General features: G+C 75.1%; 38 protein-coding genes. 24 read left to right on the forward strand and 14 right to left on the reverse strand.

Translation table 11 applies throughout. From position 1 onward, the window contains the following. Positions 1 to 144: 144 nt before the first annotated feature. The 7 genes from VKV23_03390 to VKV23_03420 form a co-directional block, all read right to left on the reverse strand. Complete coding sequence (locus VKV23_03390) at positions 145 to 519, reverse strand: hypothetical protein (GenBank protein ID HLI15081.1); 375 nt, start codon at positions 517 to 519, stop codon at positions 145 to 147. Continuing rightward, positions 516 to 3,185, reverse strand: coding sequence for a glycosyltransferase (locus tag VKV23_03395; protein ID HLI15082.1), 2,670 nt, complete (start codon positions 3,183 to 3,185; stop codon positions 516 to 518). Before VKV23_03395 ends, VKV23_03390 begins: the two co-directional genes overlap by 4 nt. After that, positions 3,182 to 5,584 carry a hypothetical protein gene (locus tag VKV23_03400; protein ID HLI15083.1) on the reverse strand — a complete coding sequence of 801 codons (2,403 nt, stop codon included), beginning with the start codon at positions 5,582 to 5,584 and terminating at the stop codon, positions 3,182 to 3,184. The genes VKV23_03395 and VKV23_03400 overlap by 4 nt, the downstream gene beginning before the upstream one ends. Further along, positions 5,581 to 8,343, reverse strand: a complete 2,763-nt coding sequence (locus VKV23_03405; GenBank protein HLI15084.1) for an HAD hydrolase family protein — start codon at positions 8,341 to 8,343, stop codon at positions 5,581 to 5,583. Before VKV23_03405 ends, VKV23_03400 begins: the two co-directional genes overlap by 4 nt. Further along, positions 8,340 to 9,743: a glycosyltransferase gene (locus VKV23_03410; GenBank protein ID HLI15085.1), complete on the reverse strand. Its 1,404-nt coding sequence runs from the start codon at positions 9,741 to 9,743 to the stop codon at positions 8,340 to 8,342. The genes VKV23_03405 and VKV23_03410 overlap by 4 nt, the downstream gene beginning before the upstream one ends. Beyond that, a complete protein-coding gene (locus tag VKV23_03415; GenBank protein ID HLI15086.1) occupies positions 9,743 to 10,630 on the reverse strand; it encodes a glycosyltransferase family 2 protein in 888 nt (295 codons plus the stop codon). The genes VKV23_03410 and VKV23_03415 overlap by 1 nt, the downstream gene beginning before the upstream one ends. A 131-nt stretch (positions 10,631 to 10,761) precedes the next feature. Further along, positions 10,762 to 11,415 carry a response regulator transcription factor gene (locus VKV23_03420; protein HLI15087.1) on the reverse strand — a complete coding sequence of 218 codons (654 nt, stop codon included), beginning with the start codon at positions 11,413 to 11,415 and terminating at the stop codon, positions 10,762 to 10,764. Positions 11,416 to 11,719: 304 nt separating this feature from the next. Between VKV23_03420 and VKV23_03425 the strand changes: the two genes are divergently transcribed. Further along, positions 11,720 to 14,245, forward strand: a complete 2,526-nt coding sequence (locus VKV23_03425) for an IPT/TIG domain-containing protein (GenBank protein HLI15088.1) — start codon at positions 11,720 to 11,722, stop codon at positions 14,243 to 14,245. Between the two features lie 549 nt (positions 14,246 to 14,794). Here VKV23_03425 and VKV23_03430 read toward each other — a convergent pair. From VKV23_03430 to VKV23_03445, 4 genes are all read right to left on the reverse strand, one after another. Further along, on the reverse strand, positions 14,795 to 16,003 hold the full coding sequence (locus tag VKV23_03430) for an ATP-binding protein (protein ID HLI15089.1): 1,209 nt from the start codon (positions 16,001 to 16,003) through the stop codon (positions 14,795 to 14,797). Between the two features lie 240 nt (positions 16,004 to 16,243). Further along, entirely contained in the window at positions 16,244 to 16,924 is a 681-nt protein-coding gene (locus VKV23_03435) for a response regulator transcription factor (protein ID HLI15090.1), read from the reverse strand. A gap of 145 nt (positions 16,925 to 17,069) precedes the next feature. Continuing rightward, on the reverse strand, positions 17,070 to 17,579 hold the full coding sequence (locus VKV23_03440) for a hypothetical protein (protein HLI15091.1): 510 nt from the start codon (positions 17,577 to 17,579) through the stop codon (positions 17,070 to 17,072). A 1,471-nt stretch (positions 17,580 to 19,050) separates the two neighbouring features. After that, positions 19,051 to 19,716, reverse strand: coding sequence for a response regulator transcription factor (locus VKV23_03445; GenBank protein ID HLI15092.1), 666 nt, complete (start codon positions 19,714 to 19,716; stop codon positions 19,051 to 19,053). A gap of 517 nt (positions 19,717 to 20,233) precedes the next feature. Between VKV23_03445 and VKV23_03450 the strand changes: the two genes are divergently transcribed. From VKV23_03450 to VKV23_03535, 18 genes are all read left to right on the forward strand, one after another. Continuing rightward, positions 20,234 to 20,662 carry a division/cell wall cluster transcriptional repressor MraZ gene (locus VKV23_03450; protein ID HLI15093.1) on the forward strand — a complete coding sequence of 143 codons (429 nt, stop codon included), beginning with the start codon at positions 20,234 to 20,236 and terminating at the stop codon, positions 20,660 to 20,662. Positions 20,663 to 20,838: 176 nt separating this feature from the next. After that, entirely contained in the window at positions 20,839 to 21,801 is a 963-nt protein-coding gene (gene rsmH / locus VKV23_03455) for a 16S rRNA (cytosine(1402)-N(4))-methyltransferase RsmH (GenBank protein ID HLI15094.1), read from the forward strand. Next, the gene (locus VKV23_03460) at positions 21,802 to 22,203 is read left to right on the forward strand and encodes a hypothetical protein (protein ID HLI15095.1); all 402 of its coding nucleotides are present in this window, start codon (positions 21,802 to 21,804) and stop codon (positions 22,201 to 22,203) included. A 1-nt stretch (position 22,204) separates the two neighbouring features. Then, entirely contained in the window at positions 22,205 to 23,959 is a 1,755-nt protein-coding gene (locus tag VKV23_03465; protein HLI15096.1) for a penicillin-binding protein 2, read from the forward strand. An 11-nt stretch (positions 23,960 to 23,970) separates the two neighbouring features. Beyond that, on the forward strand, positions 23,971 to 25,437 hold the full coding sequence (locus VKV23_03470) for a UDP-N-acetylmuramoyl-L-alanyl-D-glutamate--2,6-diaminopimelate ligase (protein HLI15097.1): 1,467 nt from the start codon (positions 23,971 to 23,973) through the stop codon (positions 25,435 to 25,437). Continuing rightward, on the forward strand, positions 25,434 to 26,477 hold the full coding sequence (mraY, locus tag VKV23_03475; protein HLI15098.1) for a phospho-N-acetylmuramoyl-pentapeptide-transferase: 1,044 nt from the start codon (positions 25,434 to 25,436) through the stop codon (positions 26,475 to 26,477). The genes VKV23_03470 and mraY overlap by 4 nt, the downstream gene beginning before the upstream one ends. A gap of 35 nt (positions 26,478 to 26,512) precedes the next feature. Next, positions 26,513 to 27,847 carry a UDP-N-acetylmuramoyl-L-alanine--D-glutamate ligase gene (murD, locus tag VKV23_03480; GenBank protein HLI15099.1) on the forward strand — a complete coding sequence of 445 codons (1,335 nt, stop codon included), beginning with the start codon at positions 26,513 to 26,515 and terminating at the stop codon, positions 27,845 to 27,847. Then, positions 27,847 to 29,088: a putative lipid II flippase FtsW gene (gene ftsW / locus VKV23_03485; GenBank protein HLI15100.1), complete on the forward strand. Its 1,242-nt coding sequence runs from the start codon at positions 27,847 to 27,849 to the stop codon at positions 29,086 to 29,088. The genes murD and ftsW overlap by 1 nt, the downstream gene beginning before the upstream one ends. Beyond that, entirely contained in the window at positions 29,085 to 30,296 is a 1,212-nt protein-coding gene (locus VKV23_03490) for a UDP-N-acetylglucosamine--N-acetylmuramyl-(pentapeptide) pyrophosphoryl-undecaprenol N-acetylglucosamine transferase (protein HLI15101.1), read from the forward strand. Before ftsW ends, VKV23_03490 begins: the two co-directional genes overlap by 4 nt. Continuing rightward, positions 30,293 to 31,660: a UDP-N-acetylmuramate--L-alanine ligase gene (gene murC / locus VKV23_03495; protein ID HLI15102.1), complete on the forward strand. Its 1,368-nt coding sequence runs from the start codon at positions 30,293 to 30,295 to the stop codon at positions 31,658 to 31,660. The genes VKV23_03490 and murC overlap by 4 nt, the downstream gene beginning before the upstream one ends. After that, entirely contained in the window at positions 31,660 to 32,586 is a 927-nt protein-coding gene (gene murB, locus VKV23_03500) for a UDP-N-acetylmuramate dehydrogenase (protein HLI15103.1), read from the forward strand. Before murC ends, murB begins: the two co-directional genes overlap by 1 nt. Further along, positions 32,583 to 33,377 carry an FtsQ-type POTRA domain-containing protein gene (locus VKV23_03505; protein HLI15104.1) on the forward strand — a complete coding sequence of 265 codons (795 nt, stop codon included), beginning with the start codon at positions 32,583 to 32,585 and terminating at the stop codon, positions 33,375 to 33,377. Before murB ends, VKV23_03505 begins: the two co-directional genes overlap by 4 nt. A gap of 211 nt (positions 33,378 to 33,588) precedes the next feature. Continuing rightward, on the forward strand, positions 33,589 to 34,689 hold the full coding sequence (gene ftsZ / locus VKV23_03510; GenBank protein ID HLI15105.1) for a cell division protein FtsZ: 1,101 nt from the start codon (positions 33,589 to 33,591) through the stop codon (positions 34,687 to 34,689). A gap of 49 nt (positions 34,690 to 34,738) precedes the next feature. Next, positions 34,739 to 35,377, forward strand: coding sequence for a polyphenol oxidase family protein (locus tag VKV23_03515; protein ID HLI15106.1), 639 nt, complete (start codon positions 34,739 to 34,741; stop codon positions 35,375 to 35,377). Then, complete coding sequence (locus tag VKV23_03520) at positions 35,356 to 36,087, forward strand: YggS family pyridoxal phosphate enzyme (protein HLI15107.1); 732 nt, start codon at positions 35,356 to 35,358, stop codon at positions 36,085 to 36,087. The genes VKV23_03515 and VKV23_03520 overlap by 22 nt, the downstream gene beginning before the upstream one ends. A 21-nt stretch (positions 36,088 to 36,108) precedes the next feature. Continuing rightward, on the forward strand, positions 36,109 to 36,645 hold the full coding sequence (gene sepF / locus VKV23_03525) for a cell division protein SepF (GenBank protein HLI15108.1): 537 nt from the start codon (positions 36,109 to 36,111) through the stop codon (positions 36,643 to 36,645). Positions 36,646 to 36,685: 40 nt separating this feature from the next. Then, positions 36,686 to 36,949, forward strand: coding sequence for a YggT family protein (locus tag VKV23_03530; GenBank protein HLI15109.1), 264 nt, complete (start codon positions 36,686 to 36,688; stop codon positions 36,947 to 36,949). Positions 36,950 to 37,289: 340 nt separating this feature from the next. Further along, positions 37,290 to 38,024 (forward strand): DivIVA domain-containing protein, encoded by a 735-nt coding sequence (locus VKV23_03535; protein ID HLI15110.1) that lies wholly within the window; start codon positions 37,290 to 37,292, stop codon positions 38,022 to 38,024. Positions 38,025 to 38,036: 12 nt separating this feature from the next. Here VKV23_03535 and ileS read toward each other — a convergent pair whose 3' ends face one another. Beyond that, positions 38,037 to 41,177 carry an isoleucine--tRNA ligase gene (ileS, locus tag VKV23_03540; protein HLI15111.1) on the reverse strand — a complete coding sequence of 1,047 codons (3,141 nt, stop codon included), beginning with the start codon at positions 41,175 to 41,177 and terminating at the stop codon, positions 38,037 to 38,039. A gap of 18 nt (positions 41,178 to 41,195) precedes the next feature. Here ileS and VKV23_03545 point away from each other — a divergent pair, with 18 nt between their 5' ends. From VKV23_03545 to VKV23_03560, 4 genes are all read left to right on the forward strand, one after another. Further along, complete coding sequence (locus VKV23_03545; GenBank protein HLI15112.1) at positions 41,196 to 41,561, forward strand: DUF167 family protein; 366 nt, start codon at positions 41,196 to 41,198, stop codon at positions 41,559 to 41,561. Positions 41,562 to 41,635: 74 nt separating this feature from the next. After that, positions 41,636 to 42,448, forward strand: a complete 813-nt coding sequence (locus VKV23_03550) for a TraR/DksA C4-type zinc finger protein (GenBank protein ID HLI15113.1) — start codon at positions 41,636 to 41,638, stop codon at positions 42,446 to 42,448. Beyond that, a complete protein-coding gene (gene lspA, locus VKV23_03555) occupies positions 42,409 to 42,969 on the forward strand; it encodes a signal peptidase II (protein HLI15114.1) in 561 nt (186 codons plus the stop codon). Before VKV23_03550 ends, lspA begins: the two co-directional genes overlap by 40 nt. Beyond that, positions 42,966 to 43,880, forward strand: coding sequence for an RluA family pseudouridine synthase (locus VKV23_03560; GenBank protein ID HLI15115.1), 915 nt, complete (start codon positions 42,966 to 42,968; stop codon positions 43,878 to 43,880). The genes lspA and VKV23_03560 overlap by 4 nt, the downstream gene beginning before the upstream one ends. A 5-nt stretch (positions 43,881 to 43,885) precedes the next feature. Here VKV23_03560 and VKV23_03565 read toward each other — a convergent pair whose 3' ends face one another. Next, entirely contained in the window at positions 43,886 to 44,704 is an 819-nt protein-coding gene (locus VKV23_03565) for a sigma-70 family RNA polymerase sigma factor (protein ID HLI15116.1), read from the reverse strand. 141 nt (positions 44,705 to 44,845) lie between these two features. On the opposite strand from VKV23_03565, the gene VKV23_03570 reads away from it, so the two are divergent. Beyond that, positions 44,846 to 45,454: a histidine phosphatase family protein gene (locus VKV23_03570; protein ID HLI15117.1), complete on the forward strand. Its 609-nt coding sequence runs from the start codon at positions 44,846 to 44,848 to the stop codon at positions 45,452 to 45,454. 228 nt (positions 45,455 to 45,682) lie between these two features. Here VKV23_03570 and VKV23_03575 read toward each other — a convergent pair. Continuing rightward, the coding region (locus VKV23_03575; GenBank protein HLI15118.1) for an Rrf2 family transcriptional regulator at positions 45,683 to 46,114 on the reverse strand (432 nt) is incomplete at its 5' end.

Below are 46,114 nucleotides of genomic sequence, written 5' to 3' on the forward strand. Positions count from 1 at the left end.
CCGGCCGAGGCGCCCGGGGCCGTCGCGGCGCCGGCGAGGCGAGCCGACGGCGCGTCGGCGGCGCGTCCACCCGTGGTCGGCGCGCGGCACCGCTGGGCGCTCGCGCCTCGAGGAGGCGCGGCGCTGCGCTGGGGGCGCCGGTCCTCACGGCGAGCTCCTCGGTCGGCGCGCGACGCGCCCGGCGACGAGGACGCCGGTCAGCCCGGCGAGGCAGGACAGCACGGCGAGCGCGCTGAAGGCGTGGCCGAGGGAGAAGCCGACGCTCACCACGGTGGCGAGCGAGAGACTCGCCGCGACGGCGAGGACGGCCCGTTCGAGGCCGGTACCGAGCTCGACCAGGCGGACGAGGGCGTAGCCGGGGACGAGACCGACGAAGCCGAAGGTGGCGAGCGCCCGCCAGGCGACCGGCGCGTGCGCCGCCACGGCGAGCACGGCGAGCGCGGCGCACAGCGCGAGCAGCCCGTCCGCCGGTGCGACGCGCGCCGGGCGCCCGGCGGCCTCCCTGGCCGCGGGCGTCACGGCGTGCCCCTGCTCGGGTGGTGGACGAGCTCGAGCGCGAGCACGGTCGGGGTGGACACGACGACGCGGAAGTGGCCCGAGGCGAGGACCTGCGAGCGGATGCGCGCCAGCGATCCCGGGGGCAGCAGGCCCTGCTCGCCGATCACCGCCGCGTCGGTGGCGGTGAGCAGGAGGTAGGCGTGGCGGTAGGGGCGCATCGCGCGCAGGAGGGTGCCGACGGGATCCGCGAGGAGCCGCTCGACGGCCTTCGGCCCGACCTGCGTGTACCAGTAGGTCGTGTAGTGCTCGTAGCCGTGCAGCGGCCAGGTGTCGTCGCCGACGAGGCCCGTGACGTACGAGCCGGGCGGCGCCAGCGCGTAGAAGCGGGCCGTGGCGGCCACCTCGTTCGGCGAGAAGTAGTTGACGCGCTCCTTGCCGTAGTAGGAGACGGCGAAGGCCGCGAGCAGCGCGCCGGCGACGGCGAACTTCGCGCCGTCCGCGAGGCGCGAGGCCCGCCGGCGCGCCGGGTGGAAGGCGGCGGCGCCGAGGAGGGCGAGGAAGGGGAGCGCGAACAGGTAGACGCGAAAGACGATCTCGCCGCCGTAGCTGTTGCCGAGCAGGGCGGGCACCGGCGAGACGCACAAGAGCGCGGCCGCGAGCCAGGAGCGCCGGCGCTCGGATCGCCAGTTCCGCCAGACGCCGACGAGGGCGACGAGGCAGATCCAGGCGGTGAGCAGGCGGTCGACGCGCGAGATGAGGAGCTGGTCGGGGCTCGCGTAGGCGGCGTTGAACTGGTTGACCGACGCGTTCGAGAAGAGGTCGCCGAGGCCGGCGCTGAGCGAGGGGAAGTTGGTGGCGATGAACGTGTGCCCGGCGAGCAGGACCCAGGCGGCCGAGACCGCGAGGGCGACGGCGGGCAGCGACCGGTAGTAGAGGCGGCGGCCGAGCGCCAGGGCGGCGAGGGCCGTCACCACCATGAACGGCGTCAGCTGGTGCGTGCAGGCGATGGCGAGCGTGCACAGGAGGACGAGGCCGTACGCGGCGCGCCGTCGGCGCCGCGCCGTCGGGTCCGCCGCGCCGTGCTCGCCGACGTCGTGCCGCCCCGGCAGGTAGCGCAGGCAGAGCGCGAGGACGACGAGGTAGAGGAAGAACGCGAAGCCCTGCGGCGAGAAGTAGTCCTGGCCGATCCAGTTGCCGAGGTAGAAGAGCCACAGCGCCGTCCAGCGCAGCCGGACGTCGCTCGTGAAGGCCCCCGAGATGAGCGCGAGCGGCCCGGCGTAGGCGAGCTCGCTGACGAAGGGGGCGAGACCGGCGTAGCCGAGCGCGGACGAGAGCCCCGAGCCGCTCGTGAGGGTGGCGTTCAAGGTGAAGAAGCCGGGCCAGTCCTGGTAGGCGACGAGCGACGGGATCGGCTGGGTGAGGTCCACGCCGTGGGTGTCGATGACGAAGCCGGTGATGGCCACGTGCTTCCAGGCCCAGGAGTAGCGCAGCGTCCCGTACAGGAGCGCCGGCGTGAGGTGGAGCACGGCGAGGAGTGCGACGAGGTGCGCCGCGAGCAGGAGCGGGTGCGCCGGTGCCCGGCGGACCCACCAGGCGAAGCCCGCCGTGAGCAGGCCGAGGCTGAGGAAGTACGCCGCGGGGAGCACGGAGACGAGGCCGAAGTCGCTCATGCGCGCGAGGTCGACGCCGTGGACGAGGACGTGGACCCACAGCGCGAGCGCCCCGGCGAGCACCGCCAGTCCGGCCACCGGCGCGAGCGAGAGCCGGCCGCGCAGGTAGCCCGCGAAGGTCGCGCCCGTCCCGGCGAGCGCCGCGACCGCGGCGAGCCCCCGGCTCGGGCGCCCGCGCGCCGCCTCGCCGAGCGAGGCCGCGACGGCGCGGGGCACGGTCGAGACCAGGTAGCTGCGCTCGTCGGCCAGGGCGCGGGAACGGCCGGCGAGGCGGACCACCTCCGCCTTGGAGCGGCCCTCCCCGTAGCAGCGGCGGAGGAAGTAGCGCCACGTCCCCCGGGCGGGCGGGACCCGGTGGTGGACGACGGCGCCCGGCTCGTAGACGAGGCGGACGCCGTTGCCCGAGCGCTGCGCGCGGATGCACAGCTCCGTCTCCTCGCAGCCGGCGCTGTTCGTCCCGTTGCGCCCGAGGCGCTCGCTGAAGCCGCCGAGCGAGACGAGCAGGTCTCGCCGGAACGACATGTTCGCGCCGACGAAGTTGCGCACCGGCCTCGTCGAGGAGGGCATCCCGGCGTGGCTGCAGCCGACGACCCAGTCGAACGCCGGCGGGAACCAGTCGGGGCGCCTGGCCGACCACCTCGGCACGACGCGCCCGCCCGCGCCCACGACGCCGGGCTCCTCGTAGGCGGCGAGCAGACGCTCGAGCCAGCGCTCGTCGGCGGCGGCGTCGTCGTCGAGGAAGGCGACGACGTCGCCGCGGGCGCGCGCGATGCCCGTGTTGCGCCCACCCGACAGGCCGGCCGGCCCGGCGTTCTCGACGACGAGGGCGCGTGGGAACGCGAGCCGGGCCCGTTCGAGGAGCGGCGGACAGTGGTCGATGACGACGATCACCTCGGTGGGCGGCCGGGTCTGGCGCAAGGCGGAGGCGACGGCTGCGCACAGGTCGTCCCAGCGCTCCTCGGTGTACGCGCAGATCACGACCGAGACGCGCAGGCCGAGCGCCGCGAGGGTGGTCACCGGGCCAGCACCGCCTCGAGCACCGGCTCGACGTTGGAGGCCCACCACAGGGCGTGGCGGTGGTAGCGGCGGGACTTCTGGAGGTTCCCGGCGACGTGGTTGAGCCAGGTCCACAGGACGAGCTCGCGGTGGTCGATCGGGCTCGCAGCCACCGCCGGTGCCGCCTCGCCGAGCACGGCGTCGTCGGGCCAGTCGGGCTCGGCGAGCACGCGGCGGACGAGCTCGCCGAGCTGGCAGCGGCGCGTCTCGCAGTAGAGCGTGCCGACCCACGCGAGCACGTCGAGCTCGGCGAGGCCGTGTGGGTTCGCCTGGCCCCAGTCGAGGACACCCGTCACGCGCAGCGCGTCGGGCGCGAGCAGGACGTTGCCGGGCGTGAAGTCGCCGTGGGTCCACGACAGCCGGACCACCTTCCCGCGGGCCGCGTCCCGCAGCCGGCTCCCGAGGCGCTCCAGGGCGTCGGCGTGGGCCACGGGGACGTCGCGCCTCGGATGGGTGCGCGCGAGCAGGTCGAGCTTGGGCGTGAGGATGCCGTCGAGGAGCGTGTCGTCGAGGAGCCGTGGCGCCGCGGTGGCGGCGTGGAGGCTCGCGATGGCCTGGAGCCCGGCGCGCGCGACCCTCGTGCGCAGCCACGGCGCGCCGAGGACGAGGAGCCTCGCCGAGACGCCCGGGAGCGCCGGCTGGACGACGAAGCTCGGCTCGCCGTCCCCCTGCAACGACGGCGCCGGCAGCAGGCTCCGGAAGGCGCGCAGGCGGTCGTCGGAGCCGAGCGCCTCGAGGACGCGCTGCTCGGCGAGCAGCTCGGCGAGGGCCCGGTCGCTGCGGGGGACCTTCACCACGGCGAGCGGGACGCGCGCCGGGCTCTGCAGCAGCAGGACGGTGAGGTCGGAGGCGCTCGGCGCCACGTGCAGCTCGGCGATGCGGCGCGACGTACCGAGGCACTCGAGCGGCAGGTGCGAGACGAGCTGGGGGAGCAGCCGCGACGCGAGCCGGCGCGCCTCGCGCACCTGGCGCGGTCGGCGCAGCGGGTTGTGGAGGTCCGGGAGGGAGCGGCGCACGAGGAGGCGTGCCGCGCCGAGCCGCGCGGCGGCGACGGGCCGCGGCCTGGCGGCCCGCGCCGGCGCGGCGAACAGGACACGGCCGAAGGCGGGGAGGACGATCGCGGCGACGGCGCACTGGGCGACGAGCCAGGCGAGCCCGGCGGCCGCGATGCCGAGGTGGTCGAGGAGGGCAGCGGTGAGCCCGATCACCGAGGCGCACAGGCCGAGGTCGAGGAGGAAGACCAGCCGGGTCCGGCGCTGCACCCGCAGCGCGCCCACCGCGGTCGAGTTGACGATGAAGGGGAGGGACGAGAGCGCGAGCAGCCGCAGCGTCGTCGTCCCGGTCGCCGCGTAGGAGCGGCCGAAGAGGGAGAGGATCGCGGGCGCGCCCGCGACCACGACGGCGACGGCGGGGACGAGGAGCTTCGTGAGGTGCACGATGACGCGGCGGCACTGCGGCCCGAGCTGGCGCGCGTCGGCGGCGGTCTCGACCACGAGCGACAGGCCGATGTTGATGCTGACGAGGTAGAGGGCGTAGGCGATCACCCACGAGAGGCTGAAGGCGGCGCTCACGGCCGGGCCGGCGTGCTCGATCACGAGGAGCGGGAGTAGGAGCGTCGCGGTGAGCCAGCACAACGACGCGAGGTAGTCGTAGGGGACGTAGCGGACGAGGTCGTGGAGGCGCACGTCGCCCTCCGGGGAGCGCCGCTGCTGGCGCGGGATCGCCCGGCCGAAGAGGTAGAGGTTCGTCGGCACGACCGTGGCGAGCGACGCGAGCGTCCAGGCGACGAAGATGCCCGCACCCTTGAAGCTCGCCGCGAAGGGCAGGACGAGTCCCGCCTTGAGGAGGGAGAAGCCGGCGTTCTCCACCGGCACCCACGGCGCCCGCCGCAGGCCCGTGAGGGCCCCGTCCTCGAGGACGAAGATCGCCCACACCGCGGTGGCGAGCGTCCACCACACGACCATCAGGTGGTCGCGGCGGATGAAGTCGAGGCGCCCGGCGAGCTCGGGCACGAGGAGGGCGAACCCGAGCGCCAGCACGACGGCCACGACGACGGCGAGCGCGTAGCTCGAGACGACGAAGCGCAGGATCTTGCGGCCGGCGGTCGGGATGAAGCGCGTCAGCGCGCTCGTCAGATTGAGCTGCGCGACGCCGCCGAGGAAGGTCATCGTCGACAGCGCCGCGGCGTCGCGCCCGACGTCGGCCGCCGGGTAGCCGCGTGCCGCCAGCACCCAGAACGCCATCCCGATGGCAGACGTCGCCATCGAGCTGAGCACGAGGGCGTGCCCGTTGCGGAAGAGGGGGTCCCGGAGCTCCTCGAGGAGCGCCGGCCGCCGCAGCGCGTGGCCTGTCCGGCTCACGAGCCGTCCCGGAGCCTGGCGCGAAGGGCGAGGAGGCGCGCGAGCCGCAGCGGGACGCCGCGCAGGCCGGCCTCCCGCAGCGAGAGGAGCTCGAGGAGCGCTCGTGCGGGCGGCGCGCCCGGCGCCAGTGCGCAGCGCTCGCAGCCCCCGGGTCGGTGGCCGAGGAGCCGGCGCACCGCCTCGGCGAGGCCTGCCTGGTAGGGGTCGCGGAGGACCTGGGCACCCGCCTCGGCGAGCGCCGGCGCAGCGTTGGCCGGGGCGAGGGCGAGGCTGGCGAGCGCGAGCATGCCTGCGTCGGCCTCGCTGTCGCCGACGGCGAGGGCGAGGCGCGGCTCGGCATCGACACCGCCGGCGCCGAGCAGCGCGCGCAGTGCGACCGCCTTGTCGCAGCCGCGCGCGACGAAGTCGGTCTGCTCCTCGCCGTAGACGGGGACCACCTCGTCGCGGACGCCGGCCGCGTCGACGAGGTGCGCGACGAGTGCCGGCTCGAGCCCGACGCGCCGGCCGCCGGGGCCGCGGCGGTAGGCGCGCACCGAGCGCCGGTAGCTCGCGTCGATCACGACGTCGGGGCGCGCGTCGCAGGTCTCGCGCAGAGCGTCGAGCGCCGCGCGCTCGGGCGGGTGGAGCAGCTCGCGCACCGAGGCGTCGCGCCCGTCGTGGACGACCCCGCCGTACTCGCCGACGCCGCCGGGCAGTCCCCAGGCGACACAGCGGTCGACGACCTCGTCGAGGCTGCGCCCGGTGGCGAGGACGACCCGGTAGCCGTGGGCGCGAAGGGCGCGCAGCGCCATCGCACCGAGGTGGGTCGTGGCCGGGAAGCCGAGCACGGTCGTCTCGAGGACGCCGTCGAGGTCAAGCGCGCACCACGGCCCCTCGGGCGGCGGATCGAGGTCGGCGAGGTAGCGCTCGTGCACGAAGCGCTGGAAGGCGCGCGCCTGCCGGCGAGCCGTCTCGTCCGGGTCGAGCTCAGCGAGGCGTCGCAGGTTCCACAGGTGGACGAGCTGGAAGACGAGCCAGCGCTCGGGCTCGACGCGCCGGCCGCTCGCCGCCTCGAAGGCGGTGCGCAGCGCAGCGGGGAAGGCCGGGTCGCCGGAGGCGCTCGCGCAGGCCGCGAGGTCCGCGGCGACGTCGTAGCTCGCGAGGTCGAGGTGGCCGCCGGACCCCTCGGCGAAGTCCTCGCGTACGGCGGGGCGGCGCCAGTCCGTGAGGAACCAGCCGCCGCGCGCGGCCGGTCCGTCGGTCACGGCCGGCACGCTCGCCTCCACGAGCCGTCTCGCCACCGGCTCGCTCACGAGCGGGCGCATCGCGAGCTCGAGGGGACCGAGCGGACGTCCGACGAGGCGTGCTGCCACCTCCCAGACGGGCTGACGTCCGGCGAGGAGCGCGGCCCGGTCTCGCGCGACGCCGAGTGCTCGCTCGCGCTGCGCGGCGTGCGCGGCGACGAGCGGCGCCACCTCGGCGGTCAGGCGCTCGCCGTCGAGTCGTCGGGCCTCCGGCAGCTGACGGTGGTAGAGGACGCCGTCGACGAGACCGATGACGGGCGCGAAGAGCGACGGCGCGGCCGTGGCGAGGGCCACGGCGCGCCTGCCGAAGTAGCCGAGGCCGACGCCTTGCGCCACGACCGGCTCGATGCGCACGACCGAGGCGTCTCGCCAGCGGACGCGAAAGGCGCGCCGCAGGTGTCCGCGCGCGGGCCGAGTGGCCGGACCCAGCGCCTCGATCTCCTCGACGACCGCCGCGGGTCCGAGCAGGCGAGCGAGCGAGCGCGCCACCTCCTCGGGGCGGAACTGGCGATGGCACGCCCACTCGTCGAAGGGGAGCACGAGCGCCGGGATCCCCCCGAGGGCGTCGGGAAGGCGCGCCTCGGCATCGAAGGATGCCAGGGCGAGCACGAGCTGGGACGGCTGCACCCGGGCCTCGCAGCGCAGGCCGTCGACGACGGCAGCGAGGGAGCGGCCGCTCTGCGGCGGGTCGTCCACGACGAGGACCGAGCCGCCGCGCGCGGCGCAGCGGCACAGGGTGGCCCGCGCCGAGGGCGCCACCGGCCAGCCAGGCCGAGCCGAGGCGACGCCGACCTCGCGAAAGCCGAGGCGCGCGAGGCCGGCGGCGAGGAGCGGGGCGAGGTACGAGCCCGAGGTGCGCACCCCGACGACGGTGATCGGGCGCGAGCGGTCGGGCCAGCGTGCCGCGTAGCGCGTGGCGAGCTCGACGAGGTCCGCCGGTCGCTGGTCGAAGCTGTGGAAGCACGACGGTGGCCGCAGGACCTCGCCGGCGTACCGGGCGCCGAGCGGCGCGAGCGCCTCGACGAGCGCGCTGCCGTGCTCCTCGAGGCGCGCGGCGAGCATCGGGGTCGCCCCGTCCCCGCCGCCGACGACGAGGCCGGCGAGCTCGGCGAGGAGCCGCTCGAGACCTGCGAGGGCACTGGCTTCGACGCGTCGCTCGCGACGGCCGACGGCGGAGGCAGCGCGCTCGGCCAGCCGCGCGCCACGCGCCGCGGCCGCGGCGGTCCGGCCCTCGCGCTCGCGGGCGTAGGCCGCGACGCGCCGCAGGAGGCGCCGTGCTGGCGGGCAGGCGTCGGCGAGGACCTGGTGGACGCCGGCGGCGAGGAGGTAGGCGTCGAGCCAGTTCCGCGCCGTGAGCTCGTCACCGAGCATCGAGACGAGCGCTTCCAGGTCGCCCAGCAGGTCGAGGGGCGCGGCGCGCGTGCCGAGGGGGGCACCCTGCTCGCCCGGCGCGACGTCGCGTACGACCGTGGTCATCGGGTGTCGCCGGCCCGGCGGAGGCGGTGCCGGCTGCGCAGGTAGGCAGCGGGCCCGGCGAGGATGCCGCGCCGTTCGAGGCGCGACAGTGCCGCCGGCCATGCCGGCGCGCCGGGTACGAGACGAGCGAGGTCGCCCTCGGCGATCGCAGCGGCACCGGAGTGCCTGAACGTGTGGACGAGGGCCTGGGGGAGGCGGCCGGCGAGCGCCGCCGCGACGCGAGCGTCCTTGAGCGCGACGCTCGTCACGTAGGCGCCGAGTCCGACGCCGTAGCCGTAGGCCTGGCGGGCGAGCGCCGCCGGCTCGCGGTGGTGACGGTGCCACGCGATCGCGGCGGGCTGGTACGCGAGCGCGGCGCCCGTCTGGAGCACGCTGAAGAGGGCGGCGAGGTCGTCACCCCCCATCGCCGGGGTGCCGGTCCCGAGCGCCGGGTCGAACCCGCCGATGTCCCGCAGCAGCCGGGCGTCGAACGCCATGCTCGCGCCCGAGCCGAGGCGCCCTGCGGAGAAGGGGAAGAGCGGATCGGCGGGGCGGCGGGTGGCCCGGTCGACGACGAAGGGGGCGAAGCCCTTGGCGAAGCGCCCATGGGCCTCGAGGAGCCACTGCGTGGGTGTCTCGAGCTCTGCAGGAAGGATGAGGCCGGTCGCCGCCCCGACGGCGGGGTCCGTGACGAACGGTTCGACGAGGGCGCTGAGCCAGCTGCGGTCGACGACGACGTCGTCGTCGGTGAACGCGACGACGTCGCCCTGCGCCTCGCTAAGCGCTCGATTGTGGGCGGCGCCGAGCCCGCGGCGGCGCTCGCGCACGTAGCGGGCGGTGGCGACGCCCGCGAAGCGACGCTCGCACGCGACTCTCGTGTCGTCGCTCTCGGGGTCGTTGTCGACCACGATGATCTCGAACTCCGGGTAGTCGAGCGCGAGCAGGGAGTCGAGGCACCGCTCGAGCTGGCGCGGCCGCTCGCGTGTGGCCACGACCACCGAGGCGGGCCGCGCCCGGGCGAGGGCCTCGCGCCGGGCTGCGAGGCACCGGGGACGTGGGCACGGCGCGGGTCGCCAGAGCTCGAGGGGACGGACCGGGACGAGGCCGTCGGCGCGCAGGTGCGCGTCGATGGCCGGACCGAGCGCCGAGGAGACCGCCTCGCTCCAGGAGCGAGGAGGCTCGGGCGCGGCCAGGTCGAGTGCCACGACGCCGAGCGGATGGCCGTGGAGGCGGACGAGGACGAGGGCCGTTCGTGCCTGGCGCGCCACACCGTCGCCGGCGCTCGATCGCCCGGGGAGGAGGCTGCGCAGGCCGGCCTCCAGGTGGACCTCGAGGACGGCGAGGGGGAAGCAGGTCGTGGGCGATCCGACGGCAGCGCCTCGCTCCTCACGAGCGCGTGGCGCGAGGGCACTCGTCGCCATCACTCGGGGAGCGCCAGCGGGTCGTCGCCGCTCGCGTCCGCACGCGCGCGCCTCGCCTCGACGCGCTGCGCGATGAGCGTCCGCAGGACTCGCTGGCCGTCCCGGAAGCTGTGCAGGCTGGAGCGACCTCCTCGTCTCGGCAGCTCGAGGCTCGGGATCTCGGCGATGCGCAGGCCGGCGAGGAAGGCCCGCACCGTGAGCTCGGTCTCGATCTCGAACCCGGTCGACTCGAGGGCGAGGTGCTCGAGGAACCGCCGGCGGAAGGCGAAGAACCCGTAGCACAGGTCGGTGAAGCGAGACCCGTAGAGGAGGTTGGCGACCGCGAGCAGGCCGCGGTTGCCGATCCGCCTGAGGGGCGTGATGTCGAGGGAGCCGCCGCCGCCCACGAAGCGCGAGCCCTTCACGAAGTCGTAGCCGCGCTCGAGGAAGTAGAGCAGGTGGGGGATCTCCTCCGGAGACATGCTCCCGTCCGCGTCCATCGCGACGATGACCTCACCCCGAGCGGCGTGGAACCCGGCGCGCAGCGCGCACCCCTTGCCGCGGGCGGGTTCGGAGATGATGCGGATGTCGGGGCGGCAGGCGCGCGCCATCAGGCGGGTGGCGTCGCGGGATCGGCCGTCGACGAGGAGGATCTCGTCGACGCAGGCCGGCACGCGCTCGAGTACGTGCGCGAGGTTGCGCGCCTCGTTCTTCGCCGGGATGACGAGGCTGACGGCCGTCGCGTCTGCTCGTTCACCGGACCGGTCTGCGTGCTCGGGCGCGTCGGTGTCGGGCGGCAGAGGTGCGATCGCTGGGAAGCGGTCGACGCGCCCGTCGACGGCCGCCCGGCCAGCGTCGCGCGCGAGCGCCTTCTCGTGCGCTCCGTCGGCGAATGCTTGTGATGACACGGTGATGAAGCCCCCTCCTTGTGTGCTCGTTCGGTGCGTGCTCGTTCCGTTCGTCCCGATCGGTCCCTGCTCCGTGCCCCCGTCTGCTCGGATCCTCCGACCGCTGCGGCTCGCCACGGCAGGTGGCCCCGCTACTTCGGGCGCAGACCGGCGTCGAGCGCCACGGAGACCGCCGCGAGGTTGGAGTGCACGTTCAGCTTCAGCTGGATGTTCCGGGTGTGCGTCCGCACGGTGTTCACCGCGAGGTGGAGCCGGTCGGCGATCTCCTGGTGCCCGAGGCCCTCGACGAGGAGCTCGAGGATCTGCAGCTCGCGCTCGGTGAGCGACGCGAGCAGCGAGTGCGGACGGGTGGTCGTCGAGCGCGACCGGAGCTCGGCGAAGAGGCTGGCGATGAGCGGCGGCGAGATCCACATCTCGCCGCGTCCGGCCCAGCGCACCGCCGAGACGAGATCCTGCACCGGCGCGACCTTCAAGACGCACGCGGACGCGCCCATCCGCATCGCCGTCGCCATCGCCTCGGCGTCGTCGCGGCAGGTGAGCAGGACCACGGCGGGCGCGTGCTGGAGCGCCTTGAGGCGCGGGATGAGGTTCGTCGCGTCCGTGTCGTCGAGGTCAGCGTCGAGGACGACGACCTCTGGATGGCTCGTTGCGACGAGGTCCGGCACCTGGCTGAGCGACGACGCCGTGCCGACGACCCGGATGTCCGGCTCGTGGGCGAGGCAGGCGGTGAGCCCATCGCGCAGGACCGGATGGGTGTCGACGATCGCGACGGTCGTTTCGTGCACGACGGCAGTGTCGCGGCAGGCTCCTAGTCCGCCTACCGCTACGCGGGGGATCTTCCTACGTCGCACGGTGGAGGCACGGCCAGCGCGCCCGCGCCGGGCAGATGGAGATCGGCCGCTACTTGCAAGGAAGGAGCGTGGATCGGCGCGTCCCCGTCCGGAGTGGCGCGGCGGCTCGGAACCTCCGCGGGGATGCGTAGTCGCCTCACCCATCCGCCCGATGCGGCGCGAGCGCCTCGTCGCGACCATGCCCCCAGAGGTTCTTCGTGGGACGCAAGGCCGAAGGCCGCGGCTGAGGGAGGCTCGCGTGGGCGAAGGGCGTGCACCGGCGGGCGGCGAGGCGCGTGCGGGGGCGTCGAGTGCTGGGGAGAGGGGGCGGGATCGCGTCCGCCGGCGGCTCGTCCTCCTCGCCGGTGCCGCGCTCGCCGCGGGCCTCGCCGCTTCGGCGCCGGTGCTCGCGGTGAAGCCCGCCGAGGCGGCGAGCGCGCCGCTCGTGTCGGTGTCGACGAGCGAGCTCGACGCCGCGGCCCGGCCGATCGTGCTGCCGGCGACGCTCGCGCCGGGAGACGTCCTCCAGGTGACCTTCAATCAGGCGGTGTCGGTCGACCCCACGAGCTTCAGCCTCGAGCTGACCGACGGCGTCATGGTCGCGTCGCTCGACGCCGCGGACGCCACCGCCGTCGCCTCCGGGTCGACCCTGTCCGTCACCGCCGGGCCGGGCGCGCCCGCGGTCTCCCTCGGCGTGCTCGAGATCCTCGGCGCGACGGGCGTGACGGCCGCGTCCTCCGGTGCCCCGTGGAACCTCGTGCTCAGCGGCGAGGCGTCCCGCGTCGACAGCCCCAAGGCGCCGACGACCTGCACGCCCGTCTACACGCGCGTCTTCGGCGGTACGAACTGCTCGATCGGCTTCACCCACCCAGGTCCGACCGTCCCCGACGTCTACGACGTGATCGCCGTCCCGACGATCGACCTCCCCGGACCGCCCCTCGACACCGCTCCCGAGGTCATCACCAACTGCGGCGGCGGCTCGACCGACACCGTGTACGACACCGCGACCGGGACCGTGCTCGGCCAGGCCCCCTGCGGGACCTACGACGCGGGCGAGCCGTACCTCGGCAACACCACGTCCTCCTCGCTCGACTACATCCCCACACCGGCGCTGCGCTCCTTCGAGCCCGTCGGCGTCGTGGAGACGCTGCCCAACTCGCCCTACGTGAGCGCGACCGCGGTCCCGCCGCTGTGGAGCGGCGTGTCCGTGAGCGGCAACACGGCCACGTTCACCTACGACACGCCGGTCTCCTGCCAGAGCCCCGGCTCCCCGAACACCTACTCGCAGTTCACCTTCTCCGCGCCGTGGTGGTCGACTGACTCGGTCGTCTACGCGTCGGCGGTCACCTGCCCGGCGACGGAGTCGAGCCAGCTCACGGTCACGTTCCCCGAGACGATCCCGAGCGCCGTGCACTTCAAGTACACCGGCTACGGCTACGACGCCCAGGGTGTGGGCTACTTCGTGGTCGGCGGCTCCTCCAGCCCGCTCGCGGGCGAGCGTGAGGCGTCGCAGAGCGCGTACGCGGGTCCAGCCGCCGCGCCGGCGGACCCGAGCATCGCCACGTTCGGCGCGGGGAGCGTCGCCGCCAGCCCCGGCGGGGCGAGCGTCTCGCTCTCGTACGCGGTGAGCGACGCGACGCGCTGCGAGGTGACGGTGTCGCCCTCCGACGGGGTGCAGGTCTCGCTGCCGTACGCGACGCTCGCGAGCGACCCGGCGCCGGCGTCGCTCGTGCCATGCCCGGACGCGCTCGGCACGGGCACGGTGACCTTCCCTCCGAACACCTCCGGCGCGCCGCAGCGCTACGAGCTCGTCCTGCGGGCCGCGGGTCTGGCCGGCTCGACCGCAGCGGAGGCGCAGACGACGGTCGAGGTCCCGCCGGCGCCACCGGGTATCGCCAACCTGTCCGTCTCGCCGAGCTCGCTCGGTGCGGCAGGGGGCACGGCGACGGTGACCTACGCCACGTCGAACGCGACCTCCTGCGAGCTCGCCGCGACACCGTCGGTGGCCGGATCTGGCGCGCTGGCCTGTGGCGCAACGAGCGCGACCGTGAGCATCCCGGCGAACTCGTCGACCACCGCGCTCGCCTACCTGCTCACGCTGACGGCCACCGGGCCGGGAGGTTCCACCTCCGCGAGCGTCGAGCTCTCGGTCGCGCCCGCAACCCCGCCCCCGACGCCGCCGGCGGGCACCTCGGCGCCGCCCACCAGCGCGCCGCCGGCGACGCTGGTGTCACCGGCGCCGGTGCGCCGTCAGGTCCCCGAGGTTGCGTCGCTCGTGCCTCGCTCCGCGCCGCCCGGGCGCGCCGTCGTCATCGTGGGCGACCACTTCACCGAGCGCGTCGCCGTGCGCTTCGGGGCGCTGCTCGCCAGACAGGTGCGCGTCCTGTCGCCGACGCGCCTTCGCGCCGTGGTGCCGCGCGGCGCCGGGCGCGTGCGCGTCAGCGTGCACACCGCCTACGGGACGAGCCAGCCGGCGCCGGGCGCCGTGTTCACCTACCGCACGTCCCCGGGCCACACCAGGCACGGGCCACGCGTCACGACTGTCGTGCCTCGCTCCGCGCCGCCCGGGCGCGCCGTCGTCATCGTGGGCGACCACTTCACCGAGCGCGTCGCCGTGCGCTTCGGGGCGCTGCTCGCCAGACAGGTGCGCGTCCTGTCGCCGACGCGCCTTCGCGCGGTGGTGCCGCGCGGCGCCGGGCGCGTGCGCGTCAGCGTGCACACCGCCTACGGGACGAGCCAGCCGGCACCGGGCGCCGTGTTCACCTTCGCCCGTCGCCCGAGCTAGCCCGTGGCGCCGCTGAGGAAGATGCCGGTGCCACCGTGGCGCTCGGAGGACCGATCTGGTGGTGCCGGTCCCTCGTTCCTCGCCTTCACGGTGGTTGTCTCCGTCAGCGGACCGGCCGCCCTCGAGTGACGGTGGTCGTCGGCCGCCAGTGCAGTGCCCGCCGTGACGTCCTGGGGGCGCGCATCGTGCTGCCCGGTGCTCATGGCGGCACCGACGTCGGATCGGTCGACCCGCGAGGTCTGCGTCGACGTCGTCTCGAGGTGGCGCAGGCGCTCTTCCGAGGAGGAGCGCGCCGGTCCCCTGGGTCGCAGGCGCTCGGCGCGCCCGCAGCGTTTCGCCGGCGAGGTCGTCGCCGCTGTCGAGGCGACGCGTCGAGCCGCTCGATCGCCGTGGGCTGTCGTCTTGAGCGGGCGCTCGCACGAACGCGCTGCCCAGGCGACCGCCAGGGGCCTCGCGGAGGAGTTCGTCACACTCGATCCGGCGCTGCCTCGTGCAGCGGCAGCCAAGCCCCGGCACGGCTCGCTCCTGGACCTTGTCCTGCGGGCCTGGTCAGGTCGCGGCGCTCGCTATCACGGTATCGGGGAGCTCAACGGTGACCACGGCGCCGCCGGCAGCGGTGTTCGCAGCCTCCGCCCGACCGCCCTGTGCGGCGGCGATGGCCGACACGATGGCGAGCCCGAGGCCGGTGCCCCCGGTTGAACGGCCGCGGGCGACATCGGACCGGGCGAAGCGCTCGAAGGCCCGAGGCAGGAACGTCGGCGAGAAGCCGGGACCTTCGTCGGCGACGCTGACCACGAGTGTCGCGCCGCGCGCGCGGGCAGCAATGGTCACCGTCGATGACGCGGGCGCGTAGCGCAGGGCGTTCTCGAGGAGGTTGTCGAGTACTTGACGCAGGCGGCCAGGGTCGACAAGCGCCTCAAGTCCTGTGTCCGTGTCGATGCCGAGCCTCACCTGGAGCCGCGCGGCTTCGCTCTCCCACGCCGCCGCGCACCGTTCCAGCAGCGGATTGATCGCGACCTTCTCGGGCAGCAAGGTGAGTTGGCCACTGTCTCGCTGAGCCAGCACCAGCAGGTCCTCGGCGAGGCGGGCGACATGGTCTGCCTCACCGAGCGCACTCTGCACGGCGGCCGCGAGCTCGGCGCGCGAGCGTCCCGATCGAGCGGCGAGCTCAAGTTCCGCGCGCAGGACGGCAAGCGGCGTACGCAGCTCGTGACCGGCGTCCGCGACGAAGGTCCGTTCCCTCGTCAGCGTGTCCGAGAGTCGAGCGAGAGACTCGGAGAGGCGGGCGAGGAGATGATTCAGGGTCTTGCCGAGGCGCTCCAGCTCGTCGTGCGTCGGCGGCACCTCGATCCCTGCGTCGCGTGGGGGGTCGGCGGTTGCGAGCGCCTCGACCTCCCGGCGCATCGCCTCGACCGGTGCCAACGCGGCACGGGCGAGCAGGTAGGCAGCGAGGCCCGCAAGGGACACGCCGACTACGCCGGCGATGGCGAGTGCCCGGTCGACGTTGTGGAGCGTCTCGTCGATTGTCGCCAGCGAGGCGCCGATGACGACCAGCCACCCTCGGCGGCCTCCGACGGGGACGACGAGCAGCCGGAGCCGGCCACGTTCATGGGGCCGGGCGACGGTGAGGCGCAGCCGCCCGGTCGTGGCGTCCCGTGTCTCTGCGGGAGTGAGGAGCGCAGCAGCACCTGCCGCCTGATTCGCCTCGACGACCCGCCCACCGGGGGCGAGCACCTGAAGGAGGTACTCGCTCGGCACCGCTGAGCTGGGTGCCGCCGTCGTGCCCACCGGGACGCCACCGGCGTCCTGCAGGTTCTCCTGGCCTCCTGGTCCTGGCGTGGACTGGAGTGCCTGGGTGGCCTGAGCGGCCAGATTCGCATCGAGGGTCTCGACGAGACTCGAGGCGAGCAGGCTCGAGAAGAGGAAGCTCCCGAGCGCGAACACCGCCGAGGTCGCGACGAGGGCGACGAGGGTCAGGCGGAGGCGGACCGACACGGCTCAGCCGGTGTCGGGGAGGCGGAGGCGATAGCCGACGCCCCGCACCGTCTCGATGTCGTCCCTCCCGAACGGCCGGTCGAGTTTGCGGCGAAGGTAGCCAACGTAGAGATCGACGACGTTCGAGGTGCCGTCGTAGGCGAAGTCCCACACCGACTCGATGATCCTCGTCCGTGTGAGCGCCTCACCGGGGTGCGCCATGAGGAGCGACAGGAGCGCGAACTCCTTCGGTGTGAGGGCCACCTCGACACCGCCACGCCAGACCCGGTGCGCGGCCGGGTCCAGGCGGAGGTCGCCGACCTCCAGTACCGTCGGCCGCTCCGGCTGGCCCCGCCGTGTGAGCGCCCGCAGGCGGGCGGCCAGCTCGACGAAGCTGAAGGGCTTGGTCAGGTAGTCGTCGGCGCCGGCGTCTAGTCCTGTCACCCGGTCGCGGACCTCGGCTCTCGCTGTGAGCATCAGCACCGGTGACCAGACGCCGTTCGCCCGGAGCTTCCGGCAGAGCTCGAACCCGTCGAAGCCGGGCAGCAGGACGTCGAGAACGATGGCATCGAACGGGCTCTCCGTCGCGTACCAGAGCCCTTCTGGGCCGTCGCTCGCGAGGTCGACGACGTAGCCCTCTTCCAGCAGCCCGCGGCGCAGCAGGTGCGCCATCCGGGCATCGTCCTCGACGACCAGTACCCTCATCGCTCGTTGTTCTCCTCCGCTTCGAGGCTAGGCATCAGGAGATGTGGAAACGATGAGAGCGTTGCCTGCCTGGGTGGAAGCGACGGAGCCCTGCCTGAGTGCAGGGCTCCGTCGGTGCCTCCTGCCGGCGGCAGGCGGCGATCGCTCAGGCGCCGCCGCTCACGTCGGTCCCGCCGGCCTGGCTTCCCGCCTGTTCCTGGGCGCCCCCCGGAGCATCGATGCCAGCGGCGCCCGCCGACTCGGCCGTGCTCGTGTCCTGGCCGCCGCCGTCGACGCCATTCGGGTCCTGATGGCCGCCGGACGACTGGACGTCGCTGCCCGCGGGATCGGCGAAGCTGCCGGGGCCGTCGCTCTCGGTGCCGAACGCCGATGCGGGCGCGTCGGCGCCCTGCACGGTCCCGCCAACCCAGCTGGAGGTGCCGGTGGTCGTCGGACCAGAGGTCCCGTCCGCCCCCGGCGTCCCTGCGCTCGTGTCCGCGCTCGAGCCCGTTGACGCCGAGATCGTCGCTGGCGACGTCGGTCCCGGCTCGCTCTCGGCCGCTGCGACGCCTACGCTGAGGCCGCCAGCCGCGACCAGCGTGGCGGCGGCGAGACCGATCCGCACTGCCGTGCGCGTTCGCCCATCGGTTCCCTGTGTCATGTCCGTCTCCTTCATCGTCTTGCCTCCCGGCGAGGACAGGATGACGAACCGTCGATGTGAGGACGATGAGGCGAGGCTGTGTTCTCGGCGGTCAGCGTGCCGGCCGGCTTGAGCCGCGATCGGCTGGTTCGCGCTGCCTTCGAGGTTGACGTCCCATCGAGCAGCGTCGGCAGCGGCTGGGCCTCGCGGATCGGCCGAAGGGTGTGCCGAACCGGCCGCTTTGGGGCGTGGCACCTCGGGAGGTCGAGACGTGCCGCGACCACGCAGGCGACGAGGAAGACGATGGGCAGCCCGCACGGCACCGTGGCGAGCGGGTGGCCGAGACGCCCCCCGACGCTGTGACGGAAGCCGAGCAGGTCCGCGCAGGGTGGGGCCGGGTCGGGATGTGGGCGGTCCGGAGCGCGACGACAGCGCTCACCCCAGCAGTCCGTCGCCGAGGTCCAGCAGGGGACAGGGCGGCGGAGAGGATCCTGCATCGCGGCAGCCGAGGTGGAACGTCAGCGCCGTGACGCCCCTTACCTGCGTGCCGAGAGCGAAGGTGGCGAGCACGCGGCCCCCGGTACGAGACCCCCCGCCGCGACGTCGCGGTTGGAACCTGTCAAGCATGTTGCGACGCGGTCCCGCGACGCCTCCCGTGCGAGCTCCTCGCTGGGGTCGTTGATCCGTGCCACGGTGGGCCTCGGCGGCTCGGGCGGTAGGCCTTGGAATCTGTCGGGGTTGGTGCAGCAGGCGGCCTCGGGCGTGGCCGCGCGTGGGGCGCGGGCCGCCTCGGCCGTCCCGGAGTGGACGGGGGCCGGCGAGCGGTAGCGAATGCCCGAGTGCTGGTGGTCGTGGCTGTGGGAGGCGAGGAGCGCCTGGGAGAACGCCCGTGGGTCCCGTCACCGAGCTCGACGTCATCGAGCCGCGCCGATTCGCGCAGATGGCGTGCTGAGCGGGCGACACCTGGTGACGCGCCACCGCCTCGGCGATTGGGATCGCTGACCAGCTCGCCATCCTCGGACGGGTCGACGCATCAGGCCAGACGCAGCGGCTGAGGATCTCGAGCACCACCTCGAGATCGCTGTCGACGCGTCGCGCGGGCGCAGGGAGCCGGGTGATGGAGTCGTCCCGCCACGGGAGCTGGCCGATGCCGGGCTGAGCTCCGGGCTCGACGGACCGGCCAGGAAGCGCCGGGCGCGCCTCGCCAGCCTCCGCGGGCTTCCCGCTCGAGCCTCGCCCCCCGTCGGCTCGCGCCTCGCTGCACCTTCTCCCGGTGCTGTCGCCCCCGCTACGGCGGCCCGACGCGACCTGGGGTGCTCCGATCGACCGAGCCATGGCGACGAGGGTTCGCTTCGCGCATGTCCTGGTGGTGGCGAGCCCCTGCGCAGCGCTCGACCCGACGTCGAGCGCTGGCTCAGCGACTGACCACCGGGCGATGCACCGACGAACGAGCGCGCGACCGCGAGCGCGCCAGCCCCTCGCCTCGCCGGACGCCACCGACGAGCGCTCAGCCAGACCGCGCCACCTGAGGCGCTTCGGGCTGCGCCGGGATGACCTCGGTGCGGATCGCGTGCGCGACGAGCGCGAGACGCGAGTGCACGCCGAACTTGGCGAACAGGTGCTGCAGGTGGGTCCGCACCGTCGCGTCGCCGACGCCGAGCTTGGCCGCGATCTCGCCGGTTGCCGCCCCGCGCGCGAGCAGCTCGAGCACGGCGCGCTCGCGTGGAGTGAGGGCCGCGCTGCGCCGTGTCGGCGAGCCGCGGCGAGCGAGCGCGCGCGCGGCTCGCGACCAGGTGCGCGAGGAGGGTCCCTCCCGCGCGCGCACCGCCTCCCGGACCACGCGCTCGATCTCGTCGACGCCGTCGACCCGGAGGCAGATGCCGTTCGCGCCGGCCTCGAGCGCGCGCCACAGCGCGCTCGGCTCGAGTTCGCTGCTCAAGGCGACGAGCGGGAGGTCCGGGAGGCGCCGCCTCACGAGCGAGACGACTGCGGCCGCCTCGAGCGGAGCCGAGGGCAGGTCGAGCAGGCAGGCATCGACCTCGCTCGTCGCGGCGAGCTCGGCCGTCTCCTCGGGGGTCGTCGGGCACGCCAGGACCTCGTGGCCGCGGCTGGCGAACAGCGACGACAGCGCCTCGCTGAACAAGAGGTGCTCGTCGTAGATGATGAGGCGCAACCCGGTCTCCTCCGTTCGTACTCGCGACGCCAAGCGCCGGTCCCGCTCCGTGCCAGGTCGCCCGGCCCTGGCGGGGCCGCCCTCGCCGGACCGATTTGGGCGCTGACGTTCACCGTGCGGCGTCTCCCTGCCGCGCACGTGCGTTCCTACCCTCGCACTAGGCGGGATTATGCAGGCGCGCCGCGCCCCGCCAGCCACCGCCGTCGACACGAGCATCGTCGACCTCACGACCTGGCCGGATGCGCGTGGCGGGTGCTCGGGCGCGCTGGGTGGCGGCACCGGACGGGGTCTCACCCCTTCGCGCCCCTCGGGCATGGGCGCGTCGGCGCGCGCCGAGCGCGCGAGATGCCTCGGGCCGCCGCGGCAGCGGCGCTCGGACGCCGACGCGCGCCGAGTGGTGCCGGTGTTGACGGCCCCGGTGGTTGACGGTGGTGGGATTGGTACATACAGTGGTGCGTAGTGGCGCGAAAGGGAGGGGTCGCCCTGGCGCCGTGGCGGGGCGGAAAGGATCGCCGCGATGGCCGTGGCAGCGCGCTTCTTCGGCAGCTACGAGCACACGCTCGACGCCAAGGGGCGCGTGATCCTGCCGGCCAAGCTGCGTGCCCACTTCCTCCAGCCCGGCTACCTCACCCGCCACCTCGAAGGCTGCCTGGCCCTGTGGACCGTCGAGGAGTTCGAGCAGGAGGTGGAGGCACGGTTGGCCCAGGCCCAGGGGGACGCGCCGGCCCGCAACGAGGTCCGGGAGTGGGCCGCCGCGGTCTTCGAGGCGGAGATCGACCGGCAGGGCCGGATGGCGATCCCCGCGCCGCTGCGCGCGTACGCAGGGCTCAACCAGGAGGTCCTCATCGTCGGCATGATCAACCGCGTCGAGCTGTGGTCGCCGCTGGCGTGGCGTGCGAAGGAGCTGCCCAAGGCGGCCACCGTCGCGTCGGGCGGCGAGCGATGATGGCCGTGCTCGGCGCGCACGCCAGTTGGCGCCGGACGTCGGCACGTGACGAAGGCTCCCGGCTCATCAGCTGTTCCTCGGCCGCGGCCACCGGTCGTCGCCGAGCAACCCTCTCCGCCGATCAACCGCCGCGTCGTTCGACGCCGGCGACCGAACGCGCGGCCGAGGAACAGCCGATGAGCCGCCAGCCCGGCCACGTCCCGGTCATGGTCGAAGAGGTTCTCGAGCTGCTCGCGCCGGTTCCGCCAGGCCTCGTGCTCGACGCCACGGTGGGGTGGGGCGGCCATGCGGCGGCGATCCTCTCGGCGCGGCCAGACTGCCGCCTCGTCGGGCTCGATCGCGACCGGGAGGCCGTCGCAGCCGCTGCCGCCGCGCTCGCGCGCTTCGGCGGGCGGGCGCGCGTCCTGCACGCTCGCTTCGACGCCCTCGCGCAGGTCGTCGCCGGCGAGCGCACGTCCTCCGGCGAGCCGCTCGTCGCCGTGCTCTTCGACCTCGGCGTGAGCTCGCACCAGCTCGACACGGCCGAGCGCGGCTTCAGCTACCGGCGGGATGCGCCGCTCGACATGCGCATGGATACCTCGACGGCCACGACGGCCGCCGACCTCGTCAATACCGCAGACGAGCGGTGGCTCGCCGGGCTCTTCGCCGAGCACGGCGAGGGTCGTCTCGCCAGGCGGATCGCCCGCGCGATCGTGACGGCGCGCCCGTTCGAGACGACCGGCGAGCTCGCCGACGCGGTCGCCCGGGCGGTCCCCGCGAGCGGCCGCCGACGGGGGCACCCGGCCCGCCGTGTCTTCCAGGCACTGCGCTGCGCGGTCAACGAGGAGCTCGAGCTGCTGGCCCCGGCCCTCGACGTGGCGATCTCGCTCCTCGAGGCGCGCGGTCGACTCGTCGTCCTCTCCTACCACTCGGGCGAGGAGCGCATCGTGAAGGAGCGGCTGCGCATCGCCGAGACCGGCGGCTGCAGGTGCCCCACCGGGCTCCCCTGCGCCTGCGGCGCGCAGCCACTCGTGCGTGTCCTCACGCGCGGTGCGCGCCTGCCATCCGAAGCGGAGGTCCGAGCGAACCCGCGCGCGCAGAGCGCGCGCCTGCGCGCCGCCGAGCGGCTCGATGCGACCGCTCGCGTCCGCGAGGGCTAGATGGCCGCGGCCGGCCTCGCAGGAGCCCGACGGCCGGAGCGCCGGCGGGTCGAGTTCGCCGTCGTCGAGGCGCGACGGCAGGCGGTGCGCGGCGCCCGGCGGCGCGCCCGGGGGCTCGTCGCGCTCGCCGCGGCCGTCGTGCTCGGCGCGCTCCTCCTCGTCGCCGCGGTCCAGGCCGAGGTCGCCTCCCGCCAGGTGCGCATCGACGAGCTCAGCCAGCAGCTGGCCTCTGCCGTGAGCGAGAACGAGAACCTCCAGCTCGCCCGGGCCCAGCTCGCCTCGCCCCGGAGGATCCTCACGCTCGCCGAGCGCCAGCTCGGCATGGTGGGGCCGGGATCCGTCCAGTACCTCACGCCGGTCGATCCGGGTCCGACGGTCGCCGAGGCGCAGGCGGCTCGCTGAGATGGCCGACCAGCACCGCCACCCGGGTCGGCGCGCCGAGCTGCGGCGCGCTGCGCCGCCGGGCGGCCGGGCGAGGCCGCGTCGGCTGGCGGCGGTCGCGCTCGGGTTCTCGGGCGCGGCCGCCCTGCTCGTCGGGCGCCTGCTCATCGTGCAGGTGCTCGACGGCGCCCGGTACGCCGCCTACCAGCAGGGCGAGGTCGATCAGACCGTCGCGCTCCCTGCAGCGCGCGGCCCCATCTACGACCGCTCGGGGGACGTGCTCGCGCTGTCGGTGCCCCGCTACGACGTGGTGGCCGACGACTTCCTCATCAGCGCGCCGCGCGCCGAGGCGGCCGCGCTCGCCCCGGTGCTCGGGTCCTCTCCCCGGTCGCTCACGGCGGCGCTCTCGCAGCGCAACGGGTACGTGGTGCTCGCCCGTCAGGTGACGGCCGCGACGCGCGCCCGCATCGACGCCCTCGGCCTCGCCGGGATCTCCTTCGTCGACGACGCCCGACGCGTCTACAGCGGCGGCTCGCTCTTCCAGCCGCTCCTCGGGGGCGTCAACCTCGCGGGCGAGGGCGACGCCGCCCTCGAGTACCAGTTCGACAAGGTCCTCGCCGGCCGACCGGGCCGCGAGCTCGTGGCGGAGGCGCCCGGCGGCCTCGCCCTGCCCGGCGGGGTGCGCCGAGTGGTGCCGCCGCGCGGGGGGAGCGGGATCGTGCTCACCATCGACGAGCCGCTCCAGCTCGAGGTGACGCGGGACCTCGCGGCGCAGATGCGGGCGACCCATGCCGCGAGCGGCATCGCCGTCGTCGAGGATGCGCGCACCGGCGCGATCCTCGCCATGGTCGATCTCGTCGCGGGCAGGAGAGGGGCGATCGGCCCGGCGCCCACCAACCTCGCGCTCACCTCCGTCTACCAGCCGGGCTCGGTCATGAAGCTCGCCACGATGGCATGGGCGCTCAAGGACGGCCTCATCTCGCCGAACTCGACGTTTACCGTGCCCGACTCGATCGACGTCGGCGGCTACACCTTCCAGGACGCCGAGATCCATCCGACCGTGCAGATGACGGCGCGCCAGATCCTCGCCCAGTCCTCGAACGTCGGGACCATCGAGATCTCGAGGCTCCTCGGCCTGGACCGCCTCGCCCGGGCGCTCAGCGCGTTCGGCTTCGGCCGGCTCACCGGCCTCGGCTGGCCCGGGGAGTCGCCCGGGATCATCGGCACGCCGGCGACCTGGTACGGCTCGACCGCGGCGGCGGTGCCCATCGGCACGGGCGTCGCGGTCACGCCGATGCAGGTTCTCGACGCGTTCGACGCGGTCGCGGACGGCGGCGTCCTGCGCCCGCCGCACCTCGTCGCGGCGACCGTCACCCCGCAGGGGGTCGTGCACCGTGTGCCGGTCCCGAGGGGCACCCGGATCCTCTCCCGCTCGACGGCCGAGCAGGTCGTGTCGATGCTCGAGGGCGTCGTCCGCCAGGACGGGACCGCCGTGCTCGCGAGCATCCCGGGGTACACCGTGGCAGGCAAGACCGGGACCGCGCAGGTCCCGAGCCCGGGCGGCGGCTACGTCCCGGGCGACTGGAACGCCACCTTCGTCGGCTTCGTCCCTGCCCAGGCCCCGGCGCTCGCCGGGATCGTCGTGCTCAACCACCCGACCCCGATCTACGGTGGCCTCGTGTCCGCGCCGGTCTTCTCGCGCGTCATGCGCTACGCGCTGCGCCGGTTCGACATCGCACCGCCGGCGGCTCGACCGGCCGGCGCCGCCCGCCGGTGAGCGGGGCTCGCGTGGGCCGTGAGCCCCCACGCGTCGACCTCGGCCGTCTCGTCGAGGCAGTCCAGCCGCTCGCGGTCCTCGGCGACCCGGGCGGGGTCGAGGTCCGCGCGGTCGTGTTCCACCACGCCGAGGTCGTCGCCGGCTCCCTGTTCTGCTGCATCCCCGGCGCCCGCCACGACGGCCACGACTACGCGCGCGCGGCGCGCGACGCGGGCGCGGTCGCCTTCGTCTGCGAGCGCTCCCTCGGCGCGGCCGCGGGTCCAGCCGTGCAGCTCGTCGTGGCACCGGGCGGGGCGCGCCAGGCGATGGCCCGTGCAGCGTGCGCCTTCTACGGGCATCCCGCTCGGGCGATGCGCTGCGTCGGCGTCACCGGGACGGACGGCAAGACGACCACGACCTACCTGCTGCGCTCGATCCTCGAGCGCTACGGCTGGCCCACCCTCGTCGTCGGGACGCTCGACGGCGGGCGCACGACGCCGGAGGCGCCGGAGCTGCAGCGGCGCCTCGCCGAGGCGCGCGACGCGGGGGTCCGGGCGTGCGCCATCGAGGTGAGCAGCCACGCCCTCGCGCTCGGGCGCGTCGAGGGCATGCGGTTCGACGTCGGCGTGTTCACGAATCTGTCACCCGAGCACCTCGACTTCCACGGGTCGCTGGAGGCCTACTTCGAGGCGAAGGCCAGCCTGTTCACCCCCGAGCGGTGCCGCTTCGGGGTGGCCAACGCGGACGACGAGCACGGGGCGCGGCTGCTCGCCGCCGCGCCGATCCCCATGGCGTCGTTCTCCCTCGCCGACGCCCACGACCTCGAGGTGGGTGTCGCCGGGAGCCGCTTCCGCCTCGGTCGCCACCGGGTGCACCTGCGGCTCGGAGGGGTGTTCAACGTGCGCAACGCGCTCGGCGCGGCCGTGGCGGCGCGCGCCCTCGGCGTCGAGGCAGCGGCCATCGTCGAGGGGCTCGAGGCGGCCGCGCCGGTCCCCGGGCGGTTCGAGGCGATCCCGGGCCCGAGCGGCGTGACCGTGGTCGTCGACTACGCGCACACGCCGGCCGCTCTCGAGCAGGTGCTCCAGGCGGCGCGGGGGTGCCCGGCGTCCCGCTCCCGAAGCGGCAGGGTGATCGCCGTCTTCGGGTGCGGGGGCGAGCGCGACCGGGGGAAGCGCCCGGCGATGGGCGCCGTGGCGGCGAGGCTCGCGGACCTCGTCGTGCTCACCTCGGACAACCCCCGCAGCGAGGACCCGCTCGCCATCATCGGGGAGATCCGCGCCGGCATGCCCGCGGGCACGCCCCACCTCCTCGAGGTGGACCGACGGGCGGCGATCGCGGCCGCGCTGCGTGCGGCACGCCCCGGCGACGTCGTCGTCGTCGCGGGCAAGGGGCACGAGAGGTCCCAGGAGGTCGCCGGGCGCTCGCTGCCCTTCGACGACCGCGAGGTCGTCCGGGCCTCGGTCGCGGCCCTCGGCCTCGGGGAGGCCGCGGCGCGGTGATCGCCATCTTCACGGCCGGTGGCGTGGCGCTCCTCATCGCTGGCTTCGGGACCCCGGTGCTGCTTCGCTGGCTGTCCAGCCGGCGCATCGGCCAGCAGATCAGGGAGGACGGTCCGGCGATCCACCTCGTGAAGGCCGGCACGCCGACGATGGGCGGCCTCGCGATCATCGCCGCGGTGGCGGGGGGCTACTTCCTCGGCCACGTCGGCACGCACGTACCGTTGTCCGCTGGTGGCGTCCTCGTCGTGGCCGCGGTCGTCCTCGCCGGCGCGATCGGCTTGGCGGACGACTGGCTGAAGGTCCGGCGCCGGCGCAGCCTCGGCCTCAACAAGCGGGCGAAGCTCGCCCTCCAGCTCGCCGTCGGCGTCGGCTTCTCGCTCGCCGCCGTCTACCTCGCCGGCGCTCGCACGACGCTCTCGTTCACCCGCTTCGACGTCCCCGGCATCGCGCTCGGGGCCGGCGTGTGGACCGTGTGGGCCACCTTCGTCATCGTCGCCGAGGCGAACGCCGTCAACCTCACGGACGGGCTGGACGGGCTGGCTGCGGGGTCGTCGGCGTTCAGCTTCACCTGCCTCACGCTGATCGGCTACTGGGAGTTTCGCCACGCCCACCTCTACGGGGTCGCCCATCGGGGGCTCGACGCCCTCGATCTGGCGCTCGCGGCGATCGCGATGGGTGGGGCCTGCGTCGGGTTCCTCTGGTGGAACGCGGCGCCGGCGCGCATCTTCATGGGCGATACCGGCTCGCTCGCCATCGGCACGGGGCTCGCCTGCATCGCGCTCGAGCTCAACCTGGCCCTCCTGCTGCCGGTCATCGGCGGGCTCTTCCTCGTCGTCACGCTCTCGGTCGTCGCGCAGGTGGTCGCGTTCCGCTGCTTCGGCACCCGTATCTTCCGCATGGCGCCGCTCCACCATCACTTCGAGCTCGTCGGCTGGCCGGAGACGACCGTCATCGTGCGGTTCTGGATCTTCTCCGGGCTGTGCACCGCGGTCGCCCTCGGGGTCTTCTACGCCGACTTCCTCGGGGTGCGGAAGCTGTGAGCGGGCCCGGCGCGTCCCTTCGGAGGGTCCTCGTCGTGGGCTTCGCGCGCACGGGCAGGGCCGTCGCCGAGCTCCTCGTCCGGCGCGGCGTCGCGACGGTCGCGCTCGACGACGCGCCCGGCGCGCCGGCGCTCGCTGCCGCCGAGGGCCTCGGGGTCGAGCTGCGCCCGACGCCGCCGGACGCCGACCTGCGGCGGCTGCTCGAGCAGGTCGACCTCGTCGTCGTGAGCCCGGGGATACCGCCGCGGCATCGCGCGATCGAGCTCGCGCCGAGCGGAGCGGTCGTCTCCGAGCTGGAGCTCGCCTATCGGCTCGGCGTGCCACCGATCGTCGCGGTGACGGGGACGAACGGCAAGACGACCGTCACCGGCCTCGTCGCGACCATGCTCGCAGCCTCGGGCGTGCGTGCCCGCGCCCTCGGCAACATCGGGGAGCCGCTCGTCACCGCCGTGGGGCGGCGCGACCTCGACGTCGCCGTCGTCGAGGTCTCGTCGTTCCAGCTGGCCTTCACGCAGCGCTTCCGGCCCGCGGTCGCCACCTGGCTCAACCTCGCCGAGGACCACCTCGACTGGCACCCGAGCCTCGAGCACTACGTCGCCTCGAAGGCGCGGGTGTGGACCAACCAGCAAGGCGACGATGTCGCCGTCGCCAACGCCGAGGACCCCGTCGTGCGCGAGGCCGCCCGGCTCGTCCGGGGTCGGCTCGTCCGCTTCGGGCGCGACGCCGGCGAGTACCGCGTCGAGGGCGACGCGCTCGTCGGCCCATCCGGCGAGCCGCTCATCCGGCGCGCCGACCTCCGGCGGGCGCTGCCCCACGACGAGCTGAACGCGCTCGCGGCGCTCGCCACGGCGCTCGAAGCCGGCGCGGAACCGGACGCCTGCCGCGGCGCGCTCGAGCGCTTCGAGCCGCCCCCGCACCGCGTCGAGTTCGTCGCGAGCGTCGACGGCGTCGACTACTACGACGACTCGAAGGCGACGACGCCGTCGGCGGCTCGGGCTGCCCTCGAGGGGTTCGAGCGGGTCGTGCTCATCGCTGGCGGGCGGAACAAGGGGCTCGACCTCTCGGCGATGCGGCCGGCGCGCGGGCACGGCGGGTCGGCGCGCCCGAGCGCCGTCGTGGCCATCGGCGAGGCCGCCGACGAGGTCGCGGCGGCGTTCGAGGAGCTGTGCCCCGTGGTGCGCGCCGGGTCGATGCGCGAGGCCGTCGAGGCCGCCTCGCGGCTCGCGGCGAGCGGCGACGCGGTCCTGCTCTCGCCTGGCTGCGCCTCGTTCGACTGGTACCGGTCCTACGAGGAGCGCGGCGAGGACTTCGCCCGGGCGGTCCTCGAGCTCGCGAGCGACCGGGCGACCGGCGCGCGGAGGGGCGCCTGATGGCCTCGCCGCAGCGGCGGCTGCCGAGACCTGCACCGGCGCGGGTCCCGGGGGCGCCGCGCCTTCGGGTCATCACCGGGGGCGCCGGCGCGCCACGGCCGAGCGCGCACGCCCCGGCGACGACACGGACCCCCGCGGCGGGCGACGCTCGGCGCATCACCGCCCTGGCCGCGCTCCTCACCGCGTTCGGCCTCGTCATGGTGCTGTCCGCCTCGCCGGTGGTCTCGATCGTCGACTACGGCTCCGCCTGGTCGCTCTTCGAGCGGCAGCTGCTGTGGAGCGTGCTCGGCGTGCTCGGCTTCGCGCTCGCCCGCCGGGTCGACCTCGCCCGCCTGCGACGGCTCGCCGTGCCGCTGCTCGTGGGGACGACCCTGCTCCTCCTCGCCGTGCTCGCGCCCGGTATCGGCCGCAGCGCCGGTGGCTCGAGCCGCTGGATCGGCGCGGGCTTCGTCCGGATCCAGCCCTCGGAGCTCGCGAAGCTCGCCTTCGTGCTCTTCGCCGCCGACCTCGTGTGCCGGCGCGCCGGCGCACGCGACGAGCTGCGCGAGATCGTGCGGCCGCTCGCCCTCGTGCTCGCGTTCCTCGGCGTCCTGATCCTGAAGCAGCCCGACATGGGGACCGCGATCGTCCTCGTGTGCATCTGCGGGCTCGTGCTCTTCGCCGGCGGGGTGCGGACGCGGCTGCTCGTCGGCGGGCTCGGGCTCGTCGCGCTCGCCGGCGGGGCGCTGGCGCTCGCAGCCCCGTACCGGCGCGCGCGGCTGCTCTCGTTCGTCAACCCGTTCGCGCACGCCACCACGACCGGCTACCAGGTGGTCCAGTCCCTCGCCGCGCTCGGCTCGGGGCACCTCACCGGTGCCGGCTTCGCGGGGTCGGCCACCACCTACGGGCTGCTGCCGAACGCGCAGACGGACTTCATCTTCGCCGTCGTCGGCAACGAGCTCGGGCTCCTCGGCGCCGTCGGGGTCGTCCTCGCCTTCCTCGCCTTCGGCTGGGTGGGGCTGCGCATCGCCGCGCACGCGCCCGATCGCTTCTCCGCGCTCGTCGCGGTCGGCGTCACGGGCTGGATCGTGTGCCAGGCGCTCATCAACATCGGCGGCGTGACCGGCATCCTCCCCGAGACGGGCATCCCCCTGCCGTTCCTCTCCTTCGGCGGCTCCTCCCTCGTCGTCGTGCTCGTCGCGAGCGGCCTCCTCGCGAACGTCGCGCGGGCGCGGGCCACCCAGGAGGAGGGCGCGCCGTGACCGCTCGCGGCGAGGCGCTGTTCATCACGGGAGGCGGGACGGCCGGCCACGTGCTGCCGGCGCTCGCCATCGCCGACGCCCTCGTGGCGAGCGGCGTCGAGCGTTCGGCGCTGCGCTTCGTCGGGTCGCGCCGGGGAATGGAGGCGCAGCTCGTCCCGCCGCGCGGCATCGCCCTCACCCTCCTGCCCGGCCGGGGGGTCGTCCGCCGTCCGACGCCCGCGAGCGCCGCGGCGCTGGCAGGCCTCGGCGTCGCCCTCGCGCGCGCCCTCGTGCTCGTCGCCTGGCACCGGCCGCGCGCGGTCGTGAGCCTGGGCGGCTACGCAGCGCTCGCCTGCTCGCTCGCGGCCGCGGCGCTGCGCCGGCCGCTCGTCGTCGTGAACGTCGATGCGGTGCCGGGCGCCGTGAACCGGGTCACCGGCCGCTTCGCCCGGGTCTGCGCCGTCGCCTTCACCGGCACGCCGCTGCCGCGCGCGGTGGTGACCGGGGCGCCGGTGCGTCCCGAGGTGCTCGGCGTCGACCGCTCGCCCGAGGGGCGAGCCTGCGCGCGCCGGCGCCTCGGCGTCGGAGACGGCGCCCTCGTGGCGGTCGTCGGCGGGTCGCTCGGCGCCCGGCGCCTCAACGACGCGGCCCTCGACCTGGCGAGGCGCCTCGCGGGCCGCAGCGATCTGCTCCTCTACCACGTCGCCGGTGCCCGCAACCTCGAGGAGGTCGGCCGCCGGCGCGCCGCGCTCGGCTCGCCGAGCGGGTCCGTCGCCTACCGCCTCGTCGGCTTCGAGGAGCGGATGCCCGAGCTGCTCGCCGCGGCGGACCTCGTGGTGTGCCGAGCCGGCGCGTCGACGGTCGCCGAGCTCGCGGTCGTCGGCACGCCGAGCATCCTCGTGCCGCTGCCCGGCGCGCCCGGCGACCACCAGCGTCGGAACGCCGACGCGCTCGCGCGCGCGGGGGGCGCCATCGTCCTCGACGACGCGGCGTGCACCGGCGAGCGCCTCGCGGGGCTGGTCGAGGAGCTGCTCGAGGATCCCGCTCGCCTGGCGGAGATGTCCCGGGCCGCGCGTACCCTCGGCCGGCCGGACGCCGCCGCGGCGATTGCGCGCCTCGTCGCCGAGGTAGCCGCGGCGCCGCCGAGCGGACGGGTGCCGGGCGGGCGTGGGGCGCGCCACGGCGAGGAGCGCTCGCCGGGCGCTGGCGCGAGGAGCGCTCGCCGGTGAGCGCCCCGGACCTCAGCCGGCCGCGGCGCGTCCATGTCGTCGGGATCGGGGGCGCGGGGATGAGCGCCATCGCCACGGTGCTGCGCGAGATGGGCCACGTGGTCTCCGGCAGCGACGTGAAGGACGGACCGGCGCTCGAGCGCCTCCGGGCGCTCGGGGTCGAGGTGCGAGTCGGCCACGATGCGGCGAACGTGGCCGGCGCCGAGGTCGTCGCGACCTCGAGCGCCGTCCCGCCGGGCAACGTCGAGCTCGCGGCGGCCCGGAGCGCCGGCGTGCCCATCCACTCGCGCGCCGAGACGCTCGCCGCGATCTGCGCGCAGCGGCGCACGCTCGCGGTGGCGGGCACGCACGGCAAGACGACGACGACCTCGATGGTGGCGCTCGTGGCGGCGGAGGCGGGTCTGTCGCCCTCGTTCCTCGTCGGCGGGGAGGTCAACGAGATCGGCACGAACGCCGCGTGGTGCCCCGGCGAGTGGCTCGTCGTCGAGGCCGACGAGAGCGACGGAACCTTCCTCGAGCTCGCCCCGGAGGTCGCGCTCGTGACGAACGTCGAGCCAGATCACCTCGAGCACTACGGGTCCGTCGAGGCGCTGGAGCGCGCGTTCGGCCGCTTCCTCGCGAACGCGCCGCGGGCGGTCGTGTGCGCCGACGACGCCCGCGCGCGCTCCCTGGCGCCACCCACGGCCAGGACGTACGGCTTCGCCCCCGGCGCGCACGTGCGCATCGCGCGCTTCGCGGGAGGGCGTGCCTCGCTCACGCTCGGCCTCGAGGTCGACGGCGAGGCGGTCGACGACTGGACGGTGCCGGTGCCCGGGGCGCACAACGCCCGCAACGTCGCGGGCGCGGCGGCGGCCGCGCTCGAGCTCGGCATCCGGCTCGAGGTGGTCGGACGGGCGCTCGCCCGGTTCGCCGGCGTGGCCCGTCGCTTCGAGTTCCGCGGGGAGCGCAACGGGGTGACCTTCGTGGACGACTACGCGCACCTGCCGGGCGAGGTCGAAGCCGCGCTGTCGACGGCGCGCCTCGGCGGGTTCCGGCGCATCGTCGCCGTGTTCCAGCCGCACCGCTACTCGCGCGTCGAGGCGCTCGCGCCGGACTTCGCGCACGCCTTCGTGCAGGCGGACGTCCTCGTCGTGACCCCGATCTACGCCGCCGGCGAGAGCGCGCGCCCGGGCGTGTCCTCGAAGCTCATCGTCGACGCCGTGCTCGCCGCCCACCCCGAGGCGCGCGTCGTCAGCTGCTCGAGCCGCGGCGAGGTCGTCGAGTTCCTCGCCGCGACGTTGCGGCCCGGCGACTGCTGCCTCACGCTGTCCGCCGGAGACCTGACGAGCCTCGGCGACGAGCTCTCGGCCGGAGGGGCCGGTTGATGCCGCTCGCCGCCCGGGCGGCGGCGGTCGAGGCGGCGGCGCGCCTCCTCGGCGGGTGGGCGCGGCGCGACGAGCCGATCGGGGGGCGCACCACCTACCGCGTCGGTGGCCGGGCCGCGCTCTTCGTCGAGCTCGGCGAGCCCGGCGTGGCCGACGCGCTCTGCGAGGCCGTGGCCGAGACCGGCGTCGACGTGCTCGTCCTCGGCAGGGGCTCGAACCTCCTCGTCGCCGAGCGGGGCTTCGCCGGCGTGTGCGTCGCCCTCGGGCCGCCGCACGACGCGCTGCGCGTCGAGGCCGCGAGCGCGAGCCTCGAGGCCGGCGGCGCCGTGCCGCTCCCGGTCGTGGCGCGCCGGGCCGCCGCGGCCGGGCTCACCGGGATGGAGTGGGCGGTGGGCATCCCCGGGTCGGTCGGCGGTGCGGTGCGGATGAACGCCGGCTCCCACGGCTGCGAGACGGCCGACCGCCTCGTCTCGGCTCGCGTCCTCGACCTTCGCGACGGGGTCGGGCGCGACCTGCCCGCCGCGGCGCTCGCGCTCGGCTACCGGCGCTCGGCGATCGGGCGCTACGAGGTGGTCTGCTCGGCGCGCTTCGCGCTCGAGCGCGCCGAGGCGAGCCGGGCGCAGGCGCTCGTCGCGCAGCTCGTGCGCTGGCGCCGGGAGCACCAGCCCGGCGGGCGCAACGGCGGCTCCGTCTTCGCCAACCCCCCCGGCGAGTCCGCCGGCCGCCTCATCGAGGCGGCAGGGCTGAAGGGTCGGCGGCGCAACGGCGCCCGCGTGTCCACGAAGCACGCGAACTTCATCGTGGTCGAACCCGGAGGCACGGCCGACGACGTCTACGCGCTCGCCTGCGAGGTGCGCGAGGTCGTCGCGGCGCGCCTCGGCGTCGAGCTCGCCTGGGAGCTGGAGACCGTGGGGTTCGCGCCGTGAGCGCACCCTCCGTCGCGCCGGCGCGCGAGCGGCGGGCAGCGCCGCGACCGGACCCCAAGGTGCTGGCGCGGCGCGTCGCCGTGGCGCGCGCAGCGGGCCGCCGCCGCCTGCGCCGCGCCGGTGTGGCGGCGGCGGTCGTCGCCCTCGGCGTCCTCGCGCTCGTCGTGCTGCACTCGCCGCTGTGCTCGGTGCGCACCGTCACCATCGTCGGCGCGCGCCACACCACGCGCGCCGAGGTCCTCGCCGCCACGGGCTTGCGGGCCCATCCGCCGCTCATCGACGTGAGCAGCGCGCGGGCCGAGGCGGCCCTCGAGGCGCTGCCCTGGGTCGCGCGGGCGCGGGTCACGAAGCGGTGGCCGTCGGCCGTGTCGATCGTCCTCAGGGAGCGGGTCGCGGTCGCCGCCGCGCCGATTCCCGGTGGCCGGGTCGCGCTCCTCGACCCGAGCGGCCGGGTCCTCGAGGACGTGGCGCGCGCCTCGGGGGTGGTGCCGCTCGCCGGCCTCGCGCGCGTGCCGCGCCCGGGCGGCTTCGTCGAGGCGCCCGGCGCCTCCCTCGCTGCGGTCGCCGCCGAGGTCCCCGCCTCCCTCGTCGGCCGGATCGCCTACCTCGCCGAACGCCGTGGCCTCGGGGTCGTGTGCCGCATCGTCCACGGCCCCCTCGCCGTGCTCGGCACTGCGGCCGACCTGCACGAGAAGTTCGTGGCCCTCGCGACCGTCCTCGCTCGGGTGGATGTGACGGGAATCGTCACAATCGACCTGCGGGTTCCCTCGAGGGCGGTCTTGACCCCGTGAGGTGCCCGCCCTATGTTCACGACGTCCGAGTCCCTACCTGCTCCGGTCGCCCGCGCCGGGGCTCGCCAGCTCAGCTCGTCGTCTCCGAGTCGACCCGTCGGCGCGAGGGTCGCGGGCGGGCCGGGACGGACGCGCAGCGGGATTCCCGGTGCCGAGGGCTGGCGGTGAGGTTGTCCCGGGGAGTGGGTCAGCAGGGAGACGGGGGACAGAATTGAGCGGCGCATCGCAGAGCTTCATCGCCGTGATCAAGGTCGTGGGCGTGGGCGGCGCGGGCGTCAACGCGGTGAACCGGATGATCGAGGCCGGCCTGCGCGGCGCCGAGTTCATCGCGGTCAACACCGACGCCCAGGCCCTGCTCATGAGCGAGGCCGACATCAAGCTCGACATCGGCCGCCAGCTGACCCGTGGGCTCGGTGCCGGCAGCGACCCGGAGATCGGTCGCGCGGCCGCCGAGGACCACATCGAGGAGATCGAGGAGGTCCTGAAGGGCGCCGACATGGTGTTCATCACCGCCGGCAAGGGCGGCGGGACCGGCACCGGCGCGGCGCCGGTCATCGCCGAGATCGCCCGCAGCCTCGGGGCGCTCACGATCGGCGTGGTGACCCGACCGTTCGACTTCGAGGGGCGGCGCCGGTCGGTGCAGGCCGAGCAGGGGATCCAGCGCCTGAAGGAGAAGGTGGACACGCTCATCGTGATCCCGAACGAGCGCCTCCTGTCGCTCGCCGACGCGAGCACGACGATGGTGGACGCCTTCAAGATGGCCGACGAGGTGCTCCTCCAGGGGGTGCAGGGGATCACCGACCTCATCAACGTGCCGGGCCTCGTGAACACCGACTTCGCCGACGTGAAGATGATCATGAGCAACGCGGGCAGCGCCATCATGGGGATCGGCTCGGCGACCGGGGAGGGTCGGGCGGTGAACGCCGCCCGGCACGCGATCACGAGCCCGCTGCTCGAGGCCTCGATCGAGGGCGCCCGGGGCATCCTGCTCAACATCGCGGGCGGCTCGAACCTGAAGCTCTTCGAGGTCAACGAGGCCGCCCAGACGATCCACGGCGTCGCGCACCCTGACGCCAACATCATCTTCGGCAGCGTGATCGACGACTCGCTCGGCGACGCGGTGAGGGTCACCGTCATCGCCGCGGGCTTCGATCGCTTCGAGGAGCGCGCCTCGCAGCGCGGCGCGCGCGCCGAGCAGCAGGCGGCCCGTGGTGCCGAGCCCGAGCGCCCGCCGGTCGATGTCTTCGCTGTGGGGGGCGACGAGGTCGACCTCGGTGACGACGACTTCGACGTCCCCTCCTTCCTCCGCTAGCGGGCCGGGGCGCCCGGCGGCGACCCTCGGCGGGGGCGCCCGGGCGGCGATGACGACGAGGGCTGACGGGGACGCCCGCCGCTGGCGGCACGGTGCCGTCGGGGACCTCCCTGCCGACCTGCCCTCCCTCCCGTGGCGCTTCGCTCGCCAGGTGCACGGGGGCGCCGTCGCCGTCGTCGACGGCCGGCCCGGACCGTTCGGGGATGCCGCGGACGCCCTCGTGACCACCGCCGCGGACCTGCCCGTCGCCGTGCTCGGAGCCGACTGCGCCCTCCTCGCGCTGGCCGGGACGGAACGCGTCCTCGCCGTCGTGCACGCGGGCTGGCGCGGCCTCGTCGCCGGCGTCGTCGAGCGGGCGCTCGAGGCGATGCGGCGCCTCGGCGCCCAGGGGATCGAGGCCGTCCTGTCGCCGTGCATCCACCCGGAGTGCTACGCCTTCTCGGCCGGTGACCTCGCGGCGGCGGCTCGCCGCCTCGGACCGGCCGCCCTCGGCCGCACGGGCCGGGACGAGCCGGCCTTCGACCTCCCGGCGGCGGTGCGCGCCGTGCTCGCGCGCGAGGAGGTTCCGCTCGTCGCCACCCTCGGCGGCTGCACCGCCTGCGACGGGGGGCGGTGGTTCTCGAGCCGGGCGCGCCGGGAGGAGGCTCGCCACGCGCTCGTCGCCTGGTGGCCGTCGGCCGGACCGTGACGACGCCCGGCGGGTCCGGGGACCTCGCCCGGATCGGGGAGCGGCTGGAGCGCGTCCGCCGGCGGATCGCCGTGGCCGGCGGCGACCTCGCGAGGATCCGGATCGTCGCGGTGACGAAGGGGTTCGGTCTCGACGAGCTGCGCGCCGCCGTCGCGCTCGGGTGCGTCGACGTCGGCGAGAACTACGCGCACGAGCTCGTCACCAAGGCGGCGGCCGTCGGCGCCTCGCTGCCGGTGCGCTGGCACTTCCTCGGTGCCGTCCAGCGCAACAAGCTGGCGCGGCTCGCGCCCCTCGTCGCCTGCTACCAGGGCGTCGACCGGCTCGAGGAGGGGGAGGCGATCGCGGCGCGCGCGCCGGGCGCCGAGGTCCTCGTCGAGGTGAACGCCGCCGGCCTCCCCGGTCGCCCCGGCGTGCCGCCCGGCGAGGTGCCGTCGCTCGTGGCCGCGCTCGAGCGCCTCGACCTCGCCGTGCGCGGCCTCATGACGGTGGCACCTCCCGAGCGGGAGACGGCACGCCGCTGCTTCGAGACGGTGGCGGCCCTCGTCGCCGACCTCGGCCTCGAGGAGGCCTCGATGGGCATGAGCGACGACCTCGAGCTGGCCGTCGCCGCAGGCTCGACGATGGTGCGCGTCGGGCGCGCCCTGTTCGGGAGCCGCCCGGCGCGCCCCGCGCCGGAGACGCCCCCGGCGCGTCCTCGGGTGCCACAATAGGGTCCTCGCAGGAGGGTGGACATGGCATCGTTCGTGAACAAGGCGCTCGCCTACCTCGGCTTGAAGGACCTCGAGGACGACGAGCTCTACGACGACTACGAGCCGGTCGAGGAGGCTCGCCACGCCCCCCACCGCTCGCCCCGCTCCGCCTACCCCGATCCGGCCCGTCCGGAGGCGGCCGAGACGCGCAGCCTCGTGCGCCCCTTCGTCCCCGAGGAGGCCCGCGAGGCGCCCGGGACACGCCAGGCCGTCGTCCGCCCGCTGGCGCCGAGCCGGCCCGCTGCCGCCAAGGTGCACGTCGTCGCCCCGACCCGCTTCGCCGACGCCCAGCAGATCGGCGACCTCGTGAAGGCGTCGAATCCGGTCATCGTCAACCTCACGACGAGCGACCGCGACCTCGCGCGGCGGATGATCGACTTCTGCTCCGGCCTCACCTACGCGCTCGGCGGCTCGATGGAGAAGGCGGCAGACCAGGTCTTCCTCCTCACCCCCTCGAACGTCGAGGTCACCGCCGAGGAGCGCCAGCGCCTCCAAGAGCACGGGCTGCTCCACTCGTGAGGCGCGCCGCCCTCGGGCCGCCGGCGGCGAGAGGCTGACGATGGCCCTGCGGATCATCGTCGACCTGCTCCAGTTCTACGTCGTCGTCCTCTTCGTCCGCATCGTCCTCTCCTGGTTCCCGATCCACCCCTGGTCGCGCCTCGCCCGGGTGGTCCGCGTGCTCGCGGCGGTGACCGACCCGGTCCTCGCGCCCGTGCGGCGGGTCCTGCCGCCGCTGCGGGTGGGCTCGATGGGCCTCGACCTGTCGCCGCTCGTCGTCCTCTTCGCCCTCCAGCTCGTCGTCCGGCTGCTCGAGCTCGGGTAGTCGCGCGCCATCCGCGAGCGCGGCGCGGGCCGAAGGTACGATCGGCCGCATCACGTCGTTGCTGCGTCGCCGGAGCGGGAGTCGCAACGTGGGATCGCTGCGCGAGGCGGAGGCAGCGCTCGGTGCGCCGGGGCGCGACCGGCGTGCAGGCGGGACAGGTCGCCGGCCGGGCGCAGCGTGGGGGCACCGCCGCCGGTGCGCGCTCGCGGGCGCTCCGGCTCCCGCGGGCCGCGCCGGCGCGTCGAGGACCGAGGGTGAGGTCGGTGCGCGAGCACCGCACGGACGGATCGAAAGGGGGACGGGGAGCCGGGCCGTCGCGCCGGCGGGCCCCTGACGACGAATGGAGATCTCGGGGAAGGTCCTGCGGGAGGTCGAGTTCAGGGACCGCCTGCGCGGCTACGACACCGACGAGGTGGACGAGTTCCTCGAGAACGTCGCCGTCGCGGTGGACGAGCTGCGCGCCGAGCTGGACGCCCTGCGTCAGCGGGCCGCCTCCCAGGCCGAGCCGACCCCCGACGACGACGCGATCCGCCGGACCCTCGTGCTCGCGCAGCGCACGGCCGACCTCGCCATCAAGGAGGCGAACGAGGAGGCGAGTCGGATCCTCGAGTCCGCCCGCGCGCAGGCGCAGGCACTCGTCGCCGGCGCCGAGGAGCGCGCCCGGCAGCTCGAGAGCGAGGCTGCCGACGACCTCACCCAGCGCATCGCGCGCCTCGGCGAGGAGCGTCGCCGCCTCGAGCTCGAGCTGGCCGCCCTCGTCCGCCTCGCCGAGGCCGAGCGCGAGCGCCTCAGCGCGGGCCTGACCGCCGCGCTCCGCCAGGTCGAGCAGGGGCTCGCCGTCTCCGAGGCCGCTCGCGCCGCGCTCGAGGCGGCGCAGGCCCGTCTCGAGGCGAGCGAGCCGGCCGCGCCGGCGAGCGACGGCGTCCCGGCGGAGGGGGCGGGCGAGGCTGCCCCGGACGCGGAGGACGCGCTCTGGGCCCGCTGGACCTCGGGCGTGGACCTCGGGCCCCTCGCCGAACCAGGCGCCGAGGGTGCCGATCCCGGCGCCGAGTGGCGCGGCGGCTGGGGCGGCTGAGCGCGCGCCGCGCTACGAGCGGCGTGCGAGGCCGACCGTGACGCGGCGCGAGTCGGGGAGGGCGTAGACCGCGTCGCCACCTCGGGGCGCGCCGACCTCGAGGGCCGTGGCGAGCGTCTGGCGGCTGAGCTCGGGGCCCCAGCGATCGAGGAGGGCGGCGACGTCGTCGGGGACGCCGAGGCGGAGTGCGATCCGGTCCGTCACGTCGAGGCCGGCCTCCTTGCGTGCCTGCTGCACGATCCGGACGAGGTCCCGTGCCGTCCCCTCCTCCGCGAGCTCCCTCGTGACCTCGAGGTCGAGGGTGACGACGCTCGCCTCGTCCGACAGCACCCGGCTCGAGCGCTCGTCCTCGGGGAGCAGGCGGACGGCGTACTCGCCCTCGAGGAGCGGGACCCCGCCGGCCACCACGCGTCCGTGCTCGTCGCGGGCCCAGTCGCCACGGCGCGCCGCGCCGAGCACGTGCTGGGTCGCCGGGCCGAGGCGCGGGCCGAGGGCCGCGGGCACCGGGGCGAGGACGGTCCTCGCCGTGCCGGCGAGGTCCTCGGTGAGGACCACCTCCTTCACGTTCACCTCGTCGGCGATGAGCTCGGTGAACGGCGCGAGGCGGGCGGCACCGGCGCCGGCGACGGTCAGCCGGCGCAGCGGGAGGCGCGCCCGGCGGCGTTCGGCCTTGCGGATCGAGTGCGCGGCAGAGCAGACGGCGCGCGCCAGGTCCATCGACTCGACGAGCTCGCGGTCGGCTGGCAGGCCGGACACGTCGGGCCAGTCGGCGAGGTGGACGCTGCGCTCGCCGGTGAGGCCCCGGAAGATCGCCTCGGCGAGGAAGGGGAGGAGCGGGGCGACGAGCTTCGAGAGGACGACGAGGACCGTGTGCAAGGTGTCGTAGGCGTCGAGCTTGTCGGCGCGATCGACGGCGAGCGCGCGCCAGAAGCGCTCCCGGCTGCGTCGCACGTACCAGTTCGTGAGGGCGTCGAGGAAGGTCTCGACCGACGAGGTGGCCGAGGCGAGGTCGTAGCGGTCCAGGGCTGCCGTCACCGCCTCGGCGAGCAGCCGCGTCTTGGCCAGGACGTAGCGGTCCAGGACGCCCGACTGGTCCGTTCGGAAGCGGCCGACGACGCCGTCGACCCGGCCGTAGAGGGCGAGGAAGTGCCAGCAGTTCCAGATCGGGTTGAGGACGCGGCGCACCGGCTCGGCGATGGCCTGCTCCTCGATGGCCACGTCGAGGCCGCGCAGCACGGGCGCCGACAGGAGGTACCACCGGAGCGCGTCCGCGCCGATGCGAGCGAAGACGTCCTCGGGGTCCGGGAAGTTCTTGAGGCGCTTGGAGAGCTTGCGTCCGTCGTTTCCGAGGACGACGCCGTGCGCGATGCAGTTGGAGAACGCGGGACGGTCGAACAGGGCCGTGGCGAGGACGTGGAGCGTGTAGAACCAGCCGCGCGTCTGCCCGACGTACTCGCAGATGAAGTCGGCGGGGAAGCTCTCCTCGAAGCGTCGCGCGTGCTCGAAGGGGTAGTGGAGCTGGGCGAAGGGCATCGAGCCGGACTCGAACCAGCAGTCGAGCACGTCGGGCACGCGGCGCATCGTCGACGACCCGGTCGGGTCGTCGGGGTTCGGGCGCGTCAGCTCGTCGATGGCCGGCCGGTGCAGGTCGGCGGGCCTGACCCCGAAGTCGGCCTCGAGCTCGTCGAGGCTCCCGTAGACGTCGACGCGGGGGTAGTCGGGGTTGTCGCTCTTCCACACCGGGATCGGCGCGCCCCAGAAGCGGTTCCGCGAGATCGACCAGTCGCGAGCCCCCTCGAGCCACCTGCCGAAGGCGCCGTCCCGGACGTGGGCGGGGACCCAGTTGATCGACCGGTTGAGCTCGACCATGCGCTCCTTCAGCGCGCTCACCCGGACGAAGAACGAGCGAACGGCCCGGTAGATGAGGGGCGTGTCGGTCCGCCAGCAGTGCGGGTAGCTGTGCGCCCACTCCTCACGCGCGACGAGCGCGCCGTGGCGCTCGAGCGCGTCGATGATCGCCGGGTTGGCGGCGAAGACCTGGTGCCCGGCGAAGTCGGGGACCGAGGCGTCGAAGCGGCCGCGGTCGTCGACGGGGCAGACGATCGGCAGGCCCGCGGCCTCGCAGACTCGTTGGTCGTCCTCGCCGAAGCCGGGGGCGAGGTGCACGATGCCCGTCCCCTCGTCGGTGGCAACGAAGTCTGCCGCGAGCACGCGGAAGGCGCCCGGCGTGCTCGCGAAGTAGGGGAAGAGCGGCTCGTAGCGGCGCCCGACGAGGTCCCGACCGCTGACCGTGCCGACGCGCTCGGCTCCCGCGAGCAGCCCGGCGAGCGCCTCGACGCGCGCCTCGGCCAGCGCGAAGCGCTCGCCGTCGCGCTCGAAGACCGCGTAGTCGAGGTCCTCCCGCACGGCGAGGGCGAGGTTCGAGGGGAGCGTCCAGGGTGTGGTCGTCCACACGTAGAGGTTGAGCCGTTCGCCGCCGGACTCCTCGAGCCGGAAGCGGACCGTCACGGCCGGGTCGATGCGCTCCCGGTAGGCGTCGTCCTGGCGCGTCTCGAAGTTGGACAGCGGCGTCTCGCACTCCCAGCAGTAGGGCAGGACACGCAGCCCCTCGTAGACGAGGCCCCGCTCGTAGAGCGCCTTGAAGGCCCACAGGACGCTCTCCATGTAGGAGCGGTCCATCGTCTTGTAGTCGTGCTCGAAGTCGACCCAGCGCCCCTGGCGGGTCACGTAGCGCTGCCAGGCGTCGCGGTAGCGGAGCACGGAGGTGCGGCAGTAGTCGTTGAAGCGGGCGATCCCGAACTCGGTGATCGGTCCCCGTCCCGAGACGCCGAGCTCTCGCTCGGCCTCCGTCTCGGCTGGCAGGCCGTGGCAGTCCCAGCCGAAGCGGCGCTCGACGTGGCGACCGCGCATCGTCTGGTAGCGGGGGATGGCGTCCTTCACGAAGCCCGTGAGCAGGTGCCCGTAGTGGGGGAGCCCGTTGGCGAAGGGCGGTCCGTCGTAGAAGATGAACTCCTCGGCGCCCTCGCGCGCCTCGACGGAGGCCCGGAAGGTCTCGTCCTTCGCCCAGAAGGCGAGGATCTCCTCCTCGAGCGCCGGGTAGTCCGGGCGATCGGGGACCTCGGGGTAGGAGCGCAGGTCGGCCGGCACGTCCATGGCCCTACGATAGGGCTCGTGGCCGACCGGCTCTTCGAGGTCGAGCGCCCGGGGCAGGCGGGCGAAGCGGTGGTGCTGCGCTGCTACCTGCAGCCAGGCGCAGGGCGCGCCGCGGTCGTCGGCCGGCGGGGCGACGCGCTGCACGTGCGCGTCGCCCCCCCGCCGGCCAACGGGCGGGCGAACGCGGCCCTCACCGAGCTCGTCGCGTCGCTCTTCGACGTCGCCCCCTCGGCGGTGACGATCGCGTCGGGCGAGCGGTCCCGCCACAAGCGCGTCCGCATCAGCGGCGTGGATGCCGCCACCGCCGACCGGCGCATCGACGAGGCGCTCGCCGCCGCGGCGGCGGCCGATCGGGTCGGCGCGCGCCGGCGGGGTGCGCGCTAGGGCCGGCGCCGGCCGGGGGTATCGACGCCCCGTTGGCGATCGGATAACGTCGCGCACCCTTGCCCGGAGAGGAGATGCTGAGCACGATGCCCCGGACGACGACCTCGACGGCTTCGGTCGAGGCGAAGGACCCGGGCGAGGGCAGGAAGAGGTCCTCCCCGGCCCGCCGAAGCGACGCGGCGGCCGAGGCGGGCACGTCCGACCGCCCGAGCGCCTCGAGCCCGAGCGCCTCGAGGAGGTCATCGGCCAAGGCGCCGGCGTCCGCCTCGAAGACGGGTGGGGCCAAGGCTGCGGCGCGCAAGCAGCCCGCCGCGCGCCAGTCCGGCGCGACGAAGGCGGCGGGCGCCACGCGGGAGCGGCCGGCCAAGGCGCCGGCGGCCGCGCAGGGCCGCCAGCCTGCGACCGCCCAGCGCGCGCCGGCGCGCAAGCCGTCGGCTGCGGAGACGTCGAGCCGTCGGCCGAGCCGCGCGGCCCGGCCGGCCAAGGCGGCCAAGGCCGCGGCGGCCGGGTACGCGGGCGACGAGCGCTTCCTCGCCCACCAGCGCCAGGCGCTCCTCGAGGAGCGAGCGACCTACCTCGAGCAGGCGCAGTCGCTGCGCGCCGAGGCGGAGTCGCTCGTCGAGGAGATGGAGCCCGGCGACGTCCAGTTCGACGAGGAGTCGGGCGAGGGCGGGACGGTCACGGTGGATCGCGAGCGCGATCTGGCGCTGTCCGCCCAGGCGCTCGCCGCGGTCGAGGAGATCGAGGAGGCCCTCGCCAAGATCGAGTCGGGCCGCTACGGCATCTGCGAGCGCTGCGGCGAGCTCATCCCCAAGGCGAGGCTCGAGGCCCTGCCCTACGCGCGCCTGTGCATCGCCTGCAAGAGCGGGGGCCTGTCGCGCCGCTGAGCTCCCGCCTGGCGCGCCCGGGCGCGGGCGCGAGCTGGCGGCGGACCCTCACCGTCTTCGCCGTCGCGGCCGCCGTCGTCGGGCTCGACCAGCTGACGAAGGCGCTCGCGCTCGAGCACCTCAAGGGACCACCGGTCCACCTCGTCGGGCCCCTCTCCCTCGCCCTCGCGTACAACAGCGGGATCGCCTTCTCGCTCGGCACCGGCCTCGGCGGGCCGATCCTCGTGCTCGTCGGCCTGCTCGTGCTCGGCCTCGTCGCGTCGGCGCGCCTCGTGACGAGCAGGGCGGGCGCCGTCGCGCTCGGCCTCGTGCTCGGCGGCGCGCTCGGCAACCTCGTCGACCGGCTCGCGCGCGCCGGTGCGGTCGTCGACTTCATCCGGACGACCTTCTGGCCGACCTTCAATCTGGCCGACGCTGCGATCGTCTGCGGCTGCGCCGCACTCGTCGTGCGCTCGCTGCGCCGACCGGCGGCGCGCCGCGGGCGCGCGCGGGCTCGCGACGAGGGGACGGCGCAGCGGTGACCGAGGAGATCGTCGTGCCGAGCGAGCTCGCCGGTGCGCGCCTCGATCGCTGCCTCGCGCTGCTCGCCGGGCGCTCTCGCTCGGAGGCGGCGGCGCTCATCGAGGCGGGGGCCGTGCACCTGGACGGCGTACCGGCGACGCTGCGCCGACGGCGCGTCGCTGCGGGCCAGCGCCTCTCGCTCGCCGAGCCGCCAGCCCCCCGCCGCGCCGCGTGCGCGCCCGCACCGGTCGACTACCGCGTCGTCTACGAGGACGAGGCGATCATCGTCGTCGACAAGCCCGCCGGCGTCGTCGTGCACCCCGGGCGCGGGCACGACGACGACACGCTCGCGGCGGCGCTCCTCGCCGCCTACCCCGAGCTCGCCGGGGTGGGAGAGCCGGGTCGCAACGGGATCGTGCACCGCCTCGACAAGGACACCTCCGGCCTCCTCGCCGTGGCGCGCACCGAGCAGGCGCGCGCCGCCCTCGCCCGTCAGCTCGCCGAGCGGTCGATGGGGCGTACCTACCGTGCGCTCGTCCTCGGGACCATGGCGGCCGACGCCGGCGTCGTCGAGGCCCCCATCGGGCGGAGCCTCGCCAGCCGGACGCGCATGGCGGTGCGCGTCGACGGCAGGCCGGCGCGCACGCGCTACGAGGTGCTCGCCCGCTACCGCTGGCCGGTCGACGCGACCGAGCTGCACGTCGAGCTCGAGACCGGCCGGACGCACCAGATCCGCGTCCACCTGGCAGCCATCTCCCACCCGGTGGCGGGCGACGCCTCCTACGGCGGCCGCTCGCTCGCCCTCGGCCTGCGGCGCCCCTTCCTGCACGCCGAGCGCCTGCGCGTCGCCCACCCCACGAGCGGCGCACCGCTCGAGCTCACCTCGCCGCTGCCGACCGACCTCGCCGCGGTCCTCGGCAGCTGCTCGTGAGCGCCTCAGGCCGCCGGGTGGAGGGCTTCGACCTCCGGCTGGGCAGCGAGGAAGCGCAGCGCCGCCGCCTCGAGGCTGCGGACGCGGCGCACCCCGATGCCGAGCTCGCGGGCCGTCGTCTCGAGCGACGCCGGGGCACGGCCGCTGAGGCCGAAGCGCAGGCGCACGACCGACCGCTCGAGCTCGGGCAGTCGGTTGACCGCGTCCTCGAGGCGCGAGCGGGCGAGCGCGTCGACCGTCGACTCGTCGAGTGCGTCCTCGTCGGTGGCGATGAGGTCGCCGAGGGTCGCGGTCGCGTCGGCGCTGAGCGGCTGGTCGAGGCTCGCCACAACCCGCGGCAGGCGCGGCTCGTAGCCGTCCCCGCTCTCGCGCTCGGCGGCCGCCTCGGCGGCAACGGCGTCCTCGGGAAGGCGGATGGCACGCCCCTTCGACTGCACGGCCCGCTGGAGCGACTGGCGGATCCACCAGGTCGCGTACGTCGAGAACTTGAAGCCGCGGCGCCAGTCGAACTTCTCGACGGCGCGCATCAGCCCGAAGGTCCCCTCCTGGATGAGGTCGGTGAGGTCCACCCCTCGCCCCTGGTAGCGGCGGGCCCAGTGCACGACCAGCCGCAGGTTGGCCGCGATCATCTCGGCGCGAGCCGCCTCGTCGCCGCGTTCGATGCGCTGCGCCAGCGCGACCTGCTGCTCGGCGCTGAGCAGCGGGTGCCTGCCCAGGTCGTCGAGGAACAGGCGCATCAGGTCCGGCCCCCGTTCGGGGCGCTCGACCTGCTCGTCCGTCGTGATCACGGTGGTGATGGCGAGGTCTCCTTCAGCTTCCGCCAACGACCGAGGCTAGCGCCGTTGGTCTCGTTCTAAGGTTGCACCGTTGCTAACGCCACGCTCGCCCCGCTCATTCCAGCCCGTTGCCTCCCGGGCCCTCGGGGAAGTCCTTCCCTGAAGGCAGCCGCGCTAAGCGAGGCGGCGGTGGGCGGCGCGGCGGCACCCGAGGACTTGACGCTCGACCTCGTCCTCGTGCGCCACGCCTCCACGGCGTGGAGCCGCAGCCACCGCCACACCGGGCGCACGGACCTGCCCCTCGACGAGGCGGGGCGGGGCGAGGCTCGCTCCCTCGCTCGGCGCCTCGCCGGCCTGGAGCCGGCCCGGGTCCTCGTGAGCCCGCTCCGGCGCGCTCGCGAGACCTGCGAGCTGGCCGGCTTCGGGGAGCGCGCCGAGGTCCTCGACGACCTCGCCGAGTGGGACTACGGCGAGTACGAGGGGCGGCGCGCCTCGGAGGTGCGCGCCGAGCGGGACGGATGGGACCTGTTCCGAGACGGCTGCCCGGGCGGCGAGGCGCTGGCGGACGTGGCGGTGCGTGCCGAGCGCGTCCTCGCCGTGATCGGGCACGGCAGCGGAGGGCCTCCCGTCCTCGTCTTCTCGCACGGGCACCTCCTGCGGGTCCTCGCCGCCTGCTTCCTCGGCTGGCCCCCGGCGACCGGCCGCCAGCTGCTCCTGGATGCCGGCGCGCTCGGCCTCCTCGGGACCGAGCGAGGGGTGCGCGTCCTGCGCTCGTGGAACGTCGACCGCCTCGCGTGAGCCTCGTGCGAGGGCGCGGTGGTGCCCTGCGAGCCGATGGTCTCCCGAGGCGCCTCGCGATCGCGGCGCCGTTGCGCTTCGGAGGGTCGCTCGGCGAGACGCTGCCCGGCGTCGCCAGGGGTCGAGTCGCCGCCGAGCTGCGACCGGCTGCCGGGCGGACCCGCTCGTGCGCCGAACCGTGCGAGCGGCCTGCGCCCCCTCGGTCGTGCGCCCGAGGACGACCGCCGTTCAGGCGAGGGGCTCGAGGGCAGGGGCCATCCCGCGGGCGCGTGCGACCATGTCGGCGAGGGTGAACGAGTCGAGGTGGCGGCGCATGTGCTCGCCGACCTCGGCCCACACCGCGAGGAGCGCGCACTGGCCCTCGTGGTCGCACGCCCCGTTGGTGTGCGGCTCGCCGAAGTCGCCGGCCACGATCGGGCCGTCCACGGCGCTCACGATCTGCCCGAGGGTGATGACCTCCGGCGGCGCCGTCAGCACGTAACCGCCGCCGACACCCCGCTTGGAGCGCACCAGGCCGGCGCCCTTGAGCGCCAGCAGGATCTGCTCCAGGTAGGGCTGCGGCAGGCCGGTCCGATCGGCGATGTCGCGCACCGAGGTCGGCTGGTCCCCGCCGTGGAGGGCCAACGAGAGCAGGGCCCGGCTGGCGTAGTCCCCTCGGGT

The organism is Acidimicrobiales bacterium (genome assembly GCA_035294085.1).
Taxonomy (GTDB): domain Bacteria; phylum Actinomycetota; class Acidimicrobiia; order Acidimicrobiales; family Bog-793; genus DATGLP01.

Excerpts from the sequence above, each read along its gene's own strand:
- murB (HLI15103.1), top strand. The coding sequence starts at position 31,660 with ATGCCGCTCGCCGCCCGGGCGGCGGCGGTCGAGGCGGCGGCGCGCCTC.
- rsmH (HLI15094.1), top strand. The coding sequence starts at position 20,839 with ATGAGCCGCCAGCCCGGCCACGTCCCGGTCATGGTCGAAGAGGTTCTC.
- ftsW (HLI15100.1), top strand. The coding sequence starts at position 27,847 with ATGGCCTCGCCGCAGCGGCGGCTGCCGAGACCTGCACCGGCGCGGGTC.
- VKV23_03530 (HLI15109.1), top strand. The coding sequence starts at position 36,686 with ATGGCCCTGCGGATCATCGTCGACCTGCTCCAGTTCTACGTCGTCGTC.
- VKV23_03460 (HLI15095.1), top strand. The coding sequence starts at position 21,802 with ATGGCCGCGGCCGGCCTCGCAGGAGCCCGACGGCCGGAGCGCCGGCGG.
- VKV23_03515 (HLI15106.1), top strand. The coding sequence starts at position 34,739 with ATGACGACGAGGGCTGACGGGGACGCCCGCCGCTGGCGGCACGGTGCC.
- VKV23_03435 (HLI15090.1), bottom strand. The coding sequence starts at position 16,924 with ATGAGGGTACTGGTCGTCGAGGACGATGCCCGGATGGCGCACCTGCTG.
- VKV23_03535 (HLI15110.1), top strand. The coding sequence starts at position 37,290 with ATGGAGATCTCGGGGAAGGTCCTGCGGGAGGTCGAGTTCAGGGACCGC.
- sepF (HLI15108.1), top strand. The coding sequence starts at position 36,109 with ATGGCATCGTTCGTGAACAAGGCGCTCGCCTACCTCGGCTTGAAGGAC.
- VKV23_03440 (HLI15091.1), bottom strand. The coding sequence starts at position 17,579 with ATGAAGGAGACGGACATGACACAGGGAACCGATGGGCGAACGCGCACG.
- VKV23_03465 (HLI15096.1), top strand. The coding sequence starts at position 22,205 with ATGGCCGACCAGCACCGCCACCCGGGTCGGCGCGCCGAGCTGCGGCGC.
- VKV23_03405 (HLI15084.1), bottom strand. The coding sequence starts at position 8,343 with ATGACCACGGTCGTACGCGACGTCGCGCCGGGCGAGCAGGGTGCCCCC.
- ileS (HLI15111.1), bottom strand. The coding sequence starts at position 41,177 with ATGGACGTGCCGGCCGACCTGCGCTCCTACCCCGAGGTCCCCGATCGC.
- VKV23_03450 (HLI15093.1), top strand. The coding sequence starts at position 20,234 with ATGGCCGTGGCAGCGCGCTTCTTCGGCAGCTACGAGCACACGCTCGAC.
- VKV23_03410 (HLI15085.1), bottom strand. The coding sequence starts at position 9,743 with ATGGCGACGAGTGCCCTCGCGCCACGCGCTCGTGAGGAGCGAGGCGCT.
- VKV23_03550 (HLI15113.1), top strand. The coding sequence starts at position 41,636 with ATGCTGAGCACGATGCCCCGGACGACGACCTCGACGGCTTCGGTCGAG.